We start from the raw sequence: 45495 nt of genomic DNA, 5'->3' as shown, positions 1-45495 counted from the left end.
GCCGCCGTCTGGGCCGCCAAGCGCGACCCCGCTTTTGTCGATGTGGTGCGCCGACATCTGCGCATCCCCGGTCATCTCAACAGCTGAGCTCTCGGTCATGATGAACCTTGCCGAATATCACCATTCCAGCGCTCGGCTCGCAGACTTCCTGCCCTGGGCAGCCCTGGTCGACGAGGGAATCATCCTGAACAAGGACGGCTCGTTCCAGCGGACGGCGAAGTTCCGGGGGCCTGACCTCGACAGCGCAGTGCCGGCTGAGCTTGTCGCCGTTGCCGGTCGTTTGAATAACGCCTTGCGTCGCCTGGGATCGGGCTGGGCCGTATTCGTCGAGGCGCAGCGTCATTTTGCGGGGACCTACCCGCCTAACTGCTTTCCGGATGTCGCGTCTGCGCTGGTTGACGCGGAACGCAGGGCTCAGTTCGAGGAGGCGGGTGCGCATTATGAGTCCAGCTACTTCCTGACCTTCCTCTATCTGCCGCCGGAGGAGGGAGCCGCGAGGGCAGAGAGACTGCTTTACGAGGGGCGTGATCGTACCGTTGGCGCCGACGCGCGCGAGATCCTCCGCGGGTTTATCGACCAAACCAACCGTATGCTGCAACTCGTCGAAGGGTTTATGCCGGAATGCATCTGGCTCGATGATCAGGACACGCTGACCTACCTGCACTCGACGATTTCGACCAAGCGTCATCGCGTTCGGGTGCCAGAAATTCCGATGTACATCGATGCGCTGTTGGCTGACCAGCCGCTGACCGGTGGGCTCGAGCCGATGCTGGGTTCGGCCAATGTGCGGGTTCTGACGATCGTGGGCTTTCCGGGGGCGACGACCCCAGGAGTTCTGGATGACCTGAATCGCCTGGCGTTTTCATATCGGTGGTCGACCCGTGCGATCATGCTCGACAAGACCGATGCCACCAAGCTGCTGACCAAAATCCGCCGCCAGTGGTTCGCGAAGAGAAAATCCATCGGCGTCATCCTCAAGGAGGTCATGACCAACGAGGCATCGACGCTGCTCGATACCGACGCTCACAACAAGGCGATAGATGCCGACGCGGCTTTGCAGGAACTGGGGTCGGATCAGATCGGGCAAGCATTTGTCACCGCAACCATCACCGTATGGGACGGTGATCCCAATGCTGCTGATGAAAAGCTCCGCCTGGTCGAGAAGGTCATTCAGGGGCGCGATTTTACCTGCATGATCGAGACGGTGAACGCCGTCGAAGCCTGGCTCGGCAGCCTGCCGGGGCATGTCTATGCGAACGTGCGGCGGCCACCGGTATCGACCCTCAACCTCGCCCATATGATTCCGATGTCGGCCGTGTGGGCCGGCGAGGCGAGGGATCTGCACTTCAAGGGTCCACCGCTTCTGTTCGGCAAGACCGAGGGATCAACGCCGTTCCGATTCTCACTCCACGTCGGCGACGTTGGTCATACCCTTGTAGTGGGACCCACAGGCGCCGGAAAGTCAGTGCTTCTCGCGCTGATGGCGCTACAGTTCAGGCGTTATCCGAACTCGCAGGTCTTTGCGTTTGACTTTGGTGGTTCGATCCGGGCGGCCGCCATCGCCATGGGCGGTGATTGGCATGATCTCGGCGGCGCATTGTCCGACGGAGGTGGACAACCCGTCGCCCTGCAGCCGCTGGCCTGGATTGATGATCCTTCCGAGCGCGGATGGGCGACGGAATGGATCGGCGCGATCCTGGCACGGGAAAAGGTCGAGATCACCCCGGAGGTCAAGGATCATTTGTGGTCGGCGCTGACGTCTCTCGCTTCGGCGCCGAGGGAGGAGCGCACCCTGACGGGACTGTCAGTTCTCCTGCAATCCAACTCTCTGAAACGTGCCCTGCAACCCTATTGCCTGGGCGGCCCGTCCGGCCGGCTGCTTGATGCCGAATTCGAGCGCCTTGGCGAAGCCCCGATCCAGGCGTTTGAGACGGAAGGTCTGATCGGAACGAGCGCGGCCCCGGCCGTGCTGGCCTACCTCTTCCATCGCATCGGTGATCGTCTCGACGGTCGGCCGACACTCCTGATTGTCGACGAAGGTTGGCTTGCCCTCGACGATGAGGATTTTGCCGGCCAGCTCCGGGAATGGCTGAAGACGCTTCGGAAGAAGAACGCATCCGTCATCTTCGCCACCCAGTCGCTCTCGGACATCGATAGCTCCGCGATCGCGCCCGCGATCATCGAAAGCTGCCCGACGCGCCTGTTGCTGCCGAATGAACGGGCGATCGAACCGCAGATAACAGCCATCTACCGCCGCTTCGGCCTCAATGATCGGCAGATCGAGCTTCTGAGCCGGGCAACGCCAAAGCGCGACTATTACTGCCAGTCCCGTCGCGGCAACCGGATGTTCGAACTTGGCCTTGGTGAGGTTGCGCTCGCATTCACCGCAGCTTCCTCAAGGACCGATCAGGACGCCATCACGCAGCTCCTCGCTGAACACGGACCTGACGGTTTCTTACCGGCCTGGCTTGAGCACCGCGGCGTCGCCTGGGCCCTGGACCTGATCCCCAATCTCGTCAATCTGGAGAAATCGCAATGAGGCATCTCGGCCTATTGGTGGCTGCTGGCACCATCGCTCTCACGGTTGGAGTCGCGGCACCGGCGCGGGCGCAGTGGATCGTCTTCGATCCCAACAATTACGTTCAGAACGTCCTGACTGCTGCGCGGGAGCTCCAACAGATCAACAATCAGATCACCTCGTTGCAGAACGAGGCGCAGATGCTGATCAATCAGGCGAGGAATCTGGCAAGCCTGCCGTATTCATCGCTGCAGCAACTGCAATCCTCGATCCTGCGCACCCAGCAATTGCTGGCCCAGGCCCAGCGTATCGCATACGACGTGCAGCAGATCGATCGTGCCTTCTCGACCAGCTACGCGCCGGCGACCGGCAGCCAGTCGAATCAGTTGCTGATCTCCAATGCGCAATCGCGCTGGCAAAATACTTACTCGGCAACGCAAGACGCGCTTCGCGTCCAGGCCGGCATCGTTGGCAACCTCGACACCAATCGTATCCAGACGTCCGCACTCGTAACGTCAAGCCAGGGTGCCAGCGGCGCGCTGCAGGCAACGCAGGCTGGAAATCAGATCCTTGCGCTGAACGCGCAGCAGCTCGTCGATCTTACTGCTGTCGTGACGGCGCAAGGTCGGGCGCAGAGTCTTGAAGCGGCTCAGCGCGCCTCGGCCCAGGATCAGGGACGAGAGCAGCTTCGGCGCTTCCTGACACCGGGGCAGGGCTATCAATCCTCCAACGTGCAGATGTTCCACTAATGACCGACATAAGGGCATTCAAGGCGTTGTCGCTGCTGACGACAATCGGCGTGTTGGTCGTCACTGCCTGCACGATTCAGCTTCGCGGCGGTGACAAGACGCTCGCGATGCCGAAGGGAGAGCAGACGACAGATGAAGCGAACTCTGACCTCGCGCGCTGCCGCAGCGTCACTGCGGTCCAAACTGCAGATTATCAGCATTGCAGGCACGTCTGGGCCGAAAACCGGAGACGCTTCTTCAAGAAGAACGGTCCCGCGGATCCTGGCCAAGACGATTCCACCGCAGGCTTGGCGTCCGCCCCAAAGGATCAGAGCCGAGTCCCACAAGGATATCCGCCCCTGGCTTTACCTGAAGCGAGCAAGCCATGACCAATACGGGCATCATCGACCAGTTCCTTGAAACATTCACGCGCTACATCGATAACGGCTTCGGGCTGCTGGGTGGCGACGTCGGATATCTCGCAACTACGCTTGCCGCGATCGACATCACGCTTGCCGCGTTGTTCTGGAGCTGGGGGCCGGACGAGGACATCATCGCACGCCTCGTCAAGAAGACGCTCTTTGTCGGCGTCTTCGCCTACCTGATCAGCAATTGGAACAGCCTGGCGCGCATCGTCTTTGAAAGCTTTGCGGGTCTTGGGTTGAAAGCGTCCGGCACAAGCCTGTCGGCGGGGGATTTCCTGCGACCGGGGAAGATCGCTCAAGTCGGTCTCGATGCCGGTCGACCGCTCCTCGATTCGATCTCCAACCTGATGGGCTACATCAGCTTTTTCGAGAATTTCGTCCAGATCGTCGTTCTCCTGTTCGCGTGGGTCGTGGTGCTGCTCGCCTTCTTCATTCTGGCGATCCAGCTCTTCGTCACGCTGATCGAGTTCAAGCTCACGACACTGGCCGGATTCGTGCTCATTCCCTTTGGCTTGTTTGGCAAGACCGCATTCGCGGCGGAGCGCGTTCTGGGCAACGTCATATCTTCCGGCATCAAGATCCTGGTCCTGGCCGTCATCGTCGGCATCGGCTCCACCCTATTCTCGCAGTTCACCGCAGGTTTCGGCGGTGCACAGCCGACCATCGAAGACGCGATGACGCTGGTGCTTGCGGCGCTTTCCCTGCTGGGCCTCGGCATCTTCGGTCCGGGTATCGCAAACGGCCTAGTGTCGGGCGGACCTCAACTCGGCGCCGGCGCCGCGATTGGAACAGGCCTTGTTGCTGGCGGCATTGTTGCGGCTGGCGCGGGACTTGCCGCTGGCGGTGCCGGTCTCGCTGGCGGTACGGTTGCAGGCGCCGCGCGCGGGGGCGGCGCTGTCATAACCGGAGCAACAGCCGCCTATCGAAGCGGCGGCGGCCTTGCCGGCTTGGCGGAGGCGGGCAGCTCGGCTGTCACGAGTCCATTGCGTCGAGCAGCGGCTGCCTTCGGAGGTAGCCAAGCGGGCGACCAAGGCGCGAGCGCTCCGGTCGAAGGGCAGCCTGATTGGGCTCGCCGCATGAAGCGTGCTCAGACCATTCGGCATGGTGCCTCGGCCGCTGGCCACGCCGTCCGCTCCGGCGATCATGGTGGCAGCGGCTCCTCCGTCGATTTGTCCGAAGGAGAACGCTGAGACGCACGACTGCATCTCCGCCGCACAGCACGCCTCAAATCCACCTATCGCACGACTCGAAACCGATCACACGATATCAGGGGCAACCATCAATGTTCAAACGACCATCAGTTAACTACGGGCGCATGCCCGAGCCGATTACGCCTTATCAAAAGGCCGCGCAGGTTTGGGACGAACGCATTGGATCAGCGCGCGTGCAAGCCAAGAACTGGCGCCTAATGGCGTTCGGCTGTTTGATGCTGTCGGCCGGTCTCGCTGGCAGCCTTGTCTGGCAATCCAGCCAAGGCTCGATCACGCCCTGGGTAGTCGAAGTCGATCATCTCGGCCAAGCCCAAAGGGTTGCGCCCGCCAATATCGACTATCAGCCTACGGACGCGCAGATCGCATACCATCTGGCGCGCTTCATCGAGGATGTCAGAAGCCTGCCCGCCGACGGAATCGTTCTGCGCCAAAACTGGCTCCGGGCCTATGATTTCACAACCGATCGCGGCGCCGCTGCACTCAACGACTACGCGCGTAACAATGACCCCTTTGCCAAGTTGGGCAAGGCCCAGATCTCCGTTGACGTCTCGAGCGTCATTCGCGCGTCTTCAGAAAGCTTTCGGGTCGCATGGACTCAACGCAGTTACGACAGCGGCTCGCTGAGTTCGACCGAACGTTGGACTGCAATCCTCACGATCGTGATCGAGACGCCGCGCGATGCCGAACGCCTGCGCAAGAATCCCCTTGGCGTCTATGTCCGCGCCATCAACTGGTCAAAGGAGTTGAGTCAGTGACCAAGACGCCGCATGACGTTCATTCGAATCGTCCCATCGCACACAGCAGGCTCAATTCGGCTTGGTCCGAACTCGTGACCGCGAAGCGAGCAGTCCTGCTTGCTCTCCTGCTTGGTTCCTCGGCGTTTGGTGGGTGCGCGACCTACATTCCGCCGGAGATCAGCTATGACGCTGAAGTTCCTCCGTTGCCGGCGACGCCAGCGGCTCTCGACGATAGATCGCGACCGCTTCACGTTCCACCCCTCTGGAAGCCGGCTCTCGGCGGCAAGTCGGGAGGGAAGGAAGACGCTGAACCCGTGAGCCGGGTTGAGACGGCAAATAGCGCAGCCCGGGTCGAACCGCGCAAGCGAGGGTACTTCAACGCAGCGCAGATCTACGCCTACAGCCCCGGGGCGCTCTATCAGATCTATGCCGCGCCGGGGCAGATCACGGATATTGCACTCGAGGAGGGAGAGCAGTTGACGGGATCAGGGCCTATCGCGGCCGGAGATACCGTGCGCTGGGTCGTCGGCGATACAGAGAGCGGGAGCGGCGACACGCGGCGGGTCCATATCCTGGTTAAGCCAACCCGCGCATCGATTGAGACCAATCTCGTCGTAAATACCGACCGGCGCACCTACCTGATCGAGCTCCGCTCCCGGGAGCGGCCATACATGCCATCTGTCGCCTGGTACTATCCGGAAACAGCGCGCGAACGGTCCCGTTCAGTCGCTCTGAAACCTGTTCTTCCGGATCCGGCGCAGCGTATCTCCCGCTATGCCATCGAAGGGGATAGTCCGCCCTGGCGGCCGCTCGCCGTGTATGACGATGGCCGCAAGGTCTACGTCGAATTCCCGCAGGGCATTGTCCAGGGTGAGATGCCACCGCTGTTTGTCATCGGCCCAGACGGCAAGACCGAACTCGTCAACTATCGGGCCTACGGCAACGTGTTGATCGTCGATCGGCTGTTTGCAGCCGCGGAACTCCGGCTCGGCGGTGAACACCAACAGAAGGTCAGAATTGTCAGGACCGACGGGAGGCCGTCGTCATGAACAGCCGGAATGGAAACGATCAAGAGCAATCAGCACCGGCGAAGACACAAGAGGAACAGTCCAGGAGCTTTCGCCTTAGAGGCGAGCATCCGCGCGTGACGCGGTTGTCGAGAAAAGTGCTGGCCGGAGGAAGTGCGGTTGCCCTGCTGGTTATCGGCGGAGCGGTCCTGTGGTCGCTGCAGGGCAATCGCTCCCGAAACCAGGCGGCTGATGAGCTTTACAGCACTGACCATCATAATGTCGCCGACGGTATTACGACGCTGCCGAAGGACTATGCTGGCATTCCGCGCCAACCACTACCGCAGCTTGGTCCGCCGCTCCCCGGGGACCTCGGTCGACCGATCCTTGCCGCTCAAGGCCAGTCTCCCGCGATCGGCGCTGATCCGGACCAGCAGCGCCGGGATCAAGAGACCGAGGCAGCCCGCATTAGTCATCTATTCGCTTCGACCAATGGACGAGAAGTGCGTCCGTCAGCCGGTGCCGTTGTTGGCAGCGAGCGCGTCGTGCCGCCGAACGCAACGAGCGCCGACGACGATGGGGCCGGGCAAAACGGTCAGGACCGCAAGCTTGCCTTCGTAAACGCCTCGGTAGACCGTCGCACGGTAAGCCCTGACCGCGTCACCAAGCCCGCTTCACCCTACATCGTGCAGGCTGGAACGGTAATTCCGGGAGCGCTGATCACGGGGATCCGATCGGACCTGCCAGGCCAAATCACCGCGCAGGTAACTGAAAATGTTTTCGACACGCCGACCGGCCGTTTTCTTCTTGTGCCTCAGGGAGCGCGTCTGATCGGGATTTACGACAGCCAGGTCGCTTTCGGTCAGTCCCGCGTCCTGCTCGTCTGGACCCGGCTGATCATGCCGAATGGACGTTCTATCGTTCTCGAGCGACAGCCTGGCGCTGACACAGCCGGGTATGCAGGCCTCGAAGATCAGGTCGACAATCACTGGGGCGAGCTATTCAAGGCTGCGGCACTATCGACGTTTCTGGCGGTCGGGACCGAACTGGGGGCTGGCTCGGATACCAACAGCAACGACAGCGCAATCATCCAGGCATTGCGACACGGCGGTTCGGACTCACTAAACCAGACCGGACAGCAGGTGGTTCGGCGCAGCCTCAACATCCAGCCCACGCTGACCGTGCGACCTGGTTTCCCGGTTCGTGTTGTCGTCAATCGCGACCTCATACTAGCGCCGTACGGAGGATAGGGGATGTCCAAGCTTAGAATAGGAGCATTGCCAGACGACAAGCCGGTCAAGGTCACCGTTGAGCTCCCGGCATCAGTGCACAGGGATCTCATTGCCTATGCAGAGGCCGTGGCACGCGAAAGCGGACAGCGTATCGATCCAGCGAAGCTGATCGCGCCCATGCTGGCGCGCTTCATGGCCACGGACCGCGGGTTCGCAAAGGCGAGACGAGCCGGTCACTCCCCGAGAGCCGGCGAAGCTGAGGGATAGCGCTCTGCCAGCAGGTTGAGGAAACGCTTCAGAACCGGATTTTCATTGTCCTCGCGCCAATGCGCATAGAAATCCACCCGGCTTGGTCCCGCTCCGTCTTGCAACTCCCGGTACACAAGGCCAGCGAAACTTGCACCAATATCCGATTCCATCACCAGACTGAGCCCCATGCCCATACTTGTCAGACTCTTGATGATGCCACGGCTTACGTCATGGCGCTCTACCTTGGGGCGATCGTCGGGTAGCACGAGCTTCGAAATTAAGAGGTCCTCGAGCTCTCGTCCGGGATCATACTCACTTAGAAGGATCTTTTCGTTACGCAAATCGGTCCAATAAACAATTTCACGTGCTGCCAGGCAGTGATCCTGAGGCAACGAGATCAGGATACGTTCGCTCCAGAGCAGAAGTGATCTGGTGTCTTTTGAAGGGAGACGTCCGGGGCTAACGACAACGTCGGCGTTTCCGTTACGGAGGGCAGTCATCAGGCGGAAGCGAGAGCGTTCCATCGTTGCCAGTTCGAGCCGTGGTAGCAGCTTCTTGAGCTCACCTATCGTCGCTCGCAAATTACCGGTGGACATGGATGTGAAGAAGCCGATGACAAGATGGCCGGTATCGCCGCGACCACCGGACCTTCCTGTGTCAACGAGCATGTCGACTTGCTCCAAGATCAACCGCGCAATTCGCAGAACCGCTCGGCCGGCCAGCGTGGGCTTGATTCCCCCGCTGGAGCGCTCGAACAGTGAAGTCCCAACCAGATACTCGAGCTGACCGATAGATCGGCTTAGGACCGTGTGCTTGATCGAAAGCACTTCAGCAGCTCGTCGAAAGCTCCCGTAGTCGCAGGCAGCCACAGCTAATCGAAGCTGTTGTAGGTCAATGGCTCTAGCTGCGCTCCGCCGATTGCTTCTTATGTCAGTTTCGCTCATGTCTCTAACTCGGCGGCAAACCGGCACACGCAGCGCCCCTGCTTTACACAGGGACGCGCATCTTGCTTGCTGGGTTGATCGTTCTAGGCGGCTGCGAAAATGACCGGCGTCCAAAGAACCGGCCTCGAAAGGCCACCGGCTCTACGAAGGTTCGCTAGAATCTCACTCGAAACGGTAAGATAGCCTGCCACTGCCAGGGTGCTGCCGATTGAACGAGGAATGCCAATGCGCCGCAGCGGCCAACTGGCCCGCCGAAGGATTCTTTCCATTCGGACGTCTGTAACGGTAACGATATCCGTGAGCTGTCGTGATAGCCCAAACTCGACCATTCCAGCGAACAGCTCGTAAGTGGCACGAGTTATACCATGATCTCCTTTCGGAGCGTCGGGAGCAATATCGATTGCGAATCTACTGCTTTCCCAAACGAGAGGAGTTGACGGCGCGGGTTGGCCGTCGAGAAGCGCGGGGAAGGTGTCACGAAGCATCGTCGGACCGTGGCTAGGGAGGAGCCGAACGGAACCTTGCACCCGACCATCATCCGATAACTGAGCTAGGTACGCTGGGTGAAGTGCATCGAACTCGTCGACCTCCATATCGCCGCTGACCTGAACGTCCCACGCCATGCGTAACTTGAAAACACGATGCCGCAGCCGATGCATCTCGACGAGCGTGCTCGAAAACTCCCCATACGAAGACGGTGTGATGAGCTGAATCATGATCCCTCCAAAGGTGTTCATCATCTCCTTTGAAGCGGCACCATTACTCCAGGTCATTACCTGTAGTTGTAGGGGAAGTGCGTCCTAATTCTGCTTGGTTTTGTTAGCAGCGGCTAGACGCGCCACCGCTTGCGCAATCGTGCGAACACCGAGCTTCTGCTTCGCGTTCTCCATGTAATACGCCACCGTGTTACGCGAGAGTCCGAGGATTTGTCCAATTTCCCAAGCGCTCTTGCCTTGAGCCGCCCATTCTAAACATTCAATTTCGCGGGGAGACAGGCGAATTCCATCTATAGCCGGTTCCTTTACAAGCTTGCGCTGTACGTGAGCATGAAAATACATCGCCATGAGCTGAAGTACACGCGACTGAGATTGGACGCAGTTGTCAAAGACAGGAGTGCCCCTGCGGCTGGCGAATGTCAGCGCTGCCATTGGGCCACGACCGTCATGTATTGGGACCGTAAAGCCGATCCGGATCCCAAACTGAGCTGCTTCATCAAGTAATTGTTGCTGAATCGACGAGCGTTGATTTGAAGATATCCCAGCTCCCCATTGAAAAGGTTCGACTGTTTGTAGGGCTCGAGTGATGACTGGGTCTATCAATTCATAGCGACTCTCAATGTAGCGAGAAGTCCACTCCTTTGGATACGTCGAGATCAGGCGCGGCTTTCGTTCATGGCCACCCGGTAGCGCAAGATACGCAAAACATGACAGTTCGAGAGCGCTAGCTACCGTCGCCATCGCCTCCGAAAAATCAGCGGAATTTTGCGCGCACGCTAATGCGTCTATGAAGTTTTGGAAGATCCGGTGCATTGGGATCGCCACATTTGCGCTAGGTCGTTCAAGGCAGTCGCGACAACGCCATCACCAGGCCGCCTTTTTGGGCTCGCGGGCTAGAAGGGTCGGGTCGGAGCACATCCAATCCATTGATTACGACGCGAAATCCACGTTTCGGTAGTACGCCGGTCATGACATTGAGTGCCGCCGTCTTGCCAGCGCTGTTAGGGCCCATGAGCGCGACTTCCGCTCCGACCCGCCCCGGGAGACCATCATGGATTGTCACATCGCCAACGCGCTCGCGCACCCCCTCGAACGCGACTGAGCGGGGCGACTCGATGCGCGGCTTGCTGGGTGCCTCCGACGGAATTGAATCAGCACTTCGCGCGAGCGAGAGACGCCGCAATCGCGCGAGAAGCAGCGCGACGGCAATTTGCCTTTCGCTGGTCGCTTGATGGCGTTCTTGTCGATGATCGCCGGGCCACGGATGCGACGACTGGAACATGGGTTGACACTGATCTGGCGGCAAATGAGGCAGGTTCTTTAGAAACGCGCCTTCAACTCAGTCCGGCCCGGCGTCTTGACCGCTTAGCCCTATCGGACAGATTCGCGACCTGGTCAGAAACCGCTGTTCGCGCCCATTGTCGAGCGAGAACATCCCGCCGCGGCCTGGAACGGCATCGATGATCAGGTCGGTGTGCTTCCATACCTCGAACTGGGCAGCGCCGATATAAACCGGCATTCCGCTGATATGGCCGAGCAGTATGTCGTGGTCACCGATGAGAAACTCGCCTTGTCGATAGCACATCGGGGAGGATCCGTCGCAGCAGCCGCCTGACTGATGGAACATTACCGGACCATGATCGGCAACAATTTTGGCCAACAGTTCGACTGCGGCGGATGTCGCGGTGACCTTGTCGTGCATGCCGAGAATTCTCCACGGTTCTTCTGGACCGGCGGCGCAGAGGGGCACCGCCGGCCGAAATCCGCTCGAAAAGTACCGAGCGATTGTCGACTTGAACGCGTTAGAAAAAGCCGAGCTTTTTCGGACTATAGCTCACCAGCAGGTTCTTGGTCTGCTGATAGTGGTCAAGCATCATCTTGTGGGTCTCGCGTCCGATTCCGGACTGCTTATAACCGCCGAACGCAGCATGCGCTGGATAGGCATGGTAGCAGTTTGTCCATACGCGCCCTGCTTGAATGGCGCGACCGAAACGGTAGCAGCGGTTTGCGTCGCGGCTCCATACTCCGGCACCCAGGCCGTATAGTGTATCATTCGCGATGGAAAGGGCCTCTTCGTCAGTCTTGAACGTCGTCACCGATACGACTGGACCGAAGATCTCTTCCTGGAAGATCCGCATTTGGTTGCGTCCGCGAAACACGGTCGGCTGCATGTAATAGCCTCCGGAAAGATTGCCATTCAACCTGGCTCGTTCGCCGCCAGCGAGCAGCTGCGCTCCCTCCTGCTTGCCGATATCGATATAGGAAAGGATCTTCTCAAGTTGCTCGCTCGATGCTTGCGCGCCGAGCATGGTGTCGCCATCGCGCGGATCGCCCTGTCTTATGGCAGCAACGCGCTTGAGCGCGCGCTCCATAAACCGGTCGTAGATCGACTCGTGTATCAGGGCGCGACTGGGACAAGTGCAGACCTCGCCCTGATTGAGCGCGAACATGACGAACCCCTCGATCGCCTTGTCCAAGAAGTCATCGTCCTCTGCCGCGACGTCCTTGAAGAAGATATTCGGCGACTTGCCGCCGAGTTCCAGCGTGACGGGGATGAGGTTCTGGCTCGCGTACTGCATGATAAGCCGCCCGGTCGTAGTCTCGCCGGTGAACGCAATCTTGGCGATGCGCGAGCTGGATGCAAGCGGTTTGCCGGCTTCGAGCCCGAACCCATTGACGATGTTGACGACACCCGGCGGCAGCAAATCTGCCACCAACTCCATCCAAAGCATGATGGATGCGGGCGTCTGTTCCGCGGGCTTCAAGACCACGCAATTGCCAGCCGCAAGTGCTGGCGCAAGCTTCCAACAGGCCATCAGGAGCGGGAAATTCCAGGGAATAATCAGCCCCACGACGCCGAGCGGTTCATGAAAATGATAGGCGACGGTATCATGGTCGATCTCGCCTAGACTGCCTTCCTGGCCCCGAATGGCGCCGGCGAAATAGCGGAAATGATCAATTGCCAGCGGCAGGTCAGCAGCACGCGATTCGCGAATTGGCTTGCCATTGTCCCAGGTCTCGGCCATCGCAAGCCGCTCGAGGTTTTCCCCCATGCGGTCGGCGATACGGTTGAGGATCAGCGCGCGTTCGGCAGGGCTGGTTCGTCCCCATGCATCTTTCGCGGCGTGCGCTGCGTTCAATGCCAACTCCACGTCATGCTGGTCGGAGCGAGCGATCGTACAGATGACTTGGCCCGTGATCGGCGAAGTATTGTCAAAATACTTACCCGATGCAGGTGGGGTCCATCTGCCACCAATGAAGTTGTCATAGGTTGCGCGGAATGGAGCCCGCTTCGCATTTTGGGCTTCTGCCCCCTTTGCTTCGTCGCTACTTGTGAGGGCTCGTAGCGTGTTACCCGATATCGAACCTCCCACTAGCGCATAGGCTTCGATCTCGACTAGCTGCCAGGGCCGCAACATCGAGGTGACCTGGACAAGGGTCGAGGCCGGGCGGACGGTGTCAAAGGCCTCCAAATGAGCCTTTGCAACAGCATCCGCGTACATGATATCGCGAACATAAACGACCGTTCTGACCACGTCCGCGAGGCTTGACCCCGCGTTCTTAAGTGCGGTCGCGATTGTCTCAAGCGCGCCCTTGGCTTGCTCGTAGGCGCCGCGGCCCTCGTAACTCGCAGGTGCACACGTCCCAGAAACGTGAACCTGGCCATCCTTCACGACTGCGCGCGAATAGCCGAAAACATTTTCGTAGGCGCCGCCAGATGAAATATTGCGTCGTGTATCAAGTACGGAGTTGTCGATAACATTCATTCCACTCTCCCTTTACAATCCGGCTGCATCACGCAGGCGGTACCAGGTTTCGACGATAGGAACGGCGGGTTTGGCGAACGCCTGAAATTGATGACTCGGGAAGACAAGGTCGTTGAAAGCCGACTGGCCCTCTGTCTTGCCGAGAATCTGCAGCGCGATCTTCCGTCCGAAGTGCGTGGAGCGCGATACGCCCGTCCCGCAATAACCCATTGCGTAGTAGACGCCTTCAGGCGACCGGCCGAGATGCGGAAATTCGTCGAAGGTGTAGCCGATCAGGCCGCTCCATGCGTAGGGAACCCGTATGTCGCCCAACATCGGAAACGTGCGCAGAAGATCGCGAGCGAGGTGCGAATAGGCTGCAAGGACGGAGTCTCTCGCGAAGTGATTTGAGCGGCCGCCCCAGATCAGCCGGTCCTCGTCCGGGGCGGGGCGAAAGTAGAAAAATACCCGATTCGTGTTTCCAAAGACGCGCCTGTTCGGCATCAATCGCTGAAAGATCTCGGGTGCAATGACTTCGGTGGTGATCTGTGCGGAGCGGATAGGAACGATCCGTTTTCGAAAGAATGCGCCAATATTCTTGGTATATCCGTTAGTCGCGACGAGAACGTCCCGTGCTTGAATGCTGAAACGTTCGAAGTGCACCGTGTATCCGGCCCGATCCGATGAAATAGACCGCACAGGCATGTTGCCGTGCACGGCGCCGCCAGCTTCGATGACCCGATTGAGGAGACCCGCGTGATACTTGCCGGGATGCAGACTGGCGTCCCCGGGCAACAGTGACCCGCCATGAAACAGCTCGGTAGCGATCTCAGTGTGCTGTTCGCGTCGGCTAATCATGCAGGACTCGACTCCCGCATAACGCTTGAGATCCTCCATGTCCCGCGCCATCGCTTCATAGTGTTCGGCACGCATCGCGCCACGGAAGCGCCCACAACGAACAAACGAGCAGTCGATCTTCTCGCGTTCAATTAGAGCGTCGATGCCGTCAAGCATTTCGATGCCCTCGTGCAGCAGCTCGACAGCTTTCCGCTCGCCCTTCATTTCTATGAGCGTCTTCACTCGGAATTTTTGATTTCCGCTTCCAATCTGTCCGCCGTTGCGGGTGCTTGCGCCAAAGCCGGGAGCAAAGGAATCGACTACAACGACGTGCCTGCCTGCGCGCGCAAGAACCAAGGCTGCGGAGAGGCCGGTGTAGCCAGCTCCCACAATGACAACGTCTGCCTTCTTGACCGGTTCTGGCCAGGGACCAGGGGATGGTGGGGCGTCGCGCCACCAATAAGGTACCGCCTGGGTCGACCAATATTTTGTGCGGCCTTCAGAAAGCTCTGACAGCCGAATTCCGATCGGTTCGCTCTTCGAATGTGGATCCACGAAGATCGCCATGAGCGTGCCTCTCAAACTTTTCTTGACGTGTGCAGTTGCAGATAATAAAAACGACTTGCAGCAAATGCAAGAGTGCTATACAACGGTTTCAAGATAGGAACGACCCGCCGAGTGAGCGGCGCGGCACGGCGCGGAAGCTTCAAGGAGACTTTAAATGCATCTTCCCAATTCGTGGACCGGCGCGCTGGCCCCAGGCAGTCTCGCTACTCCTCGCGGGCTAGACCTTCTCGGAGCTCAGGCTTTTCTGAGGCAGGCGGGAGTTCGCTACGTCCTCGCACAATTCGTCGACTTGCACGGCGTGGCCAAAAGCAAGTCCGTTCCCGTGCAGCACTTGGAAGATGTTCTGACCGACGGAGCCGGGTTTGCCGGAGCAGGCGCGTGGGGGCTTGGCATGCTTCCGCACGAAGCTGAGTACATGGTCGTCTGCGAGCTGGACACGTTGACCGTGACGCCGTGGGCTCCCGCTTATGCGCGAATGATGGGCGTAGGAACGGTGAAGGGAGTCCCTCATCCGGTGGATACACGAAATGTCCTGAAGAGGCAGGTCGCGCGTCTGGCGGAGCGTGGCTGGACTCTGAATACGGGGCTGGAGCCCGAATTCATCCTATTGCGTCGAGATGCCGACGGAAAGTTGCTACCATTCGACGGTACCGACACGCTTGCGAAGCCGGCGTACGACTATCGAGGTCTTATGCGGGGGCGCAGCTTCCTCGAGCGTGTCACGGAATCTTTGCAGGCTGTGGGTGTAGACGTCTATCAGATCGACCACGAAGATGCGAACGGGCAGTACGAGATCAACTTTAAATATGCAGACGCGCTGAAGACCGCGGATCAGATCTTGTTCTTCAAGATGGCAGCCTCAGAAATTGCGAATGATCTCGGGGCGATCTGCTCATTCATGCCGAAACCCAGGAGCAGTTCCACTGGCAGCGGCATGCACATCCACTGCTCGATTGCCGATGCCAACGGGAGCAATCTCTTCCACGATGATGGAGATTCAAATGGCCTTGGCCTGACCAAGCTCGCCTATCATTTTCTTGGTGGCGTCATGGCTCATGCCAAGGGCTTGACAGCTCTGCTGGCGCCGACCGTGAACTCCTACAAGCGGCTTGTGGTCGGGCGCACGGTTTCCGGCGCAACTTGGGCGCCGGCCTTCATCGCGTATGGCGACAACAACCGCACGGCCATGGCCCGCATACCATACGGCCGGATCGAAATTCGCACCGGCGATAGCAGCATGAACCCCTATCTCGCCACCGCAGCCCTCATTGCTGCCGGGCTGGATGGTATCGATCGCGAGCTCCATCCGGGCGAGCCGAAGAACGTGAACTTCTATGGTCTGTCGCTCGAGGAAATTCGCGACATGGGCGTAGAGCTGCTGCCACAAACACTTGCGGAGGCGATCGGAGAGCTTGAAGCCGATCCTGTGTTTTCCGCTGCGCTGGGGCCTCAGGTCATCAACGAATTCGTGTCGCTGAAGAAGTCCGAGTGGTTGGAGTATCACCGGCACGTCTCGGATTGGGAAGTCGAGCGCTACCTCAGCTTCTTCTAGCTTTCGCTTTGTATTGGAGATCGCGATGTGCGGAATTGCAGGATTGTTTATCAAAAGCTCTCGGCTTAGGCCGGAGCTTGGGGCGTTGCTCTCTGACATGACATCAGCGCTGTGTAGCCGAGGGCCTGATTCCGCAGGTTTCGCTCTGTACACGACGAGTGAGCCGGGCAGGGTAAAGCTCACGCTCACATCTGTGAATGGAAGACGTGATTTTCAGACGCTGGGCGAGATCCTGTCTCGCTCGCTGGGGGCGCCGATTTTGACGACGCACCGCTACACGCACAGCGTTTTTACTGTCCCAGAGGAAGAGGTGGCCCAGTGCCGCGCTTGGATAGTGGAGAATGCGCAGGACATCCGGGTCCTCAGCGAAGGCTCCAATCTTGAGATATACAAGGAGGTCGGCTATCCGGATGATGTCGCGCGGAAGTTCGATATCCGGTCGATTTCCGGAACCCACGGCATCGCCCACACGCGCATGGCGACCGAATCGGCCGTGACCACCACCGGGGCCCACCCGTTTTCGACAGGCCCCGACCAGTGCCTGGTTCACAACGGCTCGCTTTCAAACCACGCCTCTCTGCGTCGTGAGCTCCGCCAGGACGGCATCGTTCCGGAAACAGAGAACGATACCGAGGTTGCCGCAGGCTACATCACGCGAGAGTTGCGGCGCGGCAGGGCGCTGGGCGATGCGCTGAAGTCGAGCGTCAATGATCTCGATGGTTTCTTCACCTTCGTGGTTGGTACCAAAAATGGCTTCGGCGTGCTGCGTGATCCGATCGCATGCAAGCCTGCCGTCATGGCGGAGACAGACGACTACGTGGCGTTCGCCTCCGAATATCGCAGCCTCACCGGGCTTCCCGGTGTTGCGAACGCGCGGGTCTTCGAGCCGAAGCCAGCAACGCCTTACTTCTGGGAACACTAAGATGAATCAAGTCGAATTGGGCTCGTGGTCGGGCCGCGACATCAGGACAGGGCGGGGGCCATCGGACCCGTTCACCGAGTTGGATTTGTCCGCTTTGTCGCTTCGCGAACTCAACGCCCGGCTTCAGGCGCTGAAGGTCCCGACGAATGAGACGTTCTGGCGAGTGCAGAATCCTAACGGTGCCCACGCAGTGGCGGTTGGCATCGATGCGCCCATTGACGTCGAAGTGGCGGGCCACGTGGGCTATTTCTGCGGCGGCATGAACAAGTGTGCTCGCATCGTGATCCATGGAAATGCTGGCCAGGGTGTTGGCGAGAACATGATGTCCGGGCTGATCCACGTGAAAGGGGATGCCAGCCAGTCTGCCGGCGCCACCGGACATGGCGGCCTGTTGTTGATCGATGGCAACGCGGGTGCTCGGTGTGGCATTTCGATGAAGGGTGTCGACATTGTCGTCAAAGGCGACATCGGGCACCTCTCCGCTTTCATGGCCCAAACCGGGCGTCTGGTGGCATTTGGTGATGCGGGCGATGCCTTGGGGGATTCGATATACGAAGCCCACATCTATGTGCGTGGCAAGGTCGAGGGCCTCGGGGCGGACTGTATCGAAAAGGAGTTGCGAGATGAGCATCGGGCGGAGCTGTTTGCGCTGATCGAGCAAGCCGGCGAAGCCCACAAGATCGATGTATCCGAGTTCCGCCGCTATGGATCGGCTCGCAAGCTTTACAACTTCAATATCGACAATGCCGGGGCCTATTGATGACTGCTCTTGAAAAGACGTGGGGGTATATCCCGCCGCGTCAGTCCGCAACGTTCGACGCGCACTCCATTGCGGAGATACGGCGTGCCGCCGCTACCGGCATTTATGACATTCGCGGCGGTGGGACCAAGCGGAAGGTCCCGCACTTCGATGACCTCTTGTTTCTCGGTGCATCGATGTCGCGTTATCCCCTGGAAGGCTATCGCGAGCGCTGCGAGACGAGCGTCGTGCTCGGGACGCGGTATGCCAAGAAGCCGCTACATCTGGCAATTCCCGTCACTATCGCCGGCATGAGCTTCGGCGCTCTTTCGGCTCAGGCAAAGGAGGCCTTGGGTCGAGGCGCAAGTCTCGCCGGAACGTCGACCACCACTGGCGACGGGGGCATGACTCCGGAAGAGCGCGGGCAGTCCAAGGCGCTCGTCTATCAATATCTGCCGTCCCGGTATGGCATGAATCCCGACGATCTGCGCAAGGCGGACGCGATTGAGATCGTGGTCGGCCAGGGCGCTAAGCCCGGTGGTGGCGGTATGTTGCTGGGCCAGAAGATATCCGATCGGGTCGCACAGATGCGCTCTCTCCCGAAGGGGATAGACCAGCGTTCAGCTTGCCGCCATCCGGACTGGACGGGTGCGGACGATCTGGAAATCAAGATACTCGAGCTACGGGAACTTACCGGCTGGGAAAAGCCGATCTATCTGAAGATCGGTGCAAGCCGTCCTTACTACGATGTCGCGCTCGCCGTGAAGGCGGGGGCCGATGTGGTCGTGCTAGACGGGATGCAAGGCGGCACCGCCGCCACCCAGGACGTCTTCATCGAGCATGTCGGAATTCCGATTCTATCGGCGATCCGCAACGCCGTTCAGTCTTTGCAGGACCTCGGGATGCACCGCAAGGTACAGCTCGTCGTTTCCGGCGGTATTCGTAGCGGCGCCGACGTTGCCAAAGCGCTTGCGCTTGGCGCGGATGCCGTTGGCATCGGGACTGCAGCACTGATCGCGCTCGGCGACAACGATCCGCGGTATGAAGACGAATATCGAGCCTTGGGAACGACCGCCGGTTGCTATGACGATTGGCAAGAAGGCAAGGACCCGGCGGGCATCACGACTCAGGATCCGGCACTTTCGGCCCGGCTCGACCCGGTCTTGGCGGGCCGGCGGCTCGCAAATTATCTCAAGGTGATCACGCTCGAGGCGCAGACGATCGCGCGTGCGTGCGGAAAGAGCCGCCTGCACAATCTCGAGCCCGAAGATCTCGTCGCGCTAACGATAGAGGCTGCCGCAATGACGCGTCTTCCTCTCGCAGGAACGAGCTGGATTCCCGGTCAATAGTTGCGGCGCTGACGCGGCGGCGGTCGTCGCGTCACGCTCCATGGAGGAGGGGAGTGATGACGAAACTGAAGTTGACGAGACGAAGTGTGGTTGCTGGCGTCGGGGCCGCCGTCGCGATGCCCTGGATATCCAAATCGGGAGCGGCGCCCAAGGGGGAGCCGATCTTGCTCGGCGTGCCAACGTCGCAGACGGCGGCAGCCGGTGTCGCCGACGATCTCGATCATCTCAACGGCACGACGCTCGCGGTGGACGAGATCAACGCATCTGGTGGGATATTGGGGCGTCCCCTGAAGTTGTTCGTCACCGACGTCGACAAGCTGTCGCCCGAGAGCTGTCAGCAAGCAATCGCAGCATGCGCTGATGCGAAGGTGCACGCGATCTCGAACGCATTCGTGTTTGCGCCGATCCCCGCGATGGACGAGTCCGCCAAGTACGGATGTCCGTATTTGCAGGGCAATACCCAACGCGCGGCGACCGAAGCCTTCAAGGCCAACCCGAAGAAATATAGTCACATCTTCCAGACCGACCCTTCCGAGGTCCACTACGGCCACACCTATCCGCTTTGGCTCGAGCACGAGGAGAAGCGGGGCGTGTGGAAGCCGAAGAACCGCAAGGTCCATATCGTCCAGGAGCAGGTGGGCTATTGCCAGACGATCTCGAAGGCCGCGCAGGAGGCGATAAAGAAGCGCGGCAAATTCGAAGTCGCAGCTGTCACGGACATCCAGTTTCCCGTGCAGGATTGGTCTCCTGTCATGCAGAAGCTGAAGGAGGTCGACGCCGGCGCCATCATGATCGATCATTGGGTCGCTGCAGAATATGCAGCGTTCTGTAAACAGTTCGCCGCGGATCCAGTCAAGAACTCACTCGTTTATCTTCAGTATGGACCGTCTCAGCCTGAGTTTCTCGAGCTGGCCGGGTCCTCAGCGAACGGATTTTGCTGGTCGACCGTGTTGGGTGTCTACGCAGACGAACGCGGAAAGGCGTTTCGTAAGAAGTACCAGGCACGGTTTCCGGGAACGATGGGCCTCGTTTACACCGGCAACGGCTATGACATCACGCATTGGCTGAAGCTCGCCTGGGAGGCTGTCGGCAAGCCGGAGGATTTCAAGGCGGTCTGCGACTGGATACGGCAGCATCCCTATCGCGGTGTCTGTGGTTATATGGACCTCAACAATGACTATCAGGAAGCTGCTCATTTCCCCGACGATGGAAATCCGATTTCGGCGAAGGAGCTGGAAAAGGGCATGAGCCAGCTCTACGTCCAGGTCCAGAACGTGCAGCACAAGATCGTATTTCCGAACGAGATCTCGGAATCTACATTGCAGCCCGCACCATGGTGGACATAGTGAACATTTCGGAACTCGGCGCCGAGATGCGTCGATCGCCCGCCCTTTTCGCGGGAGAGAGTATCTCCCTCGATCTGGGCGGGCGAGAGATCCTCAGGGACATCAGCCTGAGCGTCGCTCCTGGCGAAGTGTTGGGAATCATCGGACCGAATGGAGCTGGCAAGACGAGCTTGTTCGAAGTCCTGTCTGGCCGGATGAGGCCCAAGTCCGGTTCAGTACGCTTCCGTGGCTCGGATGTGACGGCCCTACCGCTTCATGCAAGAGCTCGCCTTGGTATTGGACGCACCTACCAGACGCCGGTCGTGCCGGACGAATTGACGGTCGGGCAGACGTTCAAGGCCGCGCGACAGGCATACAAGCCTTATCTGACGCGTTTTGACGCCGAGTACGGTGCCGAGCTTGTCGGTCTCGACGTGGACGCCGAGGAGCGCACGAGCTCGCTTGAGACGCTCAACAGACGCAAGCTCCTGCTTGCGTGCCTCTTGATGCGTCGGCCTGCCTTGTTGCTGATGGACGAACCTGCCGCGGGTCTGATCAATTCCGAGGTCGACGAGATCGACCATCTGATCAGGATGCTGTCGAAAGAAATGAACGTCGCGATTATCATTGTCGAGCATCGCATCGAATTGCTCGAGACGATTGCCGACCGCGTCATGGTGATGGATGCGGGCGAGGTCATCTCGGAGGGTTCGCTCGCCGACATTCTGGCCGATCCGAAGGTGCACGCGGCCTATTTCGAGACGGTCGAGGAAGGGGCGCTCGATGGCTGAAGCGCGCGAAGTTCTTTCGGTGCAAGGCCTCTCGGCGGGCTGGGGACCGCTGCGCGTGATCCATGACCTGGATTTGATCGTGAAGGCAGGTGAGCGGATCGGATTGGTCGGGCTCAATGGCCATGGCAAGACCACGTTGTTCTACGCGATCGCGGGTCTGACGGGATGGCAGCGAGGTTCGATCCTCCTGAACGGAAGGCAGATCGGACGCACTCGAAGCCAAGGCCCAGGCCGCTATACGCACCAGATCGTAAGGCAGGGACTGGCCTTGATCCCACAGGGCGACGAAATCTTTCATGGCCTCACTGTCGAAGAGCACCTCGATTCCGGAGCATTCACTCCACGCGCCTGGAAGGAGCGCGCGACCCGCAAGCGACGCATCTACGATGTGTTTCCGCCCTTACGAAAACTGAGCAACACGCCGGTTGGCCGACTTTCGGGCGGGGAGCGGCGAATGGTCTCGATCGGCCGAGGCTTGATGGCTGAAGCGTCTCTGTTTCTTGTCGATGAGCCCTCACTTGGTCTTGCCCCCAAGATCGGAAAGGGCGTGCTCGACGCATTGATGAGCATTGAGCTCAGCGACTCGGCCATGGTCATCGCGGAGCAGAACATTGCATTGCTGGAAGGGAAGGTGGATCGCGTGATCGGGATGCATGTGGGCAAGCTAAAGGGGGGGGCCTCGGCTGCCCTGATGCTGAACAGCAATCGGGATCTCTAAGATGAACTGGCCATATGTTATTTCCAACGCAATCGTGCTGGCCTGCATTTATGGCACTCTCGCCATCGGCATCTCGATCACCTGGTCGAGTCTCGGCTTGCTGAACCTCGCCTACGGGTTCATCTTTGCCCTGTCTGGTTATGGCGCTTGGCTGACCAGTCAATATGTCGTGGCCGTGACGCCGGATGCGCTGCGAGGGGCGATGATCCTGGCCGGCGGAGTCGCAACTGGCGCGTTGGGCGGAGTGCTGGTGTGCGCCTTGGCGTTCATCCCGGTTCACGACAAGCCGAACTTCACGATTCGCGGCATGATCGCAACTCTGGCCATCAGCTTAATGGGCACCCAGTTGCTGCTCTGGTGGTTCGGCCCAAGGTCGAAGAGCCTCCCGGAAATCTTTGGGGCGAGCAAGCGGTCATTGTTCGGTCTGGTTCTGACCGCCGACAAGATTGGCAACGTTATCGTTTCGATCGCGATGCTGCTGATCGTCTTGACCTGGATGCGTTCAAGCCGGCGTGGTCTCGAAATTCGCGCCATGATGATGAATCCCCACGCCGCATCGATCGTCGGCATTGGCGTGCGGCGCACCAGCTTCTACGTCATGGCCATTACCGGCGGCCTGGCTGGCTTGTCCGCCGTGCTTCTCTCTCAGACCTATTATATTCAGCCGTTCAATGGGCTCACCCCGATGATCAAGGGTGTCAGCATCGCGCTGTGCGGCGGATTGGGTAGCGTGCCAGGCGCGGTGATCGCGGCCCTGCTGTTGGGGTTCAATGAGGCCATGACGTCCGTGGCGTTGGGCGGCCAATACGTGCTGATGACTCAATTCCTTCTCATCATTCTGATCATTCTGGTTCGGCCACGCGGTATCGCTGGTCTCCTCGACAAGGCGCGGGAGGCCTGAAGATGCTCAGTCCAGCTCCGAACACTACAACTCCGACTGAAGGGTCTGAGGACGACGTGCGAATTTGGCGCAATCCGTTGACGGCTTGGGGCGGTGCCGGCGCCGAGCCGGAAGTACCGACCATACCTTACAAGGACCCGACCGAGATTTGGGCGGAGACACGCAAATCGGGCGTGCCGCTGCTGCCTGTCGGCCGGCTTCGGTACTATTACAAATGGCCCGGACACGGAGAGAAGCTTTGGTCCAAGCTCCGCTACTGGCCAACGCGCCGCCGCATCCTTCACGTGCGCGGAGAATATAATCCGAAGACGCTGCGCCGCGAAAAGACCATCGTTGACAAGCGGCCAATCTGGTGGGCTCTCGGGCTGCTCGCTCTTGCGCTGGCCCCGTTTGCATTTCCCGCATCCCAGCTGAATACGCTTCTTGCTGCTGGTGCTTTCTTCGGAATTTATGCTGCCATTAACTTGTGCTGGATGCTCGTGCTCGGTACCGCGAGCATCTTCTCGCTTGCGACTTATGCGGTCGTGGGTACGGCGGCATTCATTACAACCTGGTTGTCGATCTCGCTTGGTCTACCTTGGTGGGGCCTGCCGATTATAGGTAGCGCCATAGGACTTGTATTTGGAGTAGTGATTGCTATTCCGGCCACACGCCTGGACGGCTTTTACTACTCGCTGTTGACGCTCGGGCTCAACGAGTTGTGCCGGGTCTACTTTGTGCAGTCGAAGATCTTCGGCTCGGCCACCGGCGGCCTTTATGGCGCGGACACCTATGTGCCGAAATCCTGGTCGCCGTTCGACCAGTCGATGCTGGGCTACTATGCAGCGCTCATGCTGATGTGTGGCGCGCTGCTGCTCTACCGCATGGTGGACGGACGACGGCTGGGCCGGATACTGCGCATGGCGCCCGAAAAGCGGGAAGCTTTCGCGGAAGCCACTGGAGTGGACTTCCGCAGGGCTCGCATTCAGGTGTTCGTCGTCTCATCGATTGCCCTCGGATTCATCGGAGGTTTCTACGCCGCGCACTACAGGGGTGTGGGATTCTCGATCTTCAGCTTCGATACGGTTCTGCTCGGTCTGGCGATGCTCGTCATCGGCGGTATCGGGAGAGCTGAGGGTGCGGTGGTCGGAACGGCCGTCGTGGTGTTTCTCGACAAGGTGTTGATCAGTTGGGGCCCCCTGAGGCTCTTTGCCATCGGCATCATCATGTTGCTCGTCGTCTTGTATCTCCGGAACGGATTGTTCGGCATCAAGCAGCAGTTCCGTGCCTGGCGAGACAAGAAGAAGAGCGAGCGGCGCTCTGCGCGAGCAGAGAAAGGAGGCGAAATGTTACCGGAAGAAGCGACCGAAACGAGCAACAAGGACCTGGTCTATTGGCGCCGTTACGACAAGATACAGCGAGACTATCTGAAATCGTTGGTTTCGTCCGAGCTGATCGAGGAGCACAAGAGCAACCCTCTCGGTCAGCATAGCGAGGCGCTCGAACGTCTCTTGCTGTACTTCCGACGTCAGCCACTTCCCGACAAATATGCGATCCAAGTGGTGCAGCCGTTCAAGGCTTACCGGATCGTTGCACTTTCAGGCCATCGCGGCGTTCCGCCGCGGGTCGTCGAGGACAAGCTCTATCCCTCGCAGGACGAGGCTTATCACGGCGTATTCATGCGCCGTGTCCAGGACCTTTTGGAATCTTGATCTAACCAGTACAGCAACGCGGCGGACAGACAATGGCTCAAATCAAGCTCTTTGGTTACACGGACCGGATTTCGGTCAAACCCGGAGAAGCTGTCACCTTCCACGTCAGCGCGGATGGTGCTGCCACCGCGATTGCACAGCTGGTTAGACTGGTGCACGGCGACGAGAATCCTCTGGGACCCGGCTTTATCGAGGAGGAAGTTTCTTGCGAGGCCAACGGCGAGTGGCGGGTGCAGAAGCAATACACTCAACTCGGTTCATTCCTGACGGTCGATGATCCCGTGGGAAAGCTTGCTCTCGAAGGGAGTATGAGCGTTTTTGGTTTCATCTTTCCGGGGCTCCCGGGAGATGGACGTCGCCAGTGCCTCATCGGACGATGGAATAATGACAAGAGCGCTGGCTATTGTCTCGGGATCAGTCAAGACGGACATCTCGAGTTTTGGGTCGGACGCGGCGACGAGGTCGACTACATAAAGACCGAAGTGCCATTGATGAAGAAGACCTGGTACTTCGTCGCAGCCACCTTCGACGCTGCCAGCGGCAAAGCCACCATCCACCAGGAGTCGGTGACAAATCGCTACAACGGCCTGCTCGGAAGCGTTGCGCCGATCGACTATCGGTCGCACGTCGCCGAAACGTTTCGATTCAAGCAAAAGAACCTCGAGGATACGCCGTTCCTGATTGGAGGGTCTCGCGACTTCCATGAACTGCGCGGGCCATTTGTCTCTCAAATTTTCTCCGGCAAGATTGACAGGCCCGGCATCTACGATCGGGCGCTGAGCCGCGGCGAGCTTGAGCAACTGGCAAAGGGGACGCTTCCGAGTACGGACGGCCTGGTCGCTTATTGGGATACGGCAGAGGGATATACCGACGCCGGCATCGGCGACACGGTGATCGATATCGGGCCAAATAAGCTGAACGCCAAGGGTTACAATCGCCCGGTGCGCGCTCAGACGGGGTGGAATTGGAACGGCCGAAACGACTGCTTCCGGCTGGCTCCCCGCGAGTACGGGGGCGTCGAGCTTCATCACGACGCGATGATCGATTGCAATTGGAAGCCGACCAGGACGGTCAGACTGCCTGAAAGCTTGCGCTCCGGTATCTACGCGATGCGCTTGCGGGCTGGCGATGGCGCCGGCCTGGGCGAGGAATATGTCGTGTTCTATGTCCGTCCCAAACAGCCTAAGGCGAAGATTGCATTCCTGGTGCCGACTGCGAGTTATCTTGCATACGCAAATGAGCATCTGAGTTTCGACGCGGAAATCATTCAGCCGATGACGGGCCAGCCGCCCATCATTTCTGAGATTGACGTCGAGATGTACAAGAACCTGGATTTCGGGCTGTCGACCTATGACAGTTGGGCCGACGGCAACGGTGTTTGCTATAGCTCCTATCGCCGGCCAATTGTCAATATGCGCCCGAAGCACCGCATGTCGAGCATGGGTGTGCCATGGGCATTCCCGGCAGATCTGTCGATCGTCGGTTGGCTTGAGCACAAAGGCTACGACTATGATGTGCTCACCGACGAGGACCTTCATATCGAAGGCGTGGACGCGCTAAAGCCCTACAGCTGCGTACTTACAGGGACGCATCCGGAATACTATTCGGAAAGAATGCTTGATGGCACGGAGGACTATATCTCAGGCGGCGGGCGCTACATCTACATGGGAGGCAACGGCTATTACTGGAACGTAGCCTTCCGTGAGGACGAGCCGTGGATCATGGAGGTGCGCAAGCTCGATTCGGGGATGAGAGCGTGGAACGCGCGACCCGGCGAGCACTACTTGGCGACGACCGGTCAGAAGAGCGGACTCTGGAAGAATCTGGGCCGCCCACCGCAAAAACTGGTGGGTATCGGGTTCATCGCCGAGGGGTTCGAGACCAGCCGTCCTTATCGACGGATGCCGGACAGCTACCATCGTCAGGTCTCGTGGATCATGGAAGGAATCGAGGGCGAGCTGATTGGCGAGGAGGGGCTTGCCTACGGCGGTGCCGCTGGCCTCGAGCTCGACCGCTACGATTTGACGCTGGGAACGCCCCCGCACACCAAGATTTTGGCTTCGTCGGGCGGTCACAGCGACAATTACATGCTATCGATTGAGGAGATTCTCTATCCATATCCTGGTCTTGCGGGAAGTCAGGACTATCGGATCCGCGGCGACATCATCTTCTTCAACGCTCCGAATGACGGAGCCGTTTTCTGCGGCGGTTCGATTGCGTTTGGTCAGGCGCTGCCGGCGAAGAATTTTGACAACAACGTGTCCAGGCTTCTGGGCAACGTCGTCGATGCCTTTATCAAGCCTGGATCCCTGCCTGGATCTCACTGGATAAGCGAGGAAAAGCAGTGGCGATAACTTGCCAAGGCGCGCAATGTGGAGTTGAGCCCCACAGCCGAAGACGAGTTATTTCGCCATAGGATCGGAAATTTCGTAACCGTTGGGATAGAAGCACGTGCGCAAAACAAAACGAGCGACCCACAGGCGTCACACTGAAAAGAAGACGGCGCGGACGTCGGCCGCCCCGGTCGAGCCGACCGCGGATGTCGCGATAGCCAAGCCGCCGATCGATGAGAGAATGGGGGCAGCTATCCGGCGAGGTCGATTGGAACGAGGGCTCAAGCTCACTGAGCTCGCGGCGGCTGCCAGCATCTCCGTTCCGATGCTCAGCCGCTTCGAAAACGGGCAATCCACGGCCAGCCTTCCTCTGCTGGAACGCATCGCCACGGCATTGGGAACGGATCTCTCGACACTCTTCCGGGAAATCGAGCAGAACAGCGGAAGTGCGCAGCTGATTAAGGCCAGCGATCAGATGGAGGTCGTCCGTTCGGGAACGAAGCACGGTCATACTTACAGGTTGCTCTCGTACAACAAGGGCCCGCGCAAGATCTTCGAGCCGTTCCTGATCGACATGGATAAGGAGAGCGAGAGCTATCCCCGTTTTCAGCATCCTGGCACCGAATTCATCTACATGCTCAGCGGTCGCATGGAATACCGCTTTGGCGATCGGACGTTTCTCGTCGAACCGGGCGATGCATTCACATTTTCGGGGAATGTTTTGCACGGTCCTGAAAAGCTTCTGGATGATCGAATTCAGTTCATCACGATCATTGTATACGCAGAATAGAAGGCGGCCTCGGGAAGAGATTCTCGTCTCCGAGTTGTCCAATCCAACATTTATTAGCCTGAGAATTCTGTAGCTCCGCCGTTGTGACTCAACGAGGGCGGCTGAAGCTAAGAGCGATTGTGTGGCTCCCTCTGACTGCGAGGATCTCCGGATCCTCGCTCTCTTTTTGATCGACCTCGGTTCGGGTGTCTTTGCGTAAAGTAAAAATAAATTGCATTTAATGCAATTACGCATATCCTTTCCCTGGGAGAATCAAGTGGGGGAAGGGAGGCTGCGATAGAGGGGGCCGCCTGTAACGCGAGCATCGAGGCTGCATCCAAAGATTCCGAGATTGTACGCGCCGCGCAGCGACTTCCTGTTGTCGAGTTACTCCGCAGACCGTGAGGGCCCACCGGGCCCGCGATTTTTGACAAACTGGAAGGTCCAACTCGTCATGCTTTCGCTCGACAACATGCGTGTGCCCGTGAAGCTGACCTTGCTGGCGCTCGGGCTCGGGGCGGTCATGGTCGGCCTTGTCGCCTATATGGCGGTGCGTATGTCGGCTGTGGATCGGGCATATGCCGACGTCGTTAAGCGAATTGATGCATCAGCGACCTTGGTCGCGCGTGTAGCTACTCGTGCCGAGACGTATCGGGCTACGTCGTTCGAAATCCTGACGGAGATGTCGGAGGGCAACAAAGCTCAATTGCTCGCAACGGCGCAAGAAAAGTCGAGCATCGTTCTTCAAACGCTTGAGCATGCACAATCGACGTTGCCGGAAAAGGCGACTGCGATCGGAAAAAGAACGGACGAGTTCCGGAAGGCCCTCTCAATATGCAGACGAGCGATAGAATTCGCTGCTGCTGGCGCCGGCGATGCAACAGCCGTCTCAAGAATGCGCGCACAGTGCAATGGAGCTCTCCAGTCGGCGGTTGCATCTCAGAATGAGCTAGCGGACGAGGTTATTGCGTTTGCAAAGCTAAGAGCGGATGAGCAACACGACAAAGTGACCACGGAAATTTGGTTTGTTGTAATCCTTGCTGCAATTTGTTGTGTCGTCGCCGTCGGGGCAGCGCTTGCATTGGGAATCTTGGGTGTCGCCCGTCCGCTGGCTCAGCTCGTTGATCTCTTGACGCGCATGGCTGCGGGCGAGCAGGTGAACATGGGGAGCGTGAGCCGCGGCGACGAGATCGGAGAAGCTGCCCGTGGGGTCGACAGCGTCAACCGAATGCTGACCGAAAAGGCGAGACGAGACGCACTGGCAAAAGAAGAGCAGGACCGGCTTTCGCATGACCAACGGCGGTTGGAAATGCATCGCCTGGCCGATCAGTTCGAAAACGCTGTCGGAGAAGTCGTCGAGACGGTTTCCTCAGCATCGACAGAGCTGGAGACTTCCGCCAATACCTTGACCGCCTCCGCAGGACACGCGCAGGATCTGTCAGCTATCGTGGCGTCGGCGTCGGAAGAAGCATCCACCAACGTGCAGTCCGTCGCTTCTACCGCCGAACAGCTTTCGGCGTCGATCAGCGAAATCAGCCGTCAAGTCCAGGAATCGGCGTCCCTGGCGTCCGAAGCGGTCGAGCAGGCGCGGTCGACCACTGACCGCGTTGGCGAACTTTCGAGGGCAGCAAGCCGCATTAGCGACGTCGTAGAACTCATCAACAACATCGCGGGGCAGACGAATCTCTTGGCTCTGAATGCCACGATCGAGGCGGCTCGCGCCGGCGATGTAGGCAGCGGCTTCGCGGTTGTTGCCAATGAGGTAAAGGCTCTGGCGGAGCAAACGGCGAAAGCGACGGGGCAGATCGGCGAGCAGATATCAGGCATTCAGACCGCAACCCAGGACTCAGTCGCCGCAATTCTCAGCATTAGCAAGACAATCCAAAGATTGTCCGAGATCGCCTCGGTTATCGCGGCAGCCGTCGAAGAGCAGAGCGCCGCAACGCTGGAGATTTCTCGAAACGTTCAACAGGCTGCGGAGGGCACCCGTCAGGTTTCCTCCAATGTCGCGTCCGTGCGAAAAGGCGCCAGCGAGACAGGCGCGGCTTCCTCACAGGTGCTCTCAGCGGCAAGACTGCTCTCTACTGAGAGTGGCCGCCTGAAACTCGAAGTCGCGATTTTCCTGAATTCAGTCCGGGGTTCTTAGGTCAAGTCGCTGGCCTCTGAAAATGGACGCACCTTTGTTGGAAGAGCCGCGCTGGCCGCCAAGCGCATGGACAATCTGCCTTTCTGTGGCTTGACGCTCGCCGTTGCTCAAACCGTGGGTTCTGGTCGGGAAAGATCGAAACTGGCTTATCTTTCAATGGGGATTGACTGACACTCTCTCCGCCGAACGGCTTCTCCATTGTATCCGGGCATTCGCAGCGACAGGAAGTCAATGAATAACGTGACAACGGTCGTTGCGGATAATTCCGCGATGTTACCCATAGTCACCGCGCAAACCGTAGTTTCGGAACGTGGGCTCGGAGGACGAATTCGCATTGAGGAACTTAGCGCGCAAACCCATTTGAGCGCCTGGCGGGGCCGGACGCCGTCAGCGGAGATAGCTTGGTGGCACCGTGGCCGCGCACGGGATGGGCTGTTCCTGGGGACGCTCAATTCGTGGGAAAGCGCTCGCGAATGTGCTCGTAGCTTCCAGCGGCAACCGCCAGCACCTCCCGCACGAACTGCCTTGCGAACCGCGCCTCACTGAGAGAAGCCGTCTCACCTTGGTGCACAACCAAGCTTCGCTTATCGTAGAGTCGCACGGCTGATTTTCCGACGGCGCCAGGGTCTGGATCTCCCAAAGTTCGCGCCACGTCCATCGCCAACCGACGGACTGAACTCCTAATCGACTCCGACTTCCAATGTATCGCGCCCTTGTGCATGTCGAAAAGCGCTTGGCGAAGCGCCGGATCCATCGCAGTTTCGGCCTCGCTCTTCATCCGGACCATCGCGTCTTCGATGATGTCGAGGCAAGGCTTTGGGCGAGGTGCCGGCTTCGCCATTATCTCTAGGATCGAGATCAGCGTGAGGAACTGCGCGTTGTTCGACGCTTCGAAATCGACCGAGGCGAATATCTCGCAGGCGAGCTTCAACTCCGGCTGCGGGCTCGGTCCGATCAGATGCTCTAGCTCAGCGCCTTCGATCAGGGCTGAAAACAAGCGTGCATCCGCTTCTTCTGACCGATGATTGCTTGCGACCCTGATAGGGGCGGGTGCGAGGTGCACTGGATACGCCGTAGCGAACTGACCGTCGAACGTTGGTCCATCCGCGACTCGTAGATCACCCCCAGCAGCCAGAATGCCGAAGTCCAGCCGCAATGCCGCCCACGGTAGAATCACTCGGATTCTGTCCAACAGTTCGGCGGCCAGTTCTAACGGGACGTCCTGGAACTCCAGGTAATAATGCGGCTGTTGGATACGCATCTTCACGGCGTAGCCGAGCAACTGCCGCTGCGGCGTTTCACGATGATTGAAAAAGCCGTTCTCGCTCGTGGTTGAGAGTGGGATAGAAACATTGACGCGGGTCACGACCATCGTTCTCCTTACGCCGTTCGAGATCGCCGACCGGTAGTCGCCATTCGATGTATCTCAGCGTGCTGGAAGTGCCGGGGCGACATGAGGATCGGGGTCGGGGCAGGGGGCGTGACACTTTTGAGCGACGGCTACGAGGGATATTCCTCCATCCAGGCGCCTCGCGTTAGGTCTTGAACCTTGGTGCTTGGCGTACACTAAATTGGCGCACCCGACACGATTCGAACGTGTGGCCTTCGCCTTCGGAGGGCGACGCTCTATCCAGCTGAGCTACGGGTGCTTACTGCTTACGCAGTGCTTACGCGGGTTTTGTGCAGGAGTTTAGGCCTCACGCGTGTCCTCGCAAGTCTTTCTAATCCAATACTCTTTCTTCCTCACTTTTCGCAACGACCGGCTTGACACCTGCCTTCGGAGGGCGACGGTCCACGCCGCCAATCGCAACCGCCTTTGAAGCACTCGCATCCGAAGGTCAAAGATGGAATGCCTTCTTTATAACCTGGACTTCCGGAGGGAATGGCACCGAGGAAGAGCTGCCACCGCTATATGCCCCAGGAATGGCAATCGGCGTCACTAATGGCGGCTTGGGTACTTTGCCGTTCTTGAGATCGTCTAATGCCTGTCGAACTCGTCGTCCCAGTGTATTGAGTGGTTGGGTCATCGCTTGGGCAACGCATTTTATTTGAAGTTGTTCACGGGCATCAAGTAAATCTTGCAGTTCAGCCAGTCGGGCACCTACCGCATTTTTTTGCGTTTCCCAAATCAATATTTGCCTGGCGCAGCGCATCTGCAGTGTCATCTCCTCCCGGTTTCATTCCTGGTCGACGACGGACGAAACTTCTTTCCGCCCGAAGACGGCCGCTGCGACCTCCCCTGACCAGAACCGTGCCTTGGTCCCCTCTGGGCGCTGGTCTTCCAATCGACCTTTGGCAGGTGGTCGCCGATTGAGGCAACAGCTTGTGCCTTCCCCTCGAAGGAGGTTGCAATCATGGTCACAAAGCCGAGGCCGTGCAGACTTTCTTCAAGCGTGAGCCTTGAGCGGCCGGATGATCCGTCGAGTGTAAGTTGCTTTTTTCCAAGGTGCTTGGCGCTGCGTGCTGCGAGCGTGGCGTCCGCCAGGTCGTGGGAGCCGCGTTCAACTCGCATTGCCCACTTTAGCTCGATCCCTTCGCGATCGATCAGGTCGATGATGGACTTGCTTACCGCGTTCTTCAGTTTGCGGTCGTAGCCCATCAACTGTCGAGTTTGGTTGATCCAATACGTGAGCTTTGGAACCGGATGGGCTCCCTGAAGCATGTTCAAATGAGCGAGGTCGTTACGTATGTCCTTCGCGTCGTTATTTTGTACCCAAACCTCGGTAAAGTGGCGCGCCAGATTTCCCTTGATGGCCGCAACTTTCGCTGAGCCGCCTCTCAATGCTCCTAATGCAAAAATGATCTGGCCATTATGAAACAGCCTCAGCCCACGCTCGTCAAAAATAGCATCTGGGCGCTCGTCGTGAAGTTTGATCAATGCCAACGTCGTAAAATAGAGGTCACGCTCAAATAGACCGACGTAGTCCACTAACCGTCCAAGGACCGAGAGAATCGTGCGGTGAGCCCGCACGTGATCGACAAGGTTCATAAAATTCGAGTCTTGGCGGTGCCCGGATATCTTCGAGACGGCTTCGCAATACTCGCGAAGATCGTACTCATCGAGATTTTTTTGTCGAACCCACCGGTCGTGCAGTTCTTCGCGCCGTTGCTGAAGAGCCGCGATCGGGGTAAGGCCGCCTCCGTCCGGCGTAGTTTCGAACGCGAAAACGCGATCTATCGTCGCCTCCTCAATCCGCCTCCCGCCCGCGATCGCTTTGACCAACGGCAGGTGTCCAAGCCGCAGGATCTCCCGCAGGCCGCGCTTGGGGATTCTGCGATCCGCCTCCAAGCTCGCGTCGCTCGGAAATACCCGACCAAATCCCCGCGCGGTCGCAAACAACTCTTGAACGTCCGCATATTCGGCAAGCGGACTACCGCCCTCATACTTCGCGTCGTGCATATCAAGGTAGAGCGTCAGCGTCGCGAACAAGCGGTGCAGCCGCTGCGATTCATCTCTTGGAAGCCGTCCCTCACGTGTGGCTGTGATGTCCCATTTAAAGAGCTGGTGCAGCAATTTGGCGACAGCTTCGACCGGCAGGAGATGCAATAGGAGATAGAGCGCTACCTGCCAATCATCCACGTCCTCTACCGGCATCGCTACCGTCTGCAAGTCGTCAAGTGAAAACGCTCGTTCCCCGGTCACTGGTTGGTCGGCTTTGAGCGTGAGAATCCAATCAAGCTGTCGCTCTGACAGATACTCGTTGAACGCCAGGATCACCACGTCGCACAAAAGCTGGTCGATGTGGTCGGCCTGATCGCGCGCCTGTTCGCGGTCGCTTTCGTACCCGCGCTGGACCCGCATCTCGCCCGCTGTAGCCGCCGACAGGTCGAAGAAGAAATCGATCATGTCTGAGCCGGCGGCCGGCTTCGGCAGCTTCTCTGCCTTTGCGGCAATCATGCGTCGCGCGACGTCGTCGCCCTTCGCATTAATCGTCTTGGCGGCTCTGGTCGCGCGTGCGACCGCGCGATCAATCCACTGTGACACGACATCCGCGCGCCGGTCTCTTAACCACGACCGGAAGGGCCGTTCATAAATGAGCTTGAGCAGCGTGTACTGGCACTGCCGCGGCGGCGCTTCGAGTGCGCGCCGGTTGGCTGGTTCGGGCAGCTTGACCGCATCGTCTCGGCCCCAGGCATTTTCTGCCCGCAGCAAAACACGCGACAGCCGCGGCAACGGCAGCTCTGCGCGCGCTTCTTCCAAAAGCAGCGCCAGCGCTTGTTCCGCCTGCTCCTTGGTTACGAAGTGTTCAATATGGACTCCGCGCAGCGTCGCCTTCAGACGGTCAGCCCGGTGGGAGGCATCGTCACGCCAAAGTCCCCGCGCAGCCTCTTGGAGCCGGTTCGAGAACTTGCCTGGCAGCTCCGCAAGCGCGCGGAGTAGTTGGCCGCGCCCCTTGAAATGAAACGCTGCGTGACGCAGATTCGCAGCCCCGCCGATCAAACCGCGCAGCAGGTCGAGCCGTTGGCCATCGTCCGCGAAGACGAATGCGTTCGAGCGGTTGCCAAACAGCAGTTGGAGTTTGCGATCGAACGGTCCCCTATCGAATCGTTCCGGGGCAAGTGCGCTGGTGAGCTGCCGGTCGCCACCGAGGATGTCGCCGGGAAAAGGCTCCTTCATTGACACCCAATCCTTGAGAGTCAACCCGCCGAGTACCAGCGCGTGTCGCCAGATGCGCACAAACGCTTCAGCGCGCTTGATCTCTGCCTGTCCTTCGCTTGACCAAAACCGGCTCGTCTCAACCTTATCCGGCCAGTTTCTTCCGATTGCACCCGCGCAGTCGGCCTCGCCGTCGGAAGCTGTGTAGTAGATGACCTTTCCGAGCCGCACGAGGTGCCCGAGTTCTGCGTTCGCGTCCTGTTTCGCCGACAGGCTCAACGCTTCCGCGAGATTCCGGGGCAACAACCTCGACAGCTTGCGCTCATCCGGGTCCCGCTTTCGATGTTCGCGCGTGTCTTTGCGCGTGCGCTTGAGAAGCCGCCTATAGCACTGTTTGAGCTCCATATGCAGCGCCACCATGCCGGGGTGCTTCGCCTGTGCGGCGATGTAACTCATCGCCGTACCGGTGTCGGGATCGAGAAACACCTTCCCCCAATGCTTGAACAAAACTTCCGCGGCGAGAGGAAGGCTCGCGCGTCCCTTATTCCGTTCTGTCGATTCCGCTTCGACGCGGATCGAGACGACCGGATCGCCCGTCTCGGTATAGGCCCTCTCGTCGTCCTTGCTCCATCCCGGCTGCTCAGTGTGGGCGCCATTGGCCATTCGAAGTACGCTTCCGCTGATGCTTTCGGCGCGTGATTCGATCTTCCCCAACTTCCGCGGCCGCGCGTCGGGGCCGAGCCGACGTTCGCTTTCATAAAGATGCCGTTCGATGCGCTCCGCAATTTCGGCAATTTTTTCGGGGCCTGACATTTGCGGCGCGCCGTCACCTGCAAACACTTTGTACCAACGCCCTTCGACCTTTGGCGCCGCCGGCATACTGCCGTCGCGGCGAGGCCGAGGCTCATCGATTCCGAGCTCGTAAGGATGTATTTTGAACCACCAGAGGTCACTGAGGTATGCCCGCCTTGCGTCGTTGATGTCTTTGAGCCGACCGCTGCCCATCAGCCGGACCCAACACGCGTTGCCCAGCTTGTCCCGAAAGGCGCGCTGGTCCGCACTCGGCTTTTTCCGGCTTGTGGGCTTACGCGCGATCTTGTCGATCGTGGAAATCCACTGCGCGATGACGAGCTCTTCGTGTGTGCGCGCATAAGTCGGGATGTCTTGCTCCGCGCGCCCGGAGGTCTTCTCTACCAAAACCCGCCGTAGGCCGTCCTGGCCTTGCTTGCTGCGGCTTGAACCATATGGCCGAATGATCTGCATGGACCCCTCTCCAAAAACGTGCGGGTATCGTATCATGCTTCCGGCGGTTGAGTGGTCGGATGTTGCCCGAACGCATCTGTCCTCTCGACCGGCGACTCGCAAACCCTTGAACAATCGTCGAGAAACGAGGCGGCGGCTCCGAGACGCTGTCTCCAGGGGGGGCTCGGGATCGGTAAGACGCATCGAAGACATTCGTGAAATCAATGTGATATAGTCACGGCTCCTGCGCACTACGTCCGGATTAAGGACGACTGCCACTAGAGATTGTCGCCGTCTCACTGATGAGGCGACTTGCACACCACGTCCAGATCAGGGACGACTGCAACTAAAGCTTCTGGGGTCTTTTCGTGCATCTGCACGTCCACAACACGTCCAAATTGAGGACGACTGCGCCGTCTAGGCATCCACCATACGCCTAACGCCCGCGTCAAAATCGTGCGGTTTGCGCGACGTGAGCCGCGGTTGCTTTACTTGCGACGGGCCTCGCTTCGAACCATCGACTGTGAGGGCTCGGTGACGTATCATCAGCTCGACATCGGGTTTTACGGATGCGTGCATCTGGCGCGGCCAATGGCTCTTGCGCATCACGCCCGCTTCGAGGGCGACTGGGTCACGGGTGCGAGCTCCAAAGTGAAAGCCGGCGGCCTCGAGCTGCCGTGCCCTCAATCTTCTTTGGAGGAAACCGGCCAGCCGGGCGTTCTCAAATCTTGAGCGCTGCCGCCGGCTGCGCTATTCAAGGCGCACACATGACGCCCGGATGCTGGGCGACTACGCCTTCTTCGTTTGTCATCGAATTGAGCCGAAGGTTTCGCGCGTCACGCCTGCATGAGGGATGACTGCATCCTCGCCGCTGTGGGCGGCTTTTCTTTTTTTGACGAGCTTTCGGGCTCGCGAGGTCAAAGTACTCACGAACGCACTCGCTCGAAGGGGGGCCGCCGCGAAGCTTCAGACGTATATCGAAAAAGTGAGGCTACCCTCAAGATGCCGGAACACCCGATTTTCGGCCGGATCGGAAAAACCCATCGACGGCATTCGTGAAATCAGTATGATGCAAGCGGCCTTTGCATATCACGTCCGGATTAGGGACGACTGCGCCAACTTCCGTGTTCGGAATGAGATTATTGTGACCTTGCACCCACGTTCGGACAAAGGACGACTGCAACCGGCTGTCTCAAAGAGTAGCCCAGAATTGGCGGCCTCCTTTTCACGCGTGCGAAGCGTGTTCACATCGCGCGCTTGTCGATCTGCGCGCGCGAAGAGTCGATGGCGAGAGTCAAGGGGAGTCCGCGTCAAGGCTGCGGAGCGACCCAAAGATCGTCTGGGCCGAGATAACTTAGGTCGATCTGACTGGGCTCGAGGGCGCGATGCCGCGCCTCGGCGATCTTCTGCTTCAGGTCGCTGACGAAGGCCGCATAGCTCTGCGGTTCGATCTCGGCTGTGGGGGTGGCCTTCACGCGGCGAGGGGCGGGTTTGGGCGGACGGAAGGTCATGCGGCCGCCTTCAGGCGTTTCTTCGCCAGCATGGCGCGGACGAATTTGTCCCATTTCGCCATGCCGGCCCGCTTCTCGACCATATAGTGCCAGCGGTCGTAGTGCTTCGAGCTGACGTCCTGCAAGGCGTGGTTTTGCAGACGGTCGCGGATTTCCTTCGGGACTCCCGCCTTGCCGGCCAGCGTCTTGAAGGTTCGGCGCAGATCACGGTTCGTGGCATAGGGGATCACGCCGCGGTCCCGCTGGCGCCAGACGAAGCTATAGAGTGTGCCGTGGCTGACGGGCCTCGACTGGTCTTTGGCCGAGGGGAAGAACCAGCCATACTCGTTCGGCTTGATCGACTCGATCAGCTCGGCGGCGAGCTGGGGGACCGGAACGGCATGAGGTTGGTCGTTCTTGGTCTTGGACCAGTCGATGATCCGCTCCTTGGCATCCCATTGATCGACATGCAGGCGCGCGATCTCCTCGACGCGCTGGCCGGTCAGCATGATTAGCTGCACGGCGCGCGGGTAAGAGGGATGGACCGGCGTGTCGGGGCATTCGAGCCAGCGATAGAGCTGGACGAAGTCGTCCTCATCGAGCCAGCGCGTGCCCTTGACCTTGGGTTCTGTCGGAATGCCCGTGGCCGGATTGAAATGGATGCGGAACCGGCGAGCGGACTGCTGCCGATAGTCGTTGTCGGACTTCATGCCCCAGCTAAAGGCAGCATGGAGATATGAGCGCACATGGTCGGCCATCGACTTGGCGCCGCGCTCGTAGATCGGGCGGATCAGCTCGACGATTTCCTCCGCCTCGATTTCGCGGGCGAGGCGGTTGCGCCCGAGCGTGTCGGCAATCTTGTTCAGTCCCTTTTCGGTTTCCTTCCAAGAGGGTTTGTCCGCAGCCTTGAGCGACGCGACATAGCCCTCGAAAAGATCGGCGACAGTGCCGGGGCGCGTGTCAGTGGCGATCTTGATGCTTCGGCCCTTCTGGATGACGTCGGCATAGTCGCGTTTGAAGATCTCGCGCGCCTGGCCGAGCGACATTGACGGGTAGGCGCCGAGCTTCTTCTTGGTTCGCTTCCCATCACGCCACTGCTGCGCCATCCAGTCGGCCGTGACACGCTTAGGCATCGGCTTTAGGACGAGGACGAGACGGCCCGTGCCACGACCTTCGCCGTCAGCGAGGTTTTCTTGCTTTTGACTCGCCTCGACACGCTTCAGCGCGTGGCGAATCGCGGTGTCGGTCAAGCTGGGCATGGCGTTCCTCCTAGTCCGCAACTGGGATCGGTCGAGGAGAAACGGGGATCGTTTGCTGGGAGCGGAAAGCCGTTTCCTACCCCTTCAACCGCCCCCAATTTGCCATAACCGCCCCCTGTACGCAACTCGCAAAAAGCGAAACAACTGCTGGTGTTTCAGCGGTCTCTACCGTGACTCAGCGTGATCGGAGCGGGGTAGTGGGGTGGTTGTGCACCAGGATCAGCGCGGTCGCCGACAGTTCCAGCGCGCGCTTGATCACTTCGCGCGGATAGACCGGGGTGTGGTCCACCGTGCCGGTCTGCTGCACCTCGTCGGCGATCAGCTGGTTGCGCTTGTCGAGGAACAGCAGGCGGAACTGCTCCTTGTCGGCGAACGCCATGCTGGAGCGGCAATAGTCGATCACCTCGTTCCAGGACGACAGCGCGTTACGGCTGTTGACCTCGCCCTTGGTCACGCGGCTTGCGGCAGCGGCAATCAATTTGAGCTGGTTGATCGCGGCCTCGCCGATGCCGTCGACCTCGCGCAGCCGCGCGACAGGGGCGTGCACGACCTCGGCGAACGAGCCGAAGGTCTTGATCAGCGCCTTTGCCAGCGGCTTGGTGTCGCGCCGCGGCAGCGCCGGAAACAGCGCCATCTCCAGCAGCTCGTAATCGCTCAGCGCATCCGCACCGGCACTGTAGAAGCGTTCGCGCAGCCGCTCGCGATGGCCGTGATAATGCGGCGTATCGTCAGGCTTGCTCTTGTCGTGGTGCGGCTTGGCGGGCATCGGCCGCCAGCATTGCCGGGGACCCGCGTTTTTGCAACCATCAATTGCGCCCCTGCGCGCCGGCCGGTTTGCCGAGAGCGGGTGCCGTGACGGCCACCACCCCGGCGAGAATGAGCGTCATCCCGGCAAGGCTGGACCAGCTCAAGTGCTCGCCGAGAATGGCGGTGCCGAGCGCCACGGCGAAGCCCGCGCGCAGATAGCTGCCGCTGGTCGTGCCGAGCGCGCCGAGCGTGTGGATCAGCCGGAAATAGATCACCATCGCAAAGGCCGTGCAGACCATCGCCAGCGCGATCACGGCGGCGATCGCCCGTGCGGGCGGCGGTGCCAGCCCCCACGGCTGTTCGAGAATGGCGGCGGTCGGGAGCATCAGCACCGCGGCGCAACTCATCGCTCCGGCCGCCGTGACGATCGCAGGGAGCCCGGAGAAGCGCTGCCCCCAGATCGGCGCGAGCGCGTAGCAGAGGCTGGCGCCGAGCACTGCCATCTGCGCCAGAGGCGCAGCCGTGCCGACCCCGGACAGCGCATCGATGCCCATGGTCAGGGCCACGCCCGCGAGGCCGAGAGCAACGCCGATGACCTTCCGGCCGCTGATTGCCTGCCGCCCGCGTTTGGTCATGACAGCGATCGCGAGCACGAACATCGGCGGGGTCGCATTGAGCACGCCCGCGAGACTGCTTGCGATATGCATCTCGCCCCAGCTGATCAGGGTGAAGGGCAGCGCGCTTTGCAGCAGCCCCTGCACGAAGAAGGCGGCCCATACCGATCCCCGGCGGGGCAGGGCATGTCCTTGCGCAGCGGCGACCAGGATCAGGAGCAAGGCCGCGATCGTCACCCGCGCGGCAACCATCGTGAAGGGCGGAATGGTCGGGATGGCAATCTTGATCAGCGTGAACGAGCTGCCCCAGATCAGTGAGAGCATCAGCAGGAGCCCGATGTCGATCGCGAGCGTGGTTTGTCGTGACGTCGTCGGTTGGGCTTGTGTGCTCACGCGATTTGCTCCTGCGGTGCTTGGCACCATGAGCCGGAGCCGCGAGACGGGCTGGCTGAATTCGGACCTCATCGCCGGGTCGAGTCCGATTTCAGCTACTCGGCACGCCGTGCCGCGTCTATTCTCCTGCGATGACGACAGGTCCAGCGCAGCGGCAAACGCTGCCACCGCATCTCGACTGGGACACCTGCGATCGGGCACGCCTCTCGCGTGCGCGCGCGTTCGACGGCCTGTTCTTCTCGGGCGTGCGCTCGACGCGGATCTATTGCCGGCCGGTCTGTCCGGTTCGCCCCGCGCGCTCGGAGAATGTCACCTTCTACGCGACCGCGGCGGCTGCGGAGCGCGCCGGCTTTCGCCCGTGCCTGCGCTGCCGGCCGGAAACCGCGCCGGGGTCGCCGGCCTGGATGGGGACCGCCACCACCGTTGCGCGTGGCATGCGCATGATCAACGACGGTTTCCTGGATCGGTCATCAATGGCGGAGCTGGCTGAAACTCTTGGGGTCGGGCCGCGTCATCTGCTCCGCCTGTTCATGCGACACGCCGGAGCGAGCCCGAGCGAGATCGCTGCGACCCGCCGCGTGCAGGAAGCCAAGCGCCTGATCGACCAGACCGAGATGAATTTGGCGGAGATTGCGTTTGCGGCCGGCTTCGGCAGCGTCCGCCGCTTCAACGACGCCTTTGCGGCGACTTACAAGAGGGCACCATCGTCATTCCGCCGCCGGCGGTAGCCGTTGCGCCGGCCTCACCCGATCTGCTTCTCGCCGTGCCGCTCCGACAGCGTGAAGATCTCGACGCCGGTCGCCGTGACGCCGACGGAGTGCTCGAACTGCGCCGACAGCGAGCGGTCGCGGGTCACGGCGGTCCAGCCGTCGGACAGGATCTTCACATGCGGCTTGCCGAGATTGATCATCGGCTCGATGGTGAAGAACATGCCGGGCTTGAGCTGCACGCCTTCGCCGGGCCGGCCGATATGGATGATGTTCGGTTCGTCGTGGAACATGCGGCCGAGGCCATGGCCGCAGAAATCGCGCACCACGCTCATGCCCTGCGGCTCGACGAAGCTCTGGATGGCGTGGCCGATGTCGCCGGTGGTGGCGCCGGGCTTCACCGCGGCGATGCCGCGCATCATCGCTTCATAGGTCACCTCGATCAGCCGCTCCGCCTTGCGGGCGATCGGGCCGATCGCGTACATGCGGCTGGAGTCGCCGTACCAGCCGTCGACGATGAAGGTGACGTCGATGTTGACGATGTCGCCTTCCTTCAGCGGACGGTCGCCGGGCATGCCGTGGCAGACCACGTGGTTGAGCGAGGTGCAGGTCGAGTAGCGATAGCCGCGATACATCAGCGTCGCCGGAAAGGCGCCGTGGCTGAAGGCGAAGTCGCGGACGAACTGGTCGATGCGCTCGGTCGGCACGCCGGGTCCGACGATGTCGGTGAGCTCGTCGAGGCACTTGGCCACCAGCGCGCCCGCCTTGCGCATGCCGGCAAAGGCGGCCGGGCCATGCAGCTTGATCTGTCCGGTCTTGCGCAGCGAGGTATCGGTGGCTTCGACGTAGCTCATGCTTGGGCGGTCTTCTGGGGCTGATCAGGACTTCGGCGGAAAGGCTTGATTTCAGGCCCCAATTTAATGATTGCGGGCCTTCATGCAAGCCGAGCGTGCCCGCTCTGGCTCGAAAGAGGCCTAATTCGGGACTTCTACGGTGGTTTCGACCGGCAGCGCGCCGCCGCGGATGCGGATTTCGCGGACCGGATAGGGAACCCGGATGCCCTCGCGCTTGAAGGCGTCCCACAGTGCCAGCATCACGTCGCTCTTGACCTTGTCCATGCCGTCGGGATCGGCGATCCAGAAGGTCAGCGAGAACTTCATCCCGGCCTCGGCGAACTCGGTCAGGATGCAGGTCGGCGGCTTGCCTTTTTGCGCGCGCGGATGGGCTTCCGCGGTCTCGGCCGCAAGCTTGCAGACCAGCTTTGGGTCGGCGTCGTAATTGGTGCCGAACGCGATCTTCACCAGCGTGTTCTTGTCGGTATAGGTCCAGTTGACGACCTTCTGCGTCACCAGGTCTTCGTTGGGCACCAGGAACTCGCGGCCGTCACCGGCGGCCACGGAAATATAGCGCGTCTTCATCGCGCTGATGCGACCGGTATTGTCGCCGATGGTGACGAGATCGCCGGGTTTCACCGACTTGTCGGCGAGCAGGATGATGCCGGAGATGAAATTGGCGACGATCTTCTGCAGGCCGATACCGATACCGACGCCGACCGCGCCGGAGAACACCGCGAGCGCCGAAAGGTCGATCCCGACGGCGCCGAGCGCAATGACGATGGCGACGGCCAGCAGCCCGATGCGGATGATCTTGACCAGCAACACCTGCACCGACGGTGTCAGATCGCTGGTCGCGTTGATCCGGCTCTCGGCGAAATTGCTCGCGATGTTGGTGGCCCAGAGGGCGATGAGGAGGAGCGCACCGGCCTTGAGCACCAAGAGCGGGGTCAGCCTGAGGCCGCCGAGCACGATCGCGAAGGAATCGAGCAGGTCGACGGTGGTATCGAGCTGCCCGAGGATGGACAGCGCGGCGATGAACCACGCCGTGATCGACACCAGGCGGACGATGAAGGCATTGCGCAGCACCGAGGTGACGAGCCGGATCACGAGCCAGGCCAGTCCGAGCTTGGCGGCGACCATCAAGAGATAGGAGCGGCTCGGCCAGGTCGCGTGGTACATCACGAGGCGCGAGACGATCACGAGCAGGGTGAACACCGCCGTCGAGGCGCTGGAGACCATCACCCGGGCAAAGTGCCGGAGCGGCAGTGGCCAGCGCATCGCCAGCGAGCTCATGTCGACCCGGCTGCGGATGGCGGCCTCCGCGGCATAGGCGATACCGGCCGCGGCCAGGATGAGACCGAATTGCAGGTAGAACCAGGGCGAGGAGATTTCCGCCCCGACGCTGCGCGCGGTGGTCTGCACGAACTCCATGAAGTCCTTGAGGTCCATGTCCATCGGTCTCGTCGGCAAGCGGGGAGGGATTGATTCGGGGGAGCCGCAGAATCCCACAAAGGGCGCGGCCGGGCCATCGATACACCGGCATGTGATGGACGTTAAGGCCGTAAAATACGGGCAGATTGCCGCGAGACGCGAAAATGGGTTGGCGCGCACAGGCGGCGACGATAGAGATGCCATTCCTGCTGCTTTGACCTGGAAGGTGGATGGCCTCTCTCGACTCCGTCAGCCTCGCCATATTGCTCGGCGCCGTCCTCGTCATGGCCGGTATCCTGTCGAGCCTGCTCGCGCTGCGCTTCGGCGCGCCCCTGCTGCTCGTCTTCCTCGCGGTCGGCATGCTCGCCGGGGATTCCGGTCCCGGGCAGATCCAGTTCGACGACGTCCGCACCACCTATCTGGTCGGCTCGGTGGCGCTCGCGCTGATCCTGTTCGACGGCGGCCTGAAGACGCGTTTTGCCAGCATCCGCACCGTGCTCGCGCCGTCCGTGGTGCTGGCGACCGCCGGCGTGCTCTTGACCGCGCTGATCACGGCGCCGTTCGCCAAATTCGCGCTCGATCTCAACTGGACGGAATCGCTGCTGGTCGGCGCCGTGGTGGCCTCGACCGACGCCGCCGCGGTGTTCCTGCTGGTGCACACCCAGGGCCTGCGCCTGCGCCCGCGCGTCGGCGCGACGCTGGAGGCCGAATCCGGCACCAACGATCCCTTTGCGATCTTCCTCACGCTCATGCTGGTCGAGTACATCTCGCTGGGATCGAGCTCGGCGGGCCATGTGGCGATGGAGTTCATCCAGGAGGCGGTGCTGGGCGCCGTCGTCGGCTTCCTTGGGGGACGCCTCGTCGTCATCGCGCTCAACAAGGTGGCGCTGCCGCAGGGGCTGCACGCGCCGTTCGTGACCACGGGCGCGCTGGTGATCTTCGGCGGCTCGCAGATGATGCACGCCTCCGGCTTCCTCGCGGTCTATCTCGCCGGCATCATCATCGGCAACCGGCCGACGCGCGCGCATAATTCGGTGGTGGCCTTCCTCGATGCCGCGACCTGGCTGGCACAGATCGTGATGTTCGTGCTGCTCGGCCTCCTGGTGTCGCCGAGCCGGTTGGGTACCAGCATCGTGCCGGCGGTCGCCGTCGCGCTCGTGCTGATGCTGGTTGCGCGGCCGATCGCGGTGTTCGCCTGCCTTGCGCCGTTCCGCTTCAACTGGCGTGAAAGGACCTTCATCGCCTGGACCGGCCTGCGCGGTGCGGTCGCGATCTTCCTGGCCTCGATCCCGATGCTGGTCGGCCTGTCCAAGGCCTATCTCTATTTCGACGTCGCCTTCGTCGTCGTCATCATCTCGCTGCTGCTGCAGGGCTGGACCCTGGCGCCGGCCGCGCGCAAGCTGCATGTGGCGCTGCCGCGCGCCGAGCGCGGCCCGCGCCGTGTCGAGCTGGACCTGCCGGGCCAGCTCGAGCAGCAGCTGGTCGGTTATCCCGTGCGGCCCAAGAGCCTCTATTTTCGCCGCGGCCTGATCCCGTCCTGGTCCAAGCCGACGCTGGTGATTCGCAACGAGAACATCCTGACGCCGCTAGAGGCCGATCCGATCGCGCCCGGCGACTACATCTATCTGCTGGCGCCGCCGGAAAAGGCCGAGTCGCTCGACCGCTTCTTCGTCGACATGCAGCCGAGCACCGCGCCGGACCCGCATCTGCTCGGCGACTTCATGGTCTCCGGCGAGCACACGCTGGCCGAGCTCGCCGAGGTCTACGGCGTGAAGGTGAGTGAGGACGAGGGCAAGCTGACGCTCGCCGATTATTTCGACGTCCATCTCGACCGCGCGCCGAAGGAGGGCGCCGAACTCGCGCTGGACGAGATCGTGCTGGTCGCGCGCAGCATCTCCGGCGGCCGCGTCAACGTCGTCGGCCTGCGTCTGCCGGAAGAAGACGAGACGCCCCCGCCGCTGACGCGCGCGCAGGCGCTGCGGAAGAGGCTTTCGGACGTGTGGGCTTCGGTGGCGGGGGTCTAGAA

General features: G+C 60.3%; 37 protein-coding genes, 1 tRNA gene and 3 pseudogenes. 24 read left to right on the top strand and 17 right to left on the bottom strand.

Annotated features, from left to right (window positions below; genetic code table 11):
• The 9 genes and pseudogenes from TSA1_RS40645 to TSA1_RS14035 all read left to right on the top strand — a co-directional run.
• A pseudogene (locus tag TSA1_RS40645) lies at positions 1-87 on the top strand (VirB3 family type IV secretion system protein); the annotation flags it as partial.
• 10 nt (positions 88-97) lie between these two features.
• On the top strand, positions 98-2539 hold the full coding sequence (gene trbE / locus TSA1_RS14070; protein WP_100176902.1) for a conjugal transfer protein TrbE: 2442 nt from the start codon (positions 98-100) through the stop codon (positions 2537-2539).
• Positions 2536-3267, top strand: a complete 732-nt coding sequence (trbJ, locus tag TSA1_RS14065; protein WP_100176901.1) for a P-type conjugative transfer protein TrbJ — start codon at positions 2536-2538, stop codon at positions 3265-3267. Before trbE ends, trbJ begins: the two co-directional genes overlap by 4 nt.
• Positions 3267-3635, top strand: a complete 369-nt coding sequence (gene trbK-alt, locus TSA1_RS14060) for a putative entry exclusion protein TrbK-alt (RefSeq protein ID WP_100176900.1) — start codon at positions 3267-3269, stop codon at positions 3633-3635. The genes trbJ and trbK-alt overlap by 1 nt, the downstream gene beginning before the upstream one ends.
• A complete protein-coding gene (gene trbL, locus TSA1_RS14055; RefSeq protein WP_100176899.1) occupies positions 3632-4861 on the top strand; it encodes a P-type conjugative transfer protein TrbL in 1230 nt (409 codons plus the stop codon). Before trbK-alt ends, trbL begins: the two co-directional genes overlap by 4 nt.
• Before the next feature lie 92 nt (positions 4862-4953).
• Positions 4954-5637 carry a conjugal transfer protein TrbF gene (trbF, locus tag TSA1_RS14050; protein WP_100176898.1) on the top strand — a complete coding sequence of 228 codons (684 nt, stop codon included), beginning with the start codon at positions 4954-4956 and terminating at the stop codon, positions 5635-5637.
• Positions 5634-6668 carry a P-type conjugative transfer protein TrbG gene (trbG, locus tag TSA1_RS14045; protein WP_174718897.1) on the top strand — a complete coding sequence of 345 codons (1035 nt, stop codon included), beginning with the start codon at positions 5634-5636 and terminating at the stop codon, positions 6666-6668. Before trbF ends, trbG begins: the two co-directional genes overlap by 4 nt.
• Complete coding sequence (locus tag TSA1_RS14040) at positions 6665-7876, top strand: TraB/TrbI/VirB10 family type IV secretion system protein (RefSeq protein WP_100176896.1); 1212 nt, start codon at positions 6665-6667, stop codon at positions 7874-7876. Before trbG ends, TSA1_RS14040 begins: the two co-directional genes overlap by 4 nt.
• A 3-nt stretch (positions 7877-7879) precedes the next feature.
• Positions 7880-8125 (top strand): DUF2274 domain-containing protein, encoded by a 246-nt coding sequence (locus tag TSA1_RS14035; protein WP_100176895.1) that lies wholly within the window; start codon positions 7880-7882, stop codon positions 8123-8125.
• Here TSA1_RS14035 and TSA1_RS14030 read toward each other — a convergent pair.
• The 7 genes and pseudogenes from TSA1_RS14030 to TSA1_RS14005 all read right to left on the bottom strand — a co-directional run bounded on the left by TSA1_RS14030 (position 8092) and on the right by TSA1_RS14005 (position 14917).
• A complete protein-coding gene (locus TSA1_RS14030) occupies positions 8092-9051 on the bottom strand; it encodes a LysR family transcriptional regulator (protein ID WP_100176894.1) in 960 nt (319 codons plus the stop codon). The two genes, TSA1_RS14035 and TSA1_RS14030, sit on opposite strands and share 34 nt — an antisense overlap.
• 83 nt (positions 9052-9134) lie before the next feature.
• Positions 9135-9767, bottom strand: coding sequence for an acyl-homoserine-lactone synthase (locus TSA1_RS14025; RefSeq protein ID WP_100181115.1), 633 nt, complete (start codon positions 9765-9767; stop codon positions 9135-9137).
• Positions 9768-9851: 84 nt separating this feature from the next.
• Entirely contained in the window at positions 9852-10580 is a 729-nt protein-coding gene (locus TSA1_RS14020; RefSeq protein ID WP_100176893.1) for a LuxR family transcriptional regulator, read from the bottom strand.
• Positions 10581-11106: 526 nt separating this feature from the next.
• Complete coding sequence (locus TSA1_RS14015) at positions 11107-11469, bottom strand: DUF779 domain-containing protein (RefSeq protein WP_100176892.1); 363 nt, start codon at positions 11467-11469, stop codon at positions 11107-11109.
• A 100-nt stretch (positions 11470-11569) separates the two neighbouring features.
• Positions 11570-13051: pseudogene (gene adh / locus TSA1_RS40260) on the bottom strand (aldehyde dehydrogenase); the annotation flags it as partial.
• A gap of 102 nt (positions 13052-13153) precedes the next feature.
• Positions 13154-13534, bottom strand: a pseudogene (locus TSA1_RS40640) (Rid family hydrolase); the annotation flags it as partial.
• A gap of 12 nt (positions 13535-13546) precedes the next feature.
• On the bottom strand, positions 13547-14917 hold the full coding sequence (locus tag TSA1_RS14005) for an NAD(P)/FAD-dependent oxidoreductase (RefSeq protein WP_100176890.1): 1371 nt from the start codon (positions 14915-14917) through the stop codon (positions 13547-13549).
• A gap of 154 nt (positions 14918-15071) precedes the next feature.
• Here TSA1_RS14005 and glnT point away from each other — a divergent pair, with 154 nt between their 5' ends.
• The 12 genes from glnT (at position 15072) to TSA1_RS13945 (ending at position 30153) form a co-directional block, all read left to right on the top strand.
• A complete protein-coding gene (gene glnT, locus TSA1_RS14000; protein ID WP_100176889.1) occupies positions 15072-16469 on the top strand; it encodes a type III glutamate--ammonia ligase in 1398 nt (465 codons plus the stop codon).
• 25 nt (positions 16470-16494) lie between these two features.
• Positions 16495-17391 (top strand): class II glutamine amidotransferase, encoded by an 897-nt coding sequence (locus TSA1_RS13995; protein ID WP_100181114.1) that lies wholly within the window; start codon positions 16495-16497, stop codon positions 17389-17391.
• Position 17392: 1 nt separating this feature from the next.
• A complete protein-coding gene (locus tag TSA1_RS13990) occupies positions 17393-18151 on the top strand; it encodes a GltB/FmdC/FwdC-like GXGXG domain-containing protein (RefSeq protein ID WP_100176888.1) in 759 nt (252 codons plus the stop codon).
• The gene (locus TSA1_RS13985) at positions 18151-19479 is read left to right on the top strand and encodes an FMN-binding glutamate synthase family protein (RefSeq protein ID WP_100176887.1); all 1329 of its coding nucleotides are present in this window, start codon (positions 18151-18153) and stop codon (positions 19477-19479) included. Before TSA1_RS13990 ends, TSA1_RS13985 begins: the two co-directional genes overlap by 1 nt.
• Positions 19480-19535: 56 nt before the next feature.
• A complete protein-coding gene (locus TSA1_RS13980; protein WP_100176886.1) occupies positions 19536-20825 on the top strand; it encodes an ABC transporter substrate-binding protein in 1290 nt (429 codons plus the stop codon).
• Positions 20813-21595: an ABC transporter ATP-binding protein gene (locus tag TSA1_RS13975; RefSeq protein WP_245448249.1), complete on the top strand. Its 783-nt coding sequence runs from the start codon at positions 20813-20815 to the stop codon at positions 21593-21595. Before TSA1_RS13980 ends, TSA1_RS13975 begins: the two co-directional genes overlap by 13 nt.
• A complete protein-coding gene (locus tag TSA1_RS13970) occupies positions 21588-22313 on the top strand; it encodes an ABC transporter ATP-binding protein (protein ID WP_100176885.1) in 726 nt (241 codons plus the stop codon). Before TSA1_RS13975 ends, TSA1_RS13970 begins: the two co-directional genes overlap by 8 nt.
• Before the next feature lies 1 nt (position 22314).
• Positions 22315-23214: a branched-chain amino acid ABC transporter permease gene (locus TSA1_RS13965; RefSeq protein ID WP_100176884.1), complete on the top strand. Its 900-nt coding sequence runs from the start codon at positions 22315-22317 to the stop codon at positions 23212-23214.
• A 2-nt stretch (positions 23215-23216) separates the two neighbouring features.
• Complete coding sequence (locus tag TSA1_RS13960; protein ID WP_100176883.1) at positions 23217-24905, top strand: branched-chain amino acid ABC transporter permease; 1689 nt, start codon at positions 23217-23219, stop codon at positions 24903-24905.
• Positions 24906-24937: 32 nt separating this feature from the next.
• Positions 24938-27259: a N,N-dimethylformamidase beta subunit family domain-containing protein gene (locus TSA1_RS13955; protein ID WP_100176882.1), complete on the top strand. Its 2322-nt coding sequence runs from the start codon at positions 24938-24940 to the stop codon at positions 27257-27259.
• Positions 27260-27356: 97 nt separating this feature from the next.
• Positions 27357-28028 carry a helix-turn-helix domain-containing protein gene (locus TSA1_RS13950; protein ID WP_245448247.1) on the top strand — a complete coding sequence of 224 codons (672 nt, stop codon included), beginning with the start codon at positions 27357-27359 and terminating at the stop codon, positions 28026-28028.
• A gap of 433 nt (positions 28029-28461) precedes the next feature.
• The gene (locus TSA1_RS13945) at positions 28462-30153 is read left to right on the top strand and encodes a methyl-accepting chemotaxis protein (protein ID WP_100176881.1); all 1692 of its coding nucleotides are present in this window, start codon (positions 28462-28464) and stop codon (positions 30151-30153) included.
• 448 nt (positions 30154-30601) lie between these two features.
• Here the strand turns inward: TSA1_RS13945 and TSA1_RS13940 are convergent, their stop codons facing one another.
• From TSA1_RS13940 to cas13a, 4 genes are all read right to left on the bottom strand, one after another.
• Positions 30602-31525, bottom strand: a complete 924-nt coding sequence (locus TSA1_RS13940; protein WP_100176880.1) for a hypothetical protein — start codon at positions 31523-31525, stop codon at positions 30602-30604.
• 200 nt (positions 31526-31725) lie between these two features.
• Positions 31726-31802 (bottom strand) — tRNA-Arg (locus TSA1_RS13935).
• Between the two features lie 189 nt (positions 31803-31991).
• Entirely contained in the window at positions 31992-32318 is a 327-nt protein-coding gene (locus tag TSA1_RS38840) for a hypothetical protein (RefSeq protein ID WP_145984307.1), read from the bottom strand.
• Entirely contained in the window at positions 32315-36013 is a 3699-nt protein-coding gene (gene cas13a, locus TSA1_RS13930; RefSeq protein WP_100176879.1) for a type VI-A CRISPR-associated RNA-guided ribonuclease Cas13a, read from the bottom strand. Before cas13a ends, TSA1_RS38840 begins: the two co-directional genes overlap by 4 nt.
• A 513-nt stretch (positions 36014-36526) precedes the next feature.
• On the opposite strand from cas13a, the gene TSA1_RS38835 reads away from it, so the two are divergent.
• Positions 36527-36724, top strand: coding sequence for a hypothetical protein (locus TSA1_RS38835; RefSeq protein ID WP_145984306.1), 198 nt, complete (start codon positions 36527-36529; stop codon positions 36722-36724).
• A 578-nt stretch (positions 36725-37302) separates the two neighbouring features.
• Here TSA1_RS38835 and TSA1_RS13925 read toward each other — a convergent pair.
• From TSA1_RS13925 to TSA1_RS13910, 4 genes are all read right to left on the bottom strand, one after another.
• Positions 37303-37503 carry a hypothetical protein gene (locus TSA1_RS13925; RefSeq protein ID WP_100176878.1) on the bottom strand — a complete coding sequence of 67 codons (201 nt, stop codon included), beginning with the start codon at positions 37501-37503 and terminating at the stop codon, positions 37303-37305.
• Positions 37500-38741 (bottom strand): tyrosine-type recombinase/integrase, encoded by a 1242-nt coding sequence (locus tag TSA1_RS13920; protein WP_100176877.1) that lies wholly within the window; start codon positions 38739-38741, stop codon positions 37500-37502. The genes TSA1_RS13925 and TSA1_RS13920 overlap by 4 nt, the downstream gene beginning before the upstream one ends.
• 175 nt (positions 38742-38916) lie before the next feature.
• Entirely contained in the window at positions 38917-39507 is a 591-nt protein-coding gene (locus TSA1_RS13915; RefSeq protein WP_100176876.1) for a JAB domain-containing protein, read from the bottom strand.
• A 40-nt stretch (positions 39508-39547) separates the two neighbouring features.
• Entirely contained in the window at positions 39548-40663 is a 1116-nt protein-coding gene (locus tag TSA1_RS13910) for a DMT family transporter (protein ID WP_245448245.1), read from the bottom strand.
• Between TSA1_RS13910 and TSA1_RS13905 the strand changes: the two genes are divergently transcribed.
• A complete protein-coding gene (locus TSA1_RS13905; protein ID WP_100176875.1) occupies positions 40627-41223 on the top strand; it encodes a bifunctional transcriptional activator/DNA repair enzyme AdaA in 597 nt (198 codons plus the stop codon). The genes TSA1_RS13910 and TSA1_RS13905 overlap by 37 nt on opposite strands.
• A 14-nt stretch (positions 41224-41237) precedes the next feature.
• Here the strand turns inward: TSA1_RS13905 and map are convergent, their stop codons facing one another.
• Both map and TSA1_RS13895 read right to left on the bottom strand, forming a co-directional pair.
• Positions 41238-42056 (bottom strand): type I methionyl aminopeptidase, encoded by an 819-nt coding sequence (gene map, locus TSA1_RS13900; RefSeq protein ID WP_100176874.1) that lies wholly within the window; start codon positions 42054-42056, stop codon positions 41238-41240.
• A 120-nt stretch (positions 42057-42176) separates the two neighbouring features.
• Entirely contained in the window at positions 42177-43493 is a 1317-nt protein-coding gene (locus TSA1_RS13895; RefSeq protein WP_174718896.1) for a mechanosensitive ion channel family protein, read from the bottom strand.
• 206 nt (positions 43494-43699) lie between these two features.
• Between TSA1_RS13895 and TSA1_RS13890 the strand changes: the two genes are divergently transcribed.
• Entirely contained in the window at positions 43700-45493 is a 1794-nt protein-coding gene (locus tag TSA1_RS13890) for a potassium/proton antiporter (RefSeq protein ID WP_100176872.1), read from the top strand.
• The last annotated feature ends 2 nt before the right edge of the window (positions 45494-45495 follow it).

This window comes from Bradyrhizobium nitroreducens (assembly GCF_002776695.1).
In the GTDB taxonomy this organism is placed as follows: Bacteria; Pseudomonadota; Alphaproteobacteria; order Rhizobiales; family Xanthobacteraceae; genus Bradyrhizobium; species Bradyrhizobium nitroreducens.
Note: the sequence above shows the minus strand (reverse complement) of the source record. Positions and strands in the feature narration are given on the sequence as shown.

Coding starts and splice junctions, on each gene's coding strand:
- trbE (WP_100176902.1), top strand. CDS start 98: ATGATGAACCTTGCCGAATATCACCATTCCAGCGCTCGGCTCGCAGAC.
- trbJ (WP_100176901.1), top strand. CDS start 2,536: ATGAGGCATCTCGGCCTATTGGTGGCTGCTGGCACCATCGCTCTCACG.
- trbK-alt (WP_100176900.1), top strand. CDS start 3,267: ATGACCGACATAAGGGCATTCAAGGCGTTGTCGCTGCTGACGACAATC.
- trbL (WP_100176899.1), top strand. CDS start 3,632: ATGACCAATACGGGCATCATCGACCAGTTCCTTGAAACATTCACGCGC.
- trbF (WP_100176898.1), top strand. CDS start 4,954: ATGTTCAAACGACCATCAGTTAACTACGGGCGCATGCCCGAGCCGATT.
- TSA1_RS14040 (WP_100176896.1), top strand. CDS start 6,665: ATGAACAGCCGGAATGGAAACGATCAAGAGCAATCAGCACCGGCGAAG.
- TSA1_RS14035 (WP_100176895.1), top strand. CDS start 7,880: ATGTCCAAGCTTAGAATAGGAGCATTGCCAGACGACAAGCCGGTCAAG.
- TSA1_RS14030 (WP_100176894.1), bottom strand. CDS start 9,051: ATGAGCGAAACTGACATAAGAAGCAATCGGCGGAGCGCAGCTAGAGCC.
- TSA1_RS14025 (WP_100181115.1), bottom strand. CDS start 9,767: ATGATTCAGCTCATCACACCGTCTTCGTATGGGGAGTTTTCGAGCACG.
- TSA1_RS14020 (WP_100176893.1), bottom strand. CDS start 10,580: ATGCACCGGATCTTCCAAAACTTCATAGACGCATTAGCGTGCGCGCAA.
- TSA1_RS14015 (WP_100176892.1), bottom strand. CDS start 11,469: ATGCACGACAAGGTCACCGCGACATCCGCCGCAGTCGAACTGTTGGCC.
- TSA1_RS14005 (WP_100176890.1), bottom strand. CDS start 14,917: ATGGCGATCTTCGTGGATCCACATTCGAAGAGCGAACCGATCGGAATT.
- glnT (WP_100176889.1), top strand. CDS start 15,072: ATGCATCTTCCCAATTCGTGGACCGGCGCGCTGGCCCCAGGCAGTCTC.
- TSA1_RS13995 (WP_100181114.1), top strand. CDS start 16,495: ATGTGCGGAATTGCAGGATTGTTTATCAAAAGCTCTCGGCTTAGGCCG.
- TSA1_RS13990 (WP_100176888.1), top strand. CDS start 17,393: ATGAATCAAGTCGAATTGGGCTCGTGGTCGGGCCGCGACATCAGGACA.
- TSA1_RS13985 (WP_100176887.1), top strand. CDS start 18,151: ATGACTGCTCTTGAAAAGACGTGGGGGTATATCCCGCCGCGTCAGTCC.
- TSA1_RS13980 (WP_100176886.1), top strand. CDS start 19,536: ATGACGAAACTGAAGTTGACGAGACGAAGTGTGGTTGCTGGCGTCGGG.
- TSA1_RS13975 (WP_245448249.1), top strand. CDS start 20,813: ATGGTGGACATAGTGAACATTTCGGAACTCGGCGCCGAGATGCGTCGA.
- TSA1_RS13970 (WP_100176885.1), top strand. CDS start 21,588: ATGGCTGAAGCGCGCGAAGTTCTTTCGGTGCAAGGCCTCTCGGCGGGC.
- TSA1_RS13965 (WP_100176884.1), top strand. CDS start 22,315: ATGAACTGGCCATATGTTATTTCCAACGCAATCGTGCTGGCCTGCATT.
- TSA1_RS13960 (WP_100176883.1), top strand. CDS start 23,217: ATGCTCAGTCCAGCTCCGAACACTACAACTCCGACTGAAGGGTCTGAG.
- TSA1_RS13955 (WP_100176882.1), top strand. CDS start 24,938: ATGGCTCAAATCAAGCTCTTTGGTTACACGGACCGGATTTCGGTCAAA.
- TSA1_RS13945 (WP_100176881.1), top strand. CDS start 28,462: ATGCTTTCGCTCGACAACATGCGTGTGCCCGTGAAGCTGACCTTGCTG.
- TSA1_RS13940 (WP_100176880.1), bottom strand. CDS start 31,525: ATGGTCGTGACCCGCGTCAATGTTTCTATCCCACTCTCAACCACGAGC.
- TSA1_RS38840 (WP_145984307.1), bottom strand. CDS start 32,318: ATGACACTGCAGATGCGCTGCGCCAGGCAAATATTGATTTGGGAAACG.
- cas13a (WP_100176879.1), bottom strand. CDS start 36,013: ATGCAGATCATTCGGCCATATGGTTCAAGCCGCAGCAAGCAAGGCCAG.
- TSA1_RS13925 (WP_100176878.1), bottom strand. CDS start 37,503: ATGACCTTCCGTCCGCCCAAACCCGCCCCTCGCCGCGTGAAGGCCACC.
- TSA1_RS13920 (WP_100176877.1), bottom strand. CDS start 38,741: ATGCCCAGCTTGACCGACACCGCGATTCGCCACGCGCTGAAGCGTGTC.
- TSA1_RS13915 (WP_100176876.1), bottom strand. CDS start 39,507: ATGCCCGCCAAGCCGCACCACGACAAGAGCAAGCCTGACGATACGCCG.
- TSA1_RS13905 (WP_100176875.1), top strand. CDS start 40,627: ATGACGACAGGTCCAGCGCAGCGGCAAACGCTGCCACCGCATCTCGAC.
- map (WP_100176874.1), bottom strand. CDS start 42,056: ATGAGCTACGTCGAAGCCACCGATACCTCGCTGCGCAAGACCGGACAG.
- TSA1_RS13895 (WP_174718896.1), bottom strand. CDS start 43,493: ATGGACATGGACCTCAAGGACTTCATGGAGTTCGTGCAGACCACCGCG.
- TSA1_RS13890 (WP_100176872.1), top strand. CDS start 43,700: ATGGCCTCTCTCGACTCCGTCAGCCTCGCCATATTGCTCGGCGCCGTC.